Origin of the sequence: Desulfacinum hydrothermale DSM 13146 (assembly GCF_900176285.1) — a bacterium.
In the GTDB taxonomy this organism is placed as follows: Bacteria; Desulfobacterota; Syntrophobacteria; order Syntrophobacterales; family DSM-9756; genus Desulfacinum; species Desulfacinum hydrothermale.
This window is the reverse complement of the sequence record NZ_FWXF01000002.1, coordinates 115,344-172,756: the sequence shown is the minus strand read 5'-3', so window position 1 is coordinate 172,756 and position 57,413 is coordinate 115,344. Positions and strand designations below refer to the sequence as shown.

Sequence of the window (57,413 nt, the reverse complement as noted above, 5' to 3'; positions counted from 1 at the left end):
GGAAGGCGATGTAGCCCACGATGGTGACCTTGAAAAAGGACTTGACGGTCTCCATGAGAAACCGCAATTGGGCGAAACGTTTGATCCCTGACAGGGGATTGAGCTTGGACAACTTGGGCTGCAGGGGTTCCAGGGAGAGGATCGGTCCCTTCAGTTGAAACAGGTTGACGGCCACGGCGAAGATCAGGACGGCGACGGCCACCGGTGCTGTCATTTTGAAAAAGATCAGGGCGACGCTCACAAAGAGCTGCCGGCCGCTTCCCGACAGATCTTTCATCAGAAATCCGCTGGCCCAGGTGAGCCTGCAAAGCTCCTGGAAGCGGCTGGGAAGGGACTGCAGGTAGATCCAGGCCGCCACGCAGCCCACGGCCAGGACCACCAGGGCGTTCAATTCCTGGCTCTTGGGTACGTTTCCCTTTCTGCGCGCTTCGGCCAGCCTTTTTCCGGTTGGCTTTTCGGTCTTTTCCTGGGATCCCGCCACGGATCCTTCTCCCGGCTAGAGGGTAGATTTCTGACACCCCGTGTCAAAGGACCTGTCATGGTGAGGCGGCTGCCGCCCCCTGGGGCGTCTCAGTGGGACACTGCCTGGAAAAAGTGGATCAGGCGTGCCAGGTGGTGGGCCAATAGATCGTTCCAGCCCGCCAGGGAGAAGATGGCAAAGAGGATGCCAACGGCGATGGTGATGGGAAAACTGGCGATCAGGATGTTGATCTGGGGGGAAAACTTGGCCACCACGCCGAACGCCACCTGCAAGAGAAGCTGGACGCTGAGGATGGGGGCGGCGATCTTGATGGCGATCACAAACAGCTGGCCCGCTTGCGCGATCACGCTCCGAAAGACCTCCCCGGAAGGGAAAAATCCGCCCACGGGGATGGTCTGGAAGCTTTCCAGGAAGACCTTGATCACCAACAGGTGTCCATTGACGGAAAAGAAGATGAGGGTGGCCAGGATTTGCAGGAATTGTCCAAGCAGAACGTTTTGAGTGCCGCTCTGAGGGTCGGCGACCTGGGCGAAGCCCAGTCCCATCTGGAACGAGACCAGCTGGCCCGCCATGTGGAAGGCACCGAAAAGGATGTGCATGGTCAGGGCAAAGAGACTGGCAAAGACAAGCTCGCTGACCACGAACCCCGCTGCTTGGAAGGGAGACAGGGGAAAGGGCTCGATGAAGCGCCCGACCAGAGGCAGGCTCAGGGCACTCAAGGCCACGGTGCCCCAAGCCTTTGCCGGCGCCGGAACCTGCCGGGCGCGAAAGACGGGTAGAAGAAAGATGCACAGCCCCAGCCGCAGGAGGATGCTCAAAAAGATCCGAACCTGGTGCAGATCCACGGTGAGGGTGGGCATGGGACCGGCCCCCTATCGGATCCAGTGGGGAATGTTGATGAGAATCTCGCGGGTGAAGGCAATCATCTTCCCGCTCATCCAGGCCCCGAAGATGAGCAAGGCCAGGAAGGTTGCCACGATCTTGGGCACGAAGGTGATGGTCATCTCCTGAATCTGGGTGATCGCCTGGAACAGGCTGATGAGGACCCCCACGATCAGGCTGACGAGCAAAACGGGCAGGCTGACCATGAGCATCGTCTCCAGGGCCTGACGGGCCATGCCGATCACGAATTCCTGAGTCACGGCCGGTCTCCTAAAAGCTCTTCACCAGGGACGCCACCAGAAGATTCCAGCCGTCCACCAGAACGAAAAGCATCAGCTTGAAGGGAAGCGAGATCATGACGGGCGGCAGCATCATCATGCCCATGGACAGAAGAATGCTGGCCACCACCATATCCAGAACCAGAAACGGAATGTAGAGAAGAAAACCAATCTGGAAGGCGGTCTTGAGTTCACTGATCACAAAGGCCGGAACCAAGGCGGCCAGGGGAAGCGCTTCGGCGTTTTTCGGCTTTTCGTCGGAGGTAAAGGATGTGAAGAGTTTCAGGTCCTTGGTTCGGGTCTGTTTGAGCATGAAATGCTTCAGGGGGGTGACGGCGCGCTGAACAAATTCTTCTCCGGAGATTTCCTGGGCCTGGAAGGGCTGCAGGGCCTGTTCGTTGATCTGCTGCCATACGGGCCACATGATGGACAGGGTCAGAAAAAGGGCCAGGCCCACGATCACCTGATTGGGGGGGGACTGCTGGGTGCCCAGAGCGGTTCTGAGAAAGGCAAAAACCACGGCCAACCGCGTAAAGGACGTCATGAGCACGAGGATCGACGGGGCCACGGACAAGACGGTCAGAACAAAGAGGATCTTGAGAACACCAGCCACCTGTTCGGGGGCCTGGGCGTCGTCCATGTGAAACTGCACGGCTGGCAGATTCAAGTCCAACCCCCAGCAGACGGCTGCGCCCAGCTGGCAAAAAAGGACCGTCAGGATCACGACCATGGCGACCTTTTGGACTCTCATGCCATGTCCTCCTGAGCCGACAGCGTTCCTGGATCCTCGGGCTGGGGGGCGAAGCTGGCCAGCACTTCCATTCGGTTGGGGGAGACCCCGATCAGGAAGCGTTGACCGTCCCCGACCCGAACCAGCACCAGCGAGTGCTTGTTGGTCAAAAAGCGCCGTTCCAGGATCTGGAGTCCCGAGGTGCCCCCGTTCTTGGACAAGGGCCATCCGAAGCGTTTGAGCCCGTAGGAAAGGGCCAGCAGGAGGCCCACCACCAGCGCCAGGGCTGCCGCCATCTGGAGGAATTGAACGGCGAAATCCATGGCCTACCCCAGTTGCTTCACGCGCTCCATGGGGCTGACGATATCGGTGATGCGTACCCCGAACTTTTCGTTGACCACCACCGCCTCGCCCCGCGCGATCAGTTTGTTGTTGACCAAAATCTCCAGCGGTTCTCCGGCGAACTTGTTCAGTTCCACCACGGACCCCTGGCCCAGTTGCAGCAGGTCGTTGATGAGAAGCTTGGTTCTTCCAAGCTCCACGGCGATCTCCAGGGGAAGATCCAGGATGAAATCCAGATCCCGCATTTCCCTCTTCAGAGCCGCTTCCGCGTCTTCTTCTGCGCTGGGATGGCCGGTGTCGGCGGAAGGAGCCGAGACGTTGGGAGCTTGCATGGGCTCCAGTTCGGTGGCCATGTTTCCCTTGGCTTCTTTGGTCATGGATGACCTCCCTTTCACAATCGGTGTGTTGGCTTCAATCGCTTTGAGCTGCGATCAGCTCCACGATCTGGATGGCTTGGTTGCCCTTGTGAACCCCGGGTTCAGCCCGAAACTTGGGCACCCCTTCCACGGTCACCAGGAGGGGGTGGTTCACGTCCTGATCCAACAGGATCACATCCCCCTTTTCCATGCGTAGCAGGTCTTGACCCTTGATCTGGCTGCGCCCCAGCTCCGCCGTCAGGGAAACCGATACCTCCCGCAGCCGGCGGATGAAACGCCGGGTCCACGAATAATCCACCTCCAATTGGTCGCTCTGGTAACTGGCGGAAAGCTTGGAGCGGATGGGCTCGATGGTGGAGTAGGGAAGGCACAGGATGATCTTTCCCATGAGGGTGTCCATCTCCAGCTCGTAGTGCACCACGATCACCAATTCCGTGGGCGGTACGATGGTGGCGAACTGGGGATTGACTTCCGATCGGACGAACTTGAAGCTGATGGATGTGACCGGATTCCAGGCCTCTTCCAGGTCCTTGAGGGCCATGCGCACCACCTTGTTGATGACCCGCTGCTCGATGGAGGTGAAATCCCGGCCCTCGATCTTGTAGCTGCTCCGACCCGTGCCGCCGAAAAAGCAATCCACCAGGTTGAAGATGAGGCGGCTTTCCACAACCAACAGCACGTGCCCCCGCAGGGGGTCCATCTTCAGCACATGGAGGCTGGTGGGGACGGGCAGGGTGCGGATGAAGTCCCCGAACTTGATCATCTCCTTTTGCGTGACCGTGATGTCCACCACTTTCCGCAAGGCCCCGGAAAGGGTGACGCGGTGGACGCGGGCAAAACGATCGTTGATGATCTCCAGGGTCGGCATGCGACCGCGGATGATCCGATCCTGGCTCGTGAGATCGTAGGGGCGGATACCCTGTTGCTCTTCCGCCACCTCAGCGGTATCCGTCTCGGTTTCGATCTCTCCGCCGTCCAGGCCCTTGAGCAGGGCATCCACTTCGTCTTGGGAAAGCACGTGTTCCATCGGGGCGGCCTGCCTACTGGACGAGAAATTCGGTGAAATAGATGTCGAGCACCTGCCCTTGCTTGAGGATGCGGTTCAGGGCTCCCGTGAGGGCCCTCTTGAGGGCCAGCTTGCCGGACAAGGAAGAGATGTCGTCGTATTCCTTGCTGGAAAGCAACATGAGAATGGCGTCGCGGATTTCGGCGTTTCGGGCGTCCAATTCGGTCAGGACGGCCTCGTTACTCAACTTGAGCTGAAGGGTGATCTTCAGGTAGCGTTCTCCGCCCGGATCGGAAAGGTTCACCAGGAAGGTCTCCAGGTCCTTCATGACCGGTTTTTCCAGGGCGGGGGCCGGCGCTTCCTTCTTGGCCTCCTCCTTCTTTCCCGCGAAGAACTTGGTGTAGGCGAAGAATCCCCCCCCGCCGACCACTGCGAGCAACACCACCAAGAGGATGATCTTCATCAAGGGGGATTTCTTTTCTTCCTGCTGTTCCGGGGTGTCCGGTGCCGCTTCCTTCTTTTTCGCCATGCTGATGCTCCTTGCCTCTGCGTCTTCCGTCAACCTTAATCAAACTTGCTCTCTCGCTGACTCGGCGGTACGAACGAGTGGAGCTTCTGTTCGATGACGCGCGGGTTTTCCCCGTTGGCCACACTCACGATTCCGCTGATGACCATCTCCTTGACCAGGGTTTCTTCCTGGCTTCGCTTCTTGAGTTTTCCGGCCATGGGCAGGCAGACCAGGTTGGCCGCCACGGCCCCATAGAAGGTGGTGAGCAGGGCCACGGCCATGGAAGGGCCGATGGTGCTGGGATCGTCCATGGTGGCCAGCATCTGCACCAGACCGATCAGGGTGCCGATCATACCCAGAGCGGGAAAGAAGGTGGCCATGGTGGTTAGGATTTCAGCTCCCAGTTTGTGTCGTTCCTCCAGGTATTCGATTTCCGTCTCCAGGATCTCCCGGATGGAGTCGGGTTCCATGCCGTCGATGGTCAATTGCAGACCCTTGACCATGAACTCGTCGTCCAGCGTGGGCACTTCGGCCTCCAGGGCCAGGATCCCTTCGCGCCGGGACTTGTTGGCAAAGTCCACGAATCGATCCACCACCTCCTGGGTGCTCCACACCTTGGTGAAGAAAACGTTTTTCACCACCTTAAAGACCCCCAGCACGTCGGCCAGGGGGTAATTGACCAGGGTGGCGCCCATGGTGCCGCCCACCACGATGAGCAGAGAGGGGATGTTGATAAAAAGCCCCAAACCACCTCCCATCATGATGGAGATGATCACCAGGGCGAAGGCCGATACGATGCCGACAACCGTTGCTATGTCCATAAGTCCACAATCACCTCGGAATCGATGCGTTCATGGAAAAGCCTCAGGGCGCCCGGAATCTTCAGGCTCACCGCTGGGGGTAGCAAACACTGCGCCAGTTTAGAAGGATATCGGTCGGGATTCGTGTTGACTTGAGTCCTGGGGCCGAACGGTTTCGGGCCCTGGCCGCCATGGGGAGCCCAAGCCCCATCCCTCCCACCCGGCAAAGGCCGTGAGCGGCTGAAGACCTTTGGGGTTCTTTCACTTTTCCACGCACGGAGATCCGTTCATCCCTGAAACATGGCCTGGGCCTGGCTCCATGGATCCCCGTGGCAACGTTCGGAAAATGGGAAGCGCCGGGCATGGCGGAAGAGGCGGGGGAAGGATGGCTGATTGCGTCAAGCAATTGACGTGTGGGTCGAGACAACCGCAGCCAGGTCAAAAAAAGGTCCCCGCGGGCGGGGGGCCGCGGGGACTGGAAGGAGGCGGTCCGGGAGACGAAGCCTAACGGACCATGTTCACGGCCACGTCCAGAAGCTGGCTTGCGGTGGTGATGGTCTTGGAATTGGCCGTGTAGCTCGCCTGGTAGGTGATCATGTTCACCATCTCTTTGGCCAGATCCACGTTGGAGGCTTCGATGGTGCGGCTGAAGATGGCTCCACGGACTCCGTCGTTGGCCGTTCCGTGGATGGGGAATTTGGATTCGGGGCCCTGCGTGTAGAGGTTGTTGCCTTGCATGATGAGCCCGTTATTGTTGGCGAAGGTGGACACCCTGAGCTGCCCTCCCACCACCGGCTGGGGATCGTTGCTGGTGGCCATCCAGTCGGTGTCTTCCGTTAAGGATGTTCCGTTGTCGGCGACGCCTGTGATTAGATAGGAACCTTCATTGGCGGTGCCGGATCCGAGAATGCTGTTGGTGCCGGAGAGGTCGAACTCGGACAGATTGATGGAGCCCACAAAGGCGTCGTTGGTGTTGTCGCTGTCTGAGTCATAGTTCAATGTAAGGTCGGTTCCAACCTTGAAGGCGAGATCCACCTGATTGCCGCTGGTATTCTGCAAAGTGACAGTGATAGTCTCCCCGTCGCTGACGGGGTTCTGAATATAGACGCTTCCGTAGGCCTTGGGGCTGGATGTGCCATCGGTGTCGCAGATCATGACCTGGTGCGGATCGAGAGGGGTGCCCCAGATCTGACCGTTGGAGTCCACGCTGTAGTCCGTCAGCTTGGGATCGGCCGGATTGTCCACGTGGATTTCGTTGCCGTCCCTGTTGAGCACGCGGTAGCCCAAATCATTTACGAAGTAGCCGTCTTTGTCCATGTGGAAGCCGCCGTCACGGGTGTAATAGACGGTGGTGGAGCCGGGTACTTTCACACTGAAAAAACCGTCGCCGTTGATGGCCAGATCCGACCAACGCGTGGTGCTCTGAAGGGAGCCCTGGGAAAATTCGGTGACGATTCCCATGACGGCGGTTCCAGACCCTTCCCGGTCCGTGTCAATGGACAAGGTGGAGTAGTACCCGCCCACCAGATCGCCGAACCGAACGCTGTTGCTCTTGTAGGAGGTGGTGTTCACGTTGGCGATGTTGTCGCTGACCACCGTGAGAGCCGTGGCGGAGCTGGTGAGACCACTGACGCCGATGTTCATCGCTTGACTGATACCCATGGATCTTCCTCCTTATTTGTCATTGGCAAAAGGGAATCTTTGTTAGGAATACTCCCACTGTTTCCTTGTTTAGACGGCAGGCTCCGATGTCTCGATGCGCACCACCGAGCTCACCGGAATCCGCAAGCCGTCACTGTCGTCCAGAACCAGGTAGCTGATTCCGTCTTCCATGCGGAAGCCGTACACGTCTCCTTTGATGAGCGACCTGGCCGTCACGGGAGTTCCATTGGCCGAGGCCGTGACTTCGAAGGTGTAAATGCCATCCGGAACCGAATTGCCGGCATCGTCCGTAGCGTCCCAGGCGATCTCGTGACGGCCCGCCTCCAGGTCCCCTAAGGCGAGGGTTCGGACCGCATTTCCCGATTCGTCCAAGATCGTCACGGTAACGTTCGCTGGTTTCTCCAGTTCCACCGAGGCCTCCGAGATCTGGCCATCCGCCACCTGGATCCCGTTACCCGCGGCACTCACCGTCTTGCCCAAGAACTGAAGGCCTTGCGCGTTGTTGATGGATGCCAGGTAGTTTTGCTGGGTTTCCAACTGGCCGTGGATTTGTGTCAGTTTCTCGACGGTGCTGAACTGGGCCAACTGGGCCGACATGTCGGAGGCATCCATGGGATTGGTGGGATCCTGGTGCTGGAGCTGCGTCGTAAAGAGCAGCAAGAACGCGTTCATGTCCGAAAGGGCTTTTCCTGCGACCGTTTCGCTGCCGGACACATCCGTCATGATGGAGGGAGTGGGTGTTACTGACTGAACGGCCATGATGTCACCTCGTCTTGTGCCGATGCTTTGCGTTTAAGCCCTCAAACTGATCGTGGCCTCCGCTGGGGCGGCGTAGTGGCCGATCCGGGTTGGTTTCGCTCGGTTGGGGCCCACAGCGGTTCCAGTTCCATGGGCGGGTGCCGGATCTCCTTCAAAACGGCGATCCGATTGCCGGTTCTGTTCACGAACGTCCACCGAAAACTGGCTCAGCTGGAGGCCTTGTTCCGAAAGGAGATTCTGGAGGAACGCGGTGTTTCGGGCCAGGAGGTCGCGGGCGTCCGGATGATCGGCCTGGATCCAGGCGTTCACGTAGTTGCCGTGGGTCTCAACCCGGAGGGTGATTTTTCCCAGGTGCCTGGGCTCCACCTCCAGGGTCATTCGGTGTCTTCTTTCCCGGCTCATCCGTCCCACAAGATCCGCCAATTCCTGGGGCCATTGCGCCTCGGAGAAGCTGAAACCGGCGCTCTGGGGATCGGCTTTGCTTACCGGAGAGGCGGCCTGCTGGGTAGCGGTGGAGCCCACGGAAAAGGCAATAGAATTCGGTTTCTGTGTGGCTTCCTTTGGGTTCTGGGCTTCTCTTGTCCCGTGTTCTCCCGCCCAGGGATCGTTTTGAGAAAACCCCTGGGAGTGGTGGTCTCCCTGGGAAGCGGGTGGGGAAGGGCGCGACCCTGCTTCCGGGGTCCGCATCCCATGGGCGCGCGCCCGAAGCCTGGAGGCGCGTGGCGACCCACTTTCCTCCCCATCCGGAACGTCCTGGGCCGGGACATCCTCCAGGGGACGGGTGCCCGTCAAGCCCGCTTCCATGCTGGGAGTCCCTGCGCGGGGGATCGCATCTGTTTGCGATGCCATCGTCCGCTGGTCCGAAGGCTGGTGTGCGTGACCCGAAAAAGGGGTGCGGGTCTGCGGATCGGCCGGAGCGTTCCCATGCGAATCGGAGGAATGGGAGTCAGCCGGGGCGCTTTCCGACGCATCGCGGAGCCTGCTGTGCAGGTTGATCGTCGAGGGACTGGAGAGAGGCTCTTGGTTTGTGGTTGTGGCCGATGTGCCGGCGTCCAAGGGGTTGTGCTCCGGGGCCTGGTGTGCGTGATTCGAAAAGGGAGTGCGGATCTGCGGGGCGGCCGGAGCGTTCCCATCGGAATCGGAGGAATGGAAGTCAGGCATGGAGCCATCCGCTGCTTCCCGGGAGCTGGTTTCCAAGGGCATGGCCACGGGGCTGGAAAGGGGTTCTTGGTCTGTGGTCGTGGTCGGTGTGCCGGCATCCAAGGGGTTGTGCTCCGGGGCCGGAGCCCTTTGGGGTTCGGGGTGGACAGGGGTCTGGATGACGTTTTGGGCCTGGACCTCCGGACGGGGAGGGACCGCATCAGGGATAAAAGGGTCTGGCATGTCCACCCGAGTTTGCTCCGGGGCCTGGTGTGCGTGATTCGAAAAGGGGGTGCGGATCTGCGGGTCGGCCGGAGTGTTCTCACGCGAATCGGAGAAACGGAAGTCAGGCATGGAGCCATCCGCTGCTTCCCGGGAGTAGGTTTCCAAGGGCATGGCCGCGGGCCTGGAAAGGGGCTTCTGGTCTGTGGTCGTTTCCGATGTGCCGGCATTCAAGGTGTTTTGCTCCGGGGTCGGAGCCTTTTGGAGTTCGAAATGGCCCAGGTCCACGGTGGCGTTTTGGACGCCGGGCCCGGGGCGTGAAGGGCCGGAATCGGATAGACGGGCGTCAGTAAAGATTTGCGTTCCTAGCGGGTCGGGACGGACGGGTGCAGCTGCCTCCTCAAGGACCTGGAATTCCGGGCGGGGCCCATCCCGCAAGGCCCTGTCGTGTGTTCCCTGCTGGGCGCCGCGCTTATCTTCTTTCCGCGTCGCTTCCTCCGCTTTCCTGGGGGCGGGTGCCAGGGCGTCGGTCAGGGAGTCCGAAAGCTCCTTCTTTTCGTCTGTGAACAGGGGGGATTCACCTTCCCGGTCTTCCACTTCTTGGCGATCCGAGTGGCGCACTGCGGCAAAGCCCGACCAGGCGGGAGTGGCTCCCACCCCGGGTTCCGCCTGGGACCCTGAAACGGTCTTCGTATCGGAAGCTTGGGGGCTGTCGGTGGTTGCATCCTGTGCGGAGGCGGCCAGTTCTTTGGATCGAGTGCTTTGGGCGCTATGGAGAATCTTGCTGATGAGATCAGCCACCTGCTCCAGGTTGGAGTCACCGGCTGCGGCGGCCTGGGCCCAATCCCTGGACAAGGCCCCGTCCCCACCGGACCACTGGACGTTTTCCAAAAGACGCCGAACGCCCACCGCCGGAACCACGGCCGCTGGGGATGGCAGACGCTTGTGGGCATCTTCCTGGGCCTTTTTGAGGATTTCGGCCAGGTCCCGAAGGCTCACGGTGCCTTCGTCACCCGTTCGGGACGCCACTTCCATCCTGGTTTCCGCCGGAACGTGCAACTGGGCCAGAACCTTCTGCAGAAGCAGGGGATCGGCCATTAGCAGGTTTTCATCCACTTCGCGTTTGGCGTCCGCCTGCCATCTGCGCTCATCCAGGGCCTGTCCGTCCAACGTGATGGGCATGTTCCGCGGGACCTGAACCGATTGGGTGAGCTCGGTGCCCTCAGGAATCCACGGAGCCCCTGGGCCGGTGGATTCCCCCCATGGCGTTTCCTCGGCCTTGCCCAGAAAGAGGTTCATCTCTGCGGCCAGATCCTGCTGAAACTCCGAGGACAGGACTTTTCTTCCCAGTCGCTCCCGTTCCCTGGAAAGGAATTCGCCGAGCAGTTGCGAAACATTGATGGAGAGCGGCAGCATGTGAGCTCCTTTTTTTCAGCGGTTCCAAAGGTGCATCGCGTGTCGCCCCTCTATTGGGCAAATCCGGTGCCAGATTGTGCTATTCAAGAAAAGTCATACAAATCAAATAGATAAGGTGTTGGGGTGAGCGGAGGAAGCCTTCCTGGGCATGGGGAGGGGGCAAAATTTTCACCGAGGGGGAGAAAAAGCTGCCGCCGGGTGGCGGGGCACCCGGCGGCCAGGGAGGGTGGGAGGAACGGACGGTGCGGGAAGCCTATCGGGAACTGAGGGCCTTGGAAATGGTGGCGGCCTTTTTCACGTCCATGCTGGCCAGGATCTTCGCCGCCTGGTCGGCTTTCATGAGGGCGATGATCTTCACCACCAGGTCGTTTTCCATGTTTTGCATGAGCTGTCCGGCCTGCTTGGGCTTCATGTTGCCGTATATCCTGGCCAACGAGCGGATTTGAGCGCTCCTGGCCTGTTCCTTCTCTTCGCGGTAAGCCCGGATTTCTTCCTGGGCCTTTTGGATCTTTTCTTGAAGTGCGATGAGCTCCTTCAGGCGCCCTTCGATCTCCTTTTCCATCTGCCGTAGGTAGGCCTCCCGCTCAGCCAGCTCCTGCTCCCTTTTGGCGAGCATCTCCTTTTGTTCCTTGATGTGGGCCACCATTTCCGGAGTCAAGATGGTTTCGTCCAGGGGGGCGGGGCTGGGGGAACTTTCCGGGCCCGGTTCGGGAGCCGGCGGGGTCGGGGGCGGTTCCGATCTGTCCTGGGCATGGACTTCCCGGGGTTCCATGACCTTGGCGGGCTGGGGGAACTTGCCCCAAAAGTCCAGGGCACTGATCCCCACTTTGAGCAGCGCCAGCACCAGGATCCCTGTCAGCACCAGAGAAAGACTCTTTTTCCGCGAGCGGCCGTTCTTTTCAGTCGGTGGCGTCTCCCGGCGTCGGGGCGCTTCGCTGGAAGTTCGCCCGGGCCGACTCGTCCAAGAATTTTTGCTCCTTTTTCTTTGTGTCGTTTCGGAAGCGCTCATGGTCGATTTCTTCCAGCCTCTCCAGTTTCTTGGCTTCGCGTTCCTTTTCCACCAGTGCCTCCCGCCGGACGGCGGCTTGGCGCTCTGCCCCTTTCAGTTGCCCCTTTAAGTTAAGCAATTGCTGTTCCAAACCCCCGAGGTGTTCCTGCATGGACAAGAACTCGGCCACGGAAACACCATGGCGTTGTCTTGCCGCCAGATGGGTCCGGAGGTCTCGAATCCTTTGCTCCACGGCGGTTATCCGGTCCTGGAGATCCTGGACTTGCGCCAGCGCCTGGGCCAGCTCGATCTGTGCCTGGCGCACCAGATGTTTTCGGTGTTCAAGGAGCTTTTGGAAACGAAATTGGAAGGCCATGGGACTTCAGCTCAGAGGAACAGGGCCCGCAGGGCCTGGTGGGATTCTTCTATGGTGGAACGGTCTTCGACGTTCTGCTTCAGGTAATCGTTGAGCTTATCGATCATTTGAATGGCGTAATCGGTGGGCCCATGGCTTCCCCGCACATAGGCGCCGATGTTGATCATATCTTCCGCCGCCTTGTATTGGGCCAGGACCTCGATGAACCGAGAAGCCAAATCTTTGACTTGCGGATCCAGGAGGCGGTCCGTCAAACGACTGACACTCTTGAGCGGATTGATGGCGGGATAGTGGCGCCGATGGGCCAGGTCCCGATCGAGCACGATATGGCCGTCCAGGATGGAACGAACGGTGTCCGCGATGGGATCGTCCAGGTCGTCTCCTTCCACGAGAACGGTGTAGATGCCCGTGATGGAGGCCTGGGGGAAGCTGCCGCTTCGCTCCAGGAGCTGGGGCAGGGCGCCGAAGACGCTGGGGGGATAGCCTTTCGTGGTGGGCGGCTCCCCGGCGGCCAAGCCGATTTCCCGCATGGCCATGGCAAATCGGGTGACGGAATCCATCATGAAGAGAACGTCCTGACCCTGGTCTCGAAAGTATTCCGCCACGGCGCACGCCACGTAGGCGGCCCGAACGCGCAGCGACGCCGGCTGGTCGGAGGTGGCCACCACCACCACGGAACGCTTTCTCCCTTCGGGGCCCAATTCCGATTCCAGAAACTCATTGACTTCACGTCCACGCTCCCCGATGAGGGCGATCACATTGACTGGGGCAGTGGTGTAGCGCGCCATCATGCCCAGCAAAGTGCTCTTGCCCACGCCGGAGCCTGCGAAGATGCCCATCCGTTGGCCTTTTCCCAGGGGAAGAAGCCCGTTGATGGCGCGGATGCCCACATCCAGCTGCTGCGATATGATGGGCCTGTCCATGGGATTGGGCACGGGGGAACGCAACGGGTAGGCCGCTTCGGCCGCTACGGGGCCGAGGCCGTCCACCGGTTCGCCCATGCCGTTGAGGACGCGCCCCAGGAGTTGGGGGCCCACGGGGCAGGAGGCGGAATGGGGGTGGATTTCCACCCGATTTCCGGGCGCCAGCCCCTGGACGGGGGACAGGGGGACCAGCTTGAGGTTCTTGCCTTGAAATCCCACCACTTCGGCAAAGACGGGCGCCGCGTTCCCCTCCGGGTGGATCTTGCAAATGGTGCCCAGGGTCGCTTCCAGTCCCACGGCTTCGATGAGATTGCCCACCAGGAGATGGACCTTCCCGTACCGTTTCCACTTGCCGGCGGTTGCGATGGCGTGCTCGATGCCTTCCAACTGCAGATAATCACGATCCATGGGAAGACTCGGTTTCGGAGGAGTGGGCCAGTCGGGCTTCCAGATCCCGCCAGCGGGTCTCCAGGGTCGCGTCGATTTCCTGGATAGCACTGATCAAGCGGCATCCGCCCCTTTCCATGTCCGGATCCGTTCGGATCTGCAGAACGCCTCCCGCCTCTTGTTGACCCGCCTGCCAACCGGCCAGGACCCCGTGCGTTTCCAGGAGCTTCTTGTCCTTGGGGTGCAGGATCAGGGTGATCTCGTGGGATCGGTCCATGGACTCCAGGCACTCATCCACCAGGTCGGCCAGAAGGGAAGGGTCCATGCGAACTTCCCGGCCCACGATGATCTTGGCCAGGGAGAGACTGGTGCGGATGAGCCATTGTCGGTAGTCCTGCTGAATCTGTGACGGCAGTATCTCCATGTTCTGGAGCAGCGCTTCCATCTGTTCTTGCACCACGCGCAGGCTCTTGGCTCCGAACTCAAAGCCGTCCTTCTGGCCCTGTTCGTAGCCTTTCTGGTAGGCATCCCGCTCGATTTCCTGGGCCCTGCGTTCGGCTTCCAGGAGCTGGCGGCGGACGGTTTCCTCCAGTTCCTCCAGCGGGTCCACTTCCGGGGGAGAGGCCTCATGGCCTTGCGGTTCATGGGTCTCTTCGGCCGCATGTCCTTCCTCACCGATTTCCCGGAAGGTAAACCGGCCCAACGCCTGGGGCTCTCCCCCTTTGATGACCTTAGACCAGGGCATCGCCGCCGTCTCCTCTGGCCAGCATGAGTCGGCCTTCCTTTTCCAACTTGCGGGCCACATTGAGGACATTGCGCTGGGCCGCTTCCACGTCGCTCAGCCGCGCGGGGCCCATGACCTCCATGTCTTCCATGAGCATCTGGGCGGCACGCTGGGATAGATTCTTGAGGATCTTCTCCTTGACTTCTTCCGATGCGGTCTTGAGGGCCAGTGTGAGGTCTTCGTTGGTGATCTCCTTCAAAAGTTCGCGGATGCCCTGGTCGTTGACGTTGACCAGGTCGTCGAAGACGAACATGAGGTTGCGCACATTGTCGGCCAATTCCGCATCGTGATCTTCCAGGGCCTGCAGAATGCTGTCGCTGGTGCGGCGGTCGCATCGGTTGAGCAGTTCCGCCACCGCCTGGACCCCTCCCACGACCTGGTAGCTTTGATCGGATACGGTGAGCAGTTCCTTTTCCAGGACTTCGTCCACCTCGCGAAGAAGGTCTGGAGGCACGGTTTCCAGATTGGCGATCCGGTTGGCCACTTCGAACTGCAGGTTTTCGGGCAGAAGCCCCAGGACCTCACTGGCTTTTTCGTGTTCCAAATGAACCAGGATGATGGCGATGGTCTGGGGGTGTTCGTTCTTGATGAAGTTGGCAAGCATCCTGGGGTCCACATCCTGCAAGTTTTTGAAGGGAACCTTCTGGTTCTCTTCTTCGATGGTGTGGATGACTGACTCGGCTTCGTCCGGACTGAGTACGGCCGGCAGCAGCTTTTTCAGGAACATGTTTCCAGGGATGTGGATCCCCTGATCCTCCTGCATGCGCTCGAGGAATTCGTTCAACACCTCATCGGTGGCGGCCTTTTCCACCTTTTCCATGCGGGCTATCTCCGAGCCCAGTTTCTTGATTTCTGCGGGGCTCAAATCCTTGAGGATTTGAGCGGAGGCCTGTTCACCAAGGGCCAACAGCACCACGGCAGCCTTCTGCAATCCGGACAGCTTGGACATCGCCTACGCATCCTCCTTGATCCAGGCCCGGATCACCTGGGAGGCCTGGCTCGGATTGGTCAGCACCAATTGGACGGCCTGTTCCTTCAAGCGCACTTCCTTGGGGCCTTCCAGCAGCTCTTCTTCCTCTCCCTCCGGGAGGGCGGGGTGGGGGGCTTCGGCCGAAGGCTCGCTCTGTCCGATTTGTTGGAACCGTTTCATGAAAGGCCGTACCACGAACAGGAACACGAGCAGGAGCAGCAGCAGGTTGAAAAGTATCTTTTGGTGGCGTCGCAACATGGCCAGATACTTGTTTTCCGGAGCGGGCGCTTCCTGTCCCATGGATGGATCGGCGGCGAAGGCCACGTTGGTGATGGTGACCTGGTCCCCGCGGCCGTCGTCGAAGCCCACCGCCTTTTTGACCAGGTCTTCCAGGGTCTTGAGTTCCTGCGGACTCCGTCCCACAAAAACCCGTTCCGTCTTGCCGTTGGCGGAGGTTTCCGTGCGGTAAGGCCCGTCCACCACCACGGCCACTGAGATCTTTCGGACACTTCCGGGAGAGCGCACCATCTGGCGGGTGACGCGGCTGAGTTCGTAGTTGACCGTTTCCTTCTGGCGGTTGAAGGTCTTGGACTGCCCGTTCGGCTGCTTTTCCAGAAGACGGCTTTCCAGGTTGATGGGGGCGTCCGGGTTTCCGCGGGCTGTGATCGCCTTGCCCTGGGAGGTCTCCAGGGTCTTTTGCTGGCTTCTGACCGCCGCACTATCTGGGTCATACGTCTCTTCGGCGATTTGAACCCGGCTGAAGTCCAGATCCACGGACACCTGGGTGACCACCTTGTCGGCACCCACCACCCGGGCCAGCATGTTCTGGACCTTGTGGCGAAGGTCTTCCTCCATGCGTTTCTTCACTTCCAACTGGTAGGCGCTCATCTCCAGGGGGGATTCGTTGCGGTCCTTCTTGTAATAGACCTTCCCATCGGTGCTCATGATGGTCACGTTTTCGGTGTCCAAGCCTTCCACGGCGCTGCTCACCAGGTTGGCAATGGCCTGCAGCTGGCGCTGCCCGAGCCGGGCGCCCGGGCGCAACTTGACCAAAACCGCCGCACGGGGTTTTTTCTGGTCCTCGGCGAAAAGGGATTCTTCCGGCAAGACCAGGTGGACCCGGGACTCCTGAATTTCCGTCATCTGGTTGATGGTGCGCGCCAGTTCTCCCTGAAGGGCACGCTGGTAATTGACCCTCTGGACAAATTCCGTGCTTCCCAGTCTCTGCTGGTCGAAGATTTCGAATCCCACCCCGCTTCCCCGGGGCAGTCCCTCGGCCGCCAATTCCAGCCGGGTTTCGTAGAGCCTGTCCCGGGCGACGGCCACGGCGTGCGCTCCGGTGAGTTTGTAGGGGATCTTCTTTTCCTTGAGCACGTTGACCACGGAGGCCAGGTCCGTCTCGGATAGGTCCGAATAGAGGGGGGCGTATTCCACGCGATTGAAGGTAAAAGCCAGATAGGCCAGGCTTCCCACCAGAAGAAGGACCGATCCCACGGCGAGCATCTTCTGGGGTCCGGGAAGATCGGAAAAGGAGGTCTTCAGTTTGGAAAGAAAGATACGCAGCTTGTCCATGCCTTGGGCCGCTCCTTACGCACGCATCCTCTGGGAGGCTGTCTCAAACCCTCGAAGACGTTCTTTGCACCATCTGCCCGCCTACTCCGATGGAGAGGAGATGCAATCCCTGGGTCAAGGTGTTCCCGTTGCAAAGGATGACGGGCTGCATCCTGTTGGACCCACCTTTAGGAGCTGGTCTGAGAATGGCCTTCGGCCTTTGGGGGCTTTTCCGACTCATTGCCATGCCACTGTGCCATGTGATGTTCTTTTGAGCTTTGTGGGGGCGGGTTCGGAACCCGCTCCTACTGCTGAAACGCCAGGCCGGCAGTACGGGCCCGCCCGGTGGCCCCAACCTTCTGTTCGCACAAAAAGGGTCCAACCGGGGGATCCTCAGATAGCCTAGAACTGCATCCGCATGATCTCTTGATAGGCTTCCAGGGCCTTGTCCCGGGTTTTGATGAGCAGCTTGAGACTCAATTCCGCCTCATTGAGCTTGATCATGGTTTCGTGGATGTTTTGGGGACCGCGGATCGCTCCCTCCACCATGGCCGCTTCGGCCTGATTCTGGAGTTGATTGACTTGTTGAAGGGTTTCCTTGAGCTTTGCGCCGAAGCCTCCGTCTTCCCCATCCGCAACCGTCTTCGGTTGGGCGACGGGCTCTGGAGCTGAACGCGGGAACCAGGAATCGGTGATCTTCATGGAAGCATCTCCCAGGGGTTTTTTCGAAAAATGGGTTCCGGGATCCAAGTCGGGCTGCAACCCCCCCCTGCCGGGGCAACCCGCCCAGTGGCCCGCACACACCTTTTCCGGTGAGGCCGACTGAAAGGATTATCCAACAGGCGTCGGGCCGGCTTATCGGCCGATCTCCAGGGCCTTCAAGGCCAACTGCCGGGCGGTGTTGAGGGCCGCCAGGTTGGCTTCGTAGGAACGGGTGGCGCTCATCATGTTGGCCATCTCTTCCACGGGGTTGATGTTGGGCTTCAACACATAGCCTTCCTTATTCGCATCGGGATGGCTGGGATCGTAGACCTTCGTGAAATCACGGCCGTCGGGCACGATTTCACTCACGTCCACCCGTTCCAGCTGTCCCTCCAAGGCCTCGTCGAAGACGGCCTGGAAGTCGCTTTCCACCGGGGTCGCTTCCAGGATGAGGGTGCGCCGCCTATAGGGCGTTCCCTCCGCCGTGCGGGTCGTGTTGATGTTGGCCAGGTTGGCGGACACCACATTGATCCAGACTCGGTTGGCCTTCAGTCCCGAGGCGCTGATGCGCATGGCGCTTTGAAAATCCATTAGCGTCCTCCCTCGATGGCGGCCTTGAGCAAGGCAAATTTCTTGTTGAGCATCGTCACGATGAATTGATATTCGACGCTGTTTTGGGCGAGCCGGGCCATCTCACTGTCCAGGTCCACCGGGCCCGTCTCCACCAGCTTCGGTTCCTCCATGGCCTGTTGCAGGTCCGCGGGATCCATGTGCTCGCCCCGGGTGCGAACCAGATGGAGCACGTCCTCCTCCAGGGTCTCCCGCAGGGTCTCCTGGAAGGAAAGGTGCTTGGCCACGTACCGGGGGGTGTTGATGTTGGCCAGGTTGCTGGAAATCACCTGGTGGTTCAAGGTGTTCAGGTTCAGACGGTCCTGCATCAGCTCAACCGTCCTGTCAATGGCGTTTCCGTGACCCATGCTCCACTCCTCCTGTGGAATCCATTGCACCGATGACCATGTCACCCCGGAAATAAGCAACGTCCATGCCAGCCCTTGCAGACGGCCAGACGGCCCAAGACGTGGAGGCCTGGCCCCAACTGTCACAATAGTGACGATTCCGGGGGCCCCTTTTCTGTCAGAAATGTGACTAGAGGGCTACACGGTGGGAGGGGTGGCGAGCTGTTTGTAGTCGTTGAGCTTGTTTCTCAGCGTTCGCACGCTGATGCCCAGGATCTCGGCGGCCCGGGTCCTGTTGCCTTCGGTGGTCTCCAGGGCTTTGTGGATCAGGTGCCGTTCCATCTCCCCGATGCTCATGAGGGGCAGGTCCTGGGAGGGGGTCAGGTCTTCCACGGGATCGAAATCCAGGTGTTCGGGGCGAAGGGTTTCTTCATCGTGGAGCAGAACCGCCCTTTGGACCACGTTTTCCAGTTCGCGCACGTTCCCGGGCCACGGGTAGGCTTCCATCTTGCTCAGGGCTTCCCTGGAGATCCGTCGGGTCCTGGTGCCATGGATTGCCTCGAAGCGTTTCAGAAAATAGTCCACCAGAAGGGGGAGGTCGTCCTTTCTTTCCCGCAGGGGTGGGATCTTCAGCGGGATCACATTCAGGCGATAGTACAAATCCTTTCGGAAGCGATTGTCTCGCACGGCTTCCACCACGTTGACGTTGGTGGTGGCGATGACCCGCACATCCACGGGGATGGGCAATCGCCCTCCCAGTCGGTCCACCTCTCCTTCCTGGAGAACGCGAAGGAGTTTGGCCTGCAGATGGAGGGGGATTTCAGTGACCTCGTCCAGCAGGAGGGTGCCCTTGTCCGCCAGTTCGAATTTTCCCTTTCGCAGCCGGTTGGCTCCGGTAAAGGCTCCCTTTTCGTAACCGAACAATTCACTTTCCAGGAGGTTTTCGGGAAGGGCCGCGCAGTTGACGGCCAGGAAGGGGGCGGAGGCCCGCCGGCTGCGGGTGTGGAGGTAGTGGGCGAACAGCTCCTTGCCTGTTCCGCTCTCCCCTTGAATGAAGACGGTGGCCTTGCTGGCGGCCACCTTGGCGGCCATGGCCTTGAGTCGGATCATGGCGGGGTTGCGGGTGATGATCACCTTGGCGGGCGCACTCGTTGACTCGACCGGTACGGAATCCTTGTCCCGGCCTTCCAGCCAGCCGATGGCCTTTTCCAGCCGGTCCCGCGAAATGGGCTGGACCCAGAAGTCCTGGGCCCCATGTTTCATCATCTCCACGGCATCTTCCAGCTTGGGCGATCGGGTAAAGACAATGACCGCCAAGGGGTCCTCTTGATCCTGGGCCTTTCTCAGGAAATGGACCACGGGGGCTCGGTCCCCGTCGAGGGCGGCCAGGGCTGCGGCGGGCTGGAAGCGTTGTACCAGGTCCCAGGCCTCATCGTATGAGGAGGCGGTCGCGCACGGATGGCCCAGCTCCTCCAGGATGTGCTGAAGCACCTGGGCTTCTTTCGGGTCCGGGTCGATCAAAAGAATTCTCATGGGAAATGCCACGCCCTCAAACGATTCGCCGGAAAAAAAGAATTCAGAAGAGTTCCGAATTGGCTTTCTTGATCTTCAAATAGTCCAATTGCTGTTTCGCCGCCGTTTTCCACAGCTCCTTGGGCGATGCGAGAAGCTCTGAAAAGGTCTTTTCCGCACGTTCCATCTTCCCCGTTTCCAAATAGAGCATGCCGATTTCATAGGTCAGCTGGTTTTTCAGGTCATCGGAATCCACCTGGGGGACGGCCTTTTGGAGCAGTGCCAAGGCCTTGTCCGTTTGACCCAATTTCAGGTGACATCGACTGGCCAGGATACTCAGGGACACAAAAAGATCCCCTCGATCCTGGTCCAGGGCTTTCAGGGCGGTTTGGGCCCACTTGAGTGCTTTGTCATGCCGGCCTGTCCGATACCAGGCTTCGGCGTAAAGGCTGAGAAGCGCAGGCTCCACGCTGTCGGCCTTTTCCACAATCCGCCCGATATGTTCCAGCACGCCTTGCCAGTCTTGGCGCGCGGCGCATGTTCGACCCAAAATCTCTTCCTTTTGGCGCGCGTAGGACGCATCGGTGATGGCCCGGCATGCCTGCACCGCCTTGTCCAGTTGCCCCGTCTCGAAGGCGCAGCGCGCCAGGCGCAGGCGCCAAAGGTCTTGCGGGTCCTTTTGCAAAACGGATTCGTAGAGCTCCAAGGCGTTGGGAAAGAATTTCAGTTTCTCAAAGCTTTCGGCAACCAGAGCCAGCGTCTGGATGTCAGCCGACTCGTGGAACAGGAGGGGGTCGGTCTCGTAAAGTTCGATCACGCCCCTGTAATTCTTTTGACGGTGCCGTTCTTTCGCCCAGTCCAGAACGACCTTTTGGCGAAGCTGCTGGAACTCGTCAAACGGGGTGGTCGCAGTGGACTTTTGAAGGATGGCATCGATTCGGCTGAGGCTTTCCCGGTATCGGCCTTCCTTCCATTCCCCGTAGGCCAGCTTGAATTGCACAAGATGCTGCAATGGTTCCGGAAGCGGCTGTTCCGCCATTTCCCGGTAAATCCGCTGGGCTTCATGAAACAGATCGGGGCCTTGCCCCTCCAAGTATTCCGCCTTGCGGATGCGTCCCACCAGATCCCCTTCGGAACCGGGGTAGTGGGCTTCGATGTAGGCGAACAACTTGTCCGCCATCTCCCGATTCCCTTCGTGCAAATAGGTTTCAGCGATCCGGGCGAGCACCAGGTCCCTGTTGTCGATGGACGGGGACACGTTCAGGTACTGGTAAAGCCACCGGCGGCTTTGCTGGAAATCCTTCAAGGCAAAGGCGGCCTCTCCCAGGTATCGATAGATTTCCGGAAATCGGACCTCAAAGCCCGGATCCTTTGCCCGGACCTGTTCAAAGGCAGTCCGAGCACCCTGCGGATCTCCGGCTTCCAACAGGCTGATCCCCCGCAAATACTGGAGCCTTGTGGCTTCTTGTTGGCTCAGGCGACCTTCCATGGCGTGGTCGAAAGCCGCCAGTGCCTGCACGTGGTTGCCTTCCTTTTGTGCCAGCTCCCCGAGGCGAATCCAGGCTTGGCGTGCAAGGGGGTGGGATTCGAAGGTGCCCACCAATGCCTGAAGAGCGAGCTGGGCCTTTTTCGTATTTCCCGCCTTCAGGTAACATAGTCCCAGTCGGTAGAGGGCCACAGGCTTTTGCGGGTCGTTTGGTTCCGTTTTGAGGGCACGTTGGTAAAGGGAAACGACCTGTTCCAGTTCCTGCGGGGATTGGAATCCGTTCTGTCGAAGCCTTTCAAAGGCCTCATGGGCCGCTCCGTAAAGGGATTTTGCCAGCACGGGCTTGGAAACCTTTCTGGAATGCTGGGGAGCGGACTCTTCCTTTTTGCGCCCTTGCCCTTTCGGCAAGGTGGGAGATGGGGACGGGAGCGCGGTTTCTGCGGCCAAGGCGCTGCCGGGTTCGGATGGGAGGCGGCGGGGATTTGGGCCTTGGCCCGTCTCAGACGGCGACTTTTCTTGCTTCGCGGCTTTCTCCTGACCCCGGGGTTTTGGAGTCTTCAGGGGGTTGGGCTTTCGAGAACGGGGCGAGACCTGGGGCTGGGAAAGGGGCCTGGACTTTTCAGTAAAGAAATCCAGAACCAGCCGATAGCCCCGGTTGCTTTTGGTCGTTGCGGGCAAGGTGAAGGTTCGCGCTTTCCAGACGGATTCCGCCAGTTGGACGCGGATCTTGGGGGCGTCCAGCTGGATCCTTTCCACAACGCCCTTCTTTGCCCTGGCCCACGTACCCTTAGACGGTCCCACCTGCAGATCCCGAAATGAGATGATCCAGGATCTTTGGCCCTCCTTATAGGTCTTTGCCGGCCTTTCCCCTTCACAGTCCAGCACAAGACGCGTGTAGCCAGGGTGGAGTCCCAGCCGAACGTCATGGACCAGGGTCCTGGCCTGGCTCACGGGAACCGCCAGGAAAAGGGAAAACCATACCAGTATGAGACAAGGACGCATCACCACCATCCGTTCCCCTTCCATAGGGGTCCTCATGGGCACAGGGATTCCAATGCGCCCCAGAGATTTAGCAAGGGATATACCAGGATGGAGACGGCCGGAGGGCTTGCCCCGGGAGAAAATGGGCTCGAGTCCACACAGGCGTCTTCCGAGATCGTCCGAAAAGGATTGGAATCGCCGGGGCCGGCAGAAGAGCCTTCCGGGTTGCGATCCCATGGCCGCACCGCCCCGTGGTGAACCGGGCGTAGAAGGTCACCTGCCGCAAGGCGGAAGCCCCGGGCCATGAGCGCACCGCGGCTTTCCGGCCCTATCCGTCCTGGCATGACGGGATTTCCCTTGGCGGGGATGGAGCCGATCCCCTCCAGTCAATTCATTGACAAGGCCTTGGAAAGGGGGGCGATGGGATGGGCGGGTTCCGTGGAGGGTTCAGGCGGGCACTTCCAGCTTTTTCTTCTTGAGCTTTTCAATGAGGGTGGTTCGGTTGAGGCCCAGCAGCTTGGCGGCCTGATTCTTGACCCCCCCTGTTTTTCTGAGGGCCTCGAGGATCAGCTTGTTTTCCAGATCCTCGAGGATCTGTTTCAAGTCGATTCCTTCCTCCCCGATTTCGATCCGATCGGGTGCGGGACTGGGGATGCGTTTGCGAATCCGCGGGGGCAGATCGGAGACGCCGATGGTATCCGATTCGCTCAAAATGACCATGCGCTCGATCATGTTTTCCAGTTCGCGCACGTTTCCCGGCCACTCGTAGCGTTCCAGGTAGTCCAAGGCCTCTTTGGCGATCTTTTTGGCAGGCAGGCCCTTCTTGAGGCAGTGCTGCCGTAGGAAGTAGTGAACCAAAAGGGGAATGTCTCCTTCTCTTTCCCGGAGGGGCGGCACATGGATCGGGATGACATTCAGGCGGAAGTAGAGGTCTTCTCGGAAGTTTCCCGTTTCCACCTCCTTTTCCAGATCCTTGTTGGTGGCCGCAATGATGCGCACATCCACCTCGATGGTGCGCGATCCTCCCACCCGTTCGAAGGTGCGTTCCTGGAGGAAACGCAGGAGCTTCACCTGGAGCTTGGGACTCATGTCCCCGATCTCGTCCAAAAAGACCGTACCCTGGTGCGCCAGCTCAAACCGGCCTTTCCGATCCTTCAAAGCCCCCGTGAAGGCTCCCTTTTCATGCCCGAACAGCTCGCTTTCCAGCAGTTCCTCCGGTATGGCCCCGCAATTGATGGGAACCAGAGGCCTTTCCCGCCGCTGACTGTTGTAGTGGACGGCGTTGGCGATCAGCTCCTTGCCCGTACCGCTCTCCCCGGTGATCAGCACCGTGGTGTCCGTTCGCGCCACCCTTTCGATGACCCGGTAGATGGCCTGCATGGCCGGGCTTTGGCCGATGATCTTGTCGAAGCGGTAGCGCTCTTGGAGCTGGGACTTGAGCAGAACGTTTTCGGACCTCAGGGAGATGAACTCTTTCGCCCGTTCCAAAACCAGAAGTATTTCGTCCAACTTGGCGGGCTTGGTCAGGTAGTCGAACGCACCCCGCTTCATGGCCTCCACGGCCGTTTCCACAGTGGCGTACCCGGTGAGCATGATCACGATCGTTTCGGGATGAGCCTGAGTGAAATGGGCCAAGACGTCCAGCCCGTCCATGCCCGGCATCACCAGATCGGTCAACACGATGTCGAAGGAATGATCCTTGGCTTTCTGGATGGCTTCCTTGCCGCTGGCGGCCACCTCCACCTGGTAGCCCTCCTCCTGGATCCCTTCAACCAGGACTTGTAAGGTTTCAGGGCTGTCGTCAACGACCAAAACGGTTGTGGGGGGATGGCTTGGGCTCATGGGCTGTTCTCTGGCCACCTCTGCTAATGGGTGTCTCGCATTCTTTCCTACCACCTATAGAAGGAGTTTAAGGAAATCTCAGCAATAGTCAAGACTTTGACGTAATGTGGGGATCTTTTTGCCGTCTGGAGCGTGCTTTGATCGGGCAGGCGGTGTAAGGGCGCGGGATCTTTTCCTTGACAAGGGAAGGGGCCTTTTCTACTAGAAAGCGTTTATGATTCGTGTTCCTCCATGGGATCCGGCCGCGCGGATGCTTGAGATCCTCTGGGTGGAGGATCCGGTTTCGGGTTCGGTCGAAACATGCACTCCGGCCGGGAGGCCATTCTTTGACCGGTCGGTGCGTCCCACGGCGGGTTGGTAAAGGCTGACTGCGGCTTTGCCCGGTGGAGTCCGTCTGGGGCTGATGCGGCGTGCCATGCACGCCGCTCCAATGCGGGGCTAAGGTAAAATACGAGTCCGTTCAGGACGTTTTGGGGCCTTTGGGCTTCCAACGAGGTGGAATCAAGGAAGAGTTCATGGAACGCATCCAAGCCATCAAGGGCATGAACGATATTTTGCCGGCCGAGGTTCACTGGTGGCAGACGGTGGAGACCACGGCGCGGGAGGTGTTGGAGACCTTCGGATACAAGGAAATCCGCACGCCTCTGGTGGAAAAGCTGGAACTGTTCGCCCGAAGCATCGGGGAAAGCACGGATATCGTGGAAAAGGAGATGTATTCCTTTCCCGATCGCAAGGGCCATTGGCTCACCCTCCGTCCGGAGGCCACGGCATCCGTTGTGCGCGCCTACATCCAGCACAACCTGCGGGCGGATCCGCTGCTGCAAAAATTCTATTGCATCGGGCCCATGTTCCGCCATGAAAGGCCGCAAAAGGGCCGTTACCGCCAATTCCATCAAATCGACGCCGAAGTCTTCGGCATCCAGGATCCCATGCTGGATGCGGAAGTGATGTACATGTTGTGCTGCTTTTTGGAAAAGCTCGGCGTCCAAGGCGTGGGACTCCACATCAATTCCCTGGGCTGCCGCGAGTGTCGGCCCGCCTTCCGCCAGGCTCTCACGGCCTTTTTGGGGGACCGCGCGGAGGAACTCTGCCCCGATTGCGACCGAAGACGGCATGTGAATCCCCTTCGGGTCTTCGACTGCAAGGTGGAAAGATGCCGCAAGGCCCTGGACGGTGCTCCGGAGCTCGTGGACTACCTGTGCCCGGACTGCCGGGACCACTTTCAAAAGGTCCAGGCCTGCTTGAGGGATTTGGGCACCCCTTTCCAACTGGATCCCCACATGGTTCGCGGTCTGGACTACTACATGCGCACCACTTTCGAGGTGGTCACGGACCGGCTTGGCGCCCAGAACGCCGTGGGGGGCGGAGGGCGCTATGACGGGCTTATGAAGGACCTGGGCGGGCCGGATCTTCCGGGCATCGGCTTTGCCATCGGCATGGAACGCCTCATCCTCTTGTTGCAACAAGGCCAGAGCCGAGCCGGCCGTGCTCCGGAACTCTTTGTGGCCGTCATCGGCGACCGGGCGGCTCGGGAAGGGTTTGGCCTGGTTCAGCGGTTGCGCAACAGCGGGATCCGGACCGAGTTCACCTACGGCGGGGGTAGCCTGAAAAGCCAGATGCGGCGAGCCGACAAACTGGGCGTCTCCCACGTGCTCATCCTGGGCGACGAGGAACTGGACCGGGGGAAGGCGCCCGTTCGCAACATGGCCACCAAGGAACAGGTGGAGATCCCCCTCGACGATGCGCTGGCAGCCCTTACCCGGTACGTGCGCGGGCATGACCACTAGATGCGACGACTTTCCGTATGAAACATAGGAGTTCCAGGTGAGAGAGGAAGCAAGGCAATTGGACACACCGTCGGTGGTATTGGACACCCTTGGAGACTGGAAAAAGACCCACGACTGCAACACCCTGGGCCTCGACCACGTGGGCCGTGACGTGATTGTCATGGGATGGGTCCAGAGGCGTCGGGATCACGGGGGGTTGATTTTCGTCGATTTGAGAGATCGCGAGGGCATCACACAGGTGGTTTTCGACCCGCAGGCCGATGCGCTTTCCCACGAACGGGCCCATGCGCTGCGGAGCGAGTTTGTGATCGCCGTACGCGGCACGGTGCGCCGCCGACCCGAGGGGATGACCAATCCCAAGCTGAAGACGGGCGAGATCGAGGTTCTGGTCCACGAACTGAGAATCCTGAACGTGGCCAAAACGCCGCCGTTCCACATAGAAGACGACACGGAGGCCAGCGAAAGCATCCGGCTCAAGTACCGGTATCTGGACCTGCGCCGGCCCCTCATGCAACGGAACCTGCTCTTGCGCCACCGGGCGGCTTTTCTCACTCGAAATTACTTTGCGGAACACGCCTTTGTGGAAGTGGAGACCCCGGTGCTGACCAAAAGCACCCCCGAGGGGGCCCGGGACTATCTGGTGCCCAGCCGCGTGAATCCCGGGAAGTTCTATGCCCTTCCCCAATCTCCCCAGATCTTCAAGCAGCTTCTCATGGTGGCCGGTTTCGAACGCTACATGCAGATCGTCAAGTGCTTTCGGGACGAAGATCTGCGGGCGGACCGCCAGCCGGAATTCACCCAGTTGGACCTGGAGATGAGCTTCGTCGGCGAGCAGGACGTGTTCACGCTCATCGAAGGCTGGATCGTCCGACTCTTCAGAGAACTGCTGGGGGTGGATTTGCCCACGCCGTTTCCACGCATGAGCTATGCCGAAGCCATGAGTCGCTACGGCACAGATCGGCCCGACACCCGCTTCGGTCTGGAACTGGTGGACCTGACGGAAATCGTCAAAGACTGCGACTTCCGGGTCTTCCGCCAGGCGTTGGAAAACGGGGGCCTGGTCAAATCCATTTGCCTGCCGGGTGGCAGCCGCCTTTCCAGGAAAGACTTGGATGAGCTCATCGAATACGTGCAGGGCTTCGGGGCCAAGGGAATGGCCTGGATCAAGGTGCAGCCGGAGGGGTGGCAGTCTCCCATCACCAAGTTCTTGTCCGAAGAGGTGCGCCGTGCCATGGCTGAGGCCACGGGGGCGGCCCCGGGGGATATCCTCTTTTTTGTGGCGGATCAGCCACGGGTGGTGCACGAATCCCTGGGCAATCTTCGCAACCGGCTGGCCCGCCAGATGAATCTGGTGGACAGCCACACCTTCCAATTCTGCTGGGTGACCCATTTCCCGTTGCTGGAATGGGATCCGGACGAAAAGCGCTATGTGGCCGTCCACCATCCCTTCACGGCGCCCCTGGAAGAAGACCTGCCGCTTTTGGATGAGGCGCCCGAGAAGGTGCGAAGTCGAGCCTACGATCTGGTGCTCAACGGCACGGAGATCGGCGGGGGCAGCATCCGCATCCACCGCCGGGACATCCAGAACAAGATGTTCAATGCTTTGGGCATCGGTCCCCAGGAGGCGGAAGAAAAATTCGGCTTTCTTTTGGATGCTCTCCAATATGGGGCGCCCCCCCACGGCGGCATTGCCTTCGGCTTTGACCGCCTCATGATGATCATGAGCGGGGCCTCGTCGATCCGGGACGTGATTGCCTTTCCCAAGACTCAGAAGGGCACGTGCCTCATGAGCGGGGCGCCGTCGGAAGCGGACATTCAACAGCTTCTGGAGCTATGCATCCGGGTGGAAACAGAGGGGAGGTGATCCCATGGCCCGTTGGAATCCCAAAAAAGGCGTGTTGGACCACGAACATTCCCACTTCTGGCGTCACCGGCTGGTGGATGTGGAAGAGCCCAATCTCATGCGGGACATCTTCCCCTATGTGGAGGTGCCGCGGATCGACTTCGATCACAAGCTGCTTCCCATCGATCCGGCGGAAGATATCTTCATCACGGACACCACCTTCCGGGACGGCCAGCAGGCGCGGCCTCCCTATACGGTCGAGCAGATCGAGACCATCTTCGACTACCTGCATCGCCTTTCCGGACCCAACGGGGTCATCCGCCAGTCGGAATTCTTCCTCTACACCGACAAGGATCGCAAGGCCCTGGACGCCTGTCTGTCCAAAGGGTACACCTATCCGGAGATCACCGGATGGGTGCGGGCTGTGGCCTCTGATCTGCAATTGGTCGTGGACGCGGGGCTCAAGGAAACGGGCATCCTCACCTCCGTTTCCGACTATCACATCTTCCTCAAACTCAAAATCAGCCGCAAGGAGGCCCTGGAAAAGTATCTCGCCATCGTGAAGGCCGCTCTGGAAAAGGGGATCCGGCCCCGATGCCACTTCGAGGACGTCACCCGGGCGGACATCTACGGGTTTTGTATTCCTTTCGCCCTGGAGCTGATGAAGCTGCGCGAAGAAAGCGGTATCGACGTCAAGATCCGCCTCTGCGACACCATGGGTTTCGGGGTCACCTATCCGGGAGCCGCCCTGCCGAGAAGTGTTCCCAAGCTGGTGCGGGCCTTCATCGACGAAGCGGGCGTGCCGGGCCACCTACTGGAATGGCATGGGCACAACGACTTCCACAAGGTGCTGGTGAATGCCGCCACGGCGTGGCTTTACGGCTGCAGTGGAGCCAACGGAACCCTGCTGGGCTTTGGGGAGCGCACGGGCAACGCGCCCATCGAAGGCCTCATCATGGAATACATCAGCCTGAAGGGAAACAAGGACGGCGTGGACACCACGGCCATCACCGATGCGGCCGAGTACTTCGCCCGGGAACTGGGATACCGCATTCCGCCCAACTATCCCTTCGTGGGCGAGGATTTCAATGCCACACGCGCCGGTATCCATGCCGACGGACTCGTGAAGGACGAGGAGATCTACAATATCTTTGACACCCGGTTGCTGCTGCGCCGTCCGGTGAGCATCATCATCACGGACAAGTCCGGCGTGGCCAGCGTGGCCTACTGGGTCAACAACCGACTACGCCTCAAGGGCGAACAGCGCTTGGACAAACGCCATCCAGGCATCGTCAAGATCCACAAACGGATCATGGAAGAATACGCCAAGGGCCGCAACACCTCCATTTCCAACGAGGAATTGGAACACTGGGCACGGCGTTATCTGCCCGAATACTTCGTGAGCGAATTCGACAAGCTCAAGGACAGGGCCCGGTCTCTGGCGGCGCACCTGGTGGCGGAGGTGGTCGAAAGTGCGGCCATCAAGAGCATGGATCCGGAGATCCAGGAGCCCGTGCTCCAGACCCTGCTGGAACTCAACCCCTTCATCCAGTACGTGTACGTGACCGATGCCGAAGGGCGCAAGATCACGCGCAACATCACACACATCGTGGATCGGGCCAAGTACGACCAGGCCCATGTGGGCGAAGACCTTTCCGATCGGCCGTGGTTCATCGAGCCCATGAAGAACGGAAAGGTCCATGTGACCGACTTCTACACGTCCCGCTACACGGGGGCCTTGTGCATCACGGTGTCGGCGCCCATTCGAAACGATCTGGAAGAGATCGTGGGGATCCTGGGCATCGACATCCGTTTCGAAGACCTGGCCAAGATGGAAGAGATGGAAAAGAACGGAAGTTCCTGGGCGCAATAGCATGAAGTGGCCTGGAATCAAGCCCAAGCGGCCGAACCGTCTCATGGGCTGGGCATGTGTGCTTGTGCTCTGTTGCTTGAGCCTTGCCTGCAGTCATAAGGCCCCGCCGCCTGCTCCGCCAGTCCCCGGGGCGCCGCCTCCCATCGGCACCCAGAAGCCCTACCAAATCAACGGGGTGTGGTACTATCCCATCCCCAACGCCGAGGGGTACCGGGAAAAGGGCCTGGCCAGCTGGTACGGTGCGGACTGGCATGGGCGGCGGACGGCCAACGGGGAGCGCTACGACATGCACGCCATGACGGCGGCTCACAAGACCCTGCCCATGAACACCCATGTGAAGGTGACCCACCTCAAGACCGGCCGGTCTGTGGTGGTGCGCATCAACGATCGCGGTCCCTTCGTACGAGGTCGGATCATCGACCTGTCCTATGAAGCCGCCCGGCGTCTCGGCCTCCAAAAAGAAGGGGTGGCTCCCGTTCTGGTGGAGGCGGTCCGAGTGGCCTCACCCGTCCAGGTGGCCGGTGTCACGTCGTGGCGGTTGGAGCCCCGGCGTTCCTATCGGGAAGGACACTTCGTGATCCAGGTGGGATCCTTTCGCGAGCGGGCCAACGCCTTGAACGTTCGGCGGCGGCTCTTGCCCCTGGGAAGGCATATCTTTATCCGGCAGGTGAACCTGGGCGGAGAGACCTTCTATCGAGTGCAGGTGGGGATCTACAGGAAATTGGATGCGGCCGATGCCATGGCCGGGGACCTGAGGCGTCGTGGATTTGCAGATGCCTTTGTGGTCGCCGTGGAGGAGTGAAGATGCTGCCCGTTGTGATGTACCCTTCGCAGGAAGCCAAGGAGTTCTTTCTCAAAGTCACAGGTCGCCAGGTGGATGCGGATCCCCAGGTGGAACGGCAGGTGCAAGAGATCTTGGCCCGGGTACGGGAAGAGGGGGACAGTGCCCTGGTGGATTTTACCCGGCGCTTCGATGCTCCCCAATTCACGGAAGATCTTCTGGATGTGCCGGCCGAGGAGATCGATAAGGCCTACGAGGCGGTGGACCCGGTGCTGCTGGGGGATATCCGCCGGGCCCGGGATAACATTGCCGCCTTTCACCAGCGCCAGATTCAAAGGTCCTGGTTCGAGCCCTCCGACGGAGGTGTCTTTCTCGGCCAAATGAGCCGGCCAGTGGCGTCGGCCGGGGTGTACGTGCCCGGGGGCAAGGGCGGGGAAACGCCTCTGGTGTCCACCGTGCTCATGACGGCCGTTCCCGCGGCCATCGCCGGCGTTCGGGATATCGCCATGGCCACGCCCCCGGGGCGGGATGGGTCGGTCAATCCCTACCTGCTGGTGGCCGCACGGGAGGCCGGTGTGACCCGAATCCATCGAATGGGCAGCGCGTGGGCCATCGCCGCTCTGGCCTACGGGACGGCCCGGGTCAAGCCGGTGCATGTGATCGTGGGGCCTGGCAATATCTATGTGGCCACGGCCAAGCGAATGGTCTACGGGCGCGTGGGCATCGATTCTCTGGCCGGGCCCAGCGAAGTGGTGGTGGTGGCCGACGAAGGGGCGGATCCGGACTTTGTGGCGGCGGACCTGCTCAGCCAGGCGGAACATGATCCACTTGCCAGCGCTGTGTGCATCACCCACCATGGAGCGTTGGTGGAACATCTCCAGAAGGCCCTGGCACATCAGCTGGAGACCCTGCCGCGCCGCGAGACGGCGCGTCAGGCCCTTTCCCGCTACGGGGCGATCATCAAGACCGTGAGTCTGGAAGAAGCCGTGCATGTGGCCAACCTGTTGGCCCCGGAGCATCTGGAGCTAATGGTGGCCAAACCCTGGGAACTCCTTCCCCGTGTGAAACACGCCGGGGCGGTCTTTCTGGGACCGTACAGCCCGGAAGCCGTGGGCGACTACTACGCGGGGCCCAATCACGTGCTGCCCACGTCCGGTACGGCCCGGTTTGCCTCGGCCTTGGGGGTGGACACCTTCTTGAAGCGCACATCCGTGATCAGCTACAGCAAAGAGGCCTTCGAGCGGGACGCCGATGCCGTGGTGCGCCTGGCAGGCCTGGAAAGGCTGGACGCCCACGCCCGGTCGGTCTCCATTCGCCGGGACAAGCTACGCCGCCCCATGTGATGTGCACTCAAGGACCCACTGGAGGTAGTCCTCCGAGCCGGCGGTGACGGGAAGGGCGATGATTTCCGCCACCTCGTAGCTGTGAAGCTCCTTGATCCGGGCCTCCAGCTGGGCAAAGACGGCTTGCCGGGTCTTGATGACGAGCAATACTTCCGGATCGTCGCACACCTGGCCCTGCCAGCTGTAGATGGAGCGCACCGTGGGGATCATGTTGACGCAGGCGGCCAGCCTTTCTTCCACGAGGGCACGGGCGATGTGCATCCCTTCTTCCTGGCTCCCCACCGTAACAAGCACCACAAAGACCTGGTCCATCCCGTTTCTCCTTTCGGGCAAAGGGGTCTGAGGGTCCATGGCATCAGCGAGCGACAAGGACGGTACCGGTGTCCCCATCCATTTTCCATAAATCCATCTACCCGCGGCTTCCCGACTCTTTCTTTCTTTTTCTCGTTCAGGATATGAAAAGCAGCCGCTGGGTTCAACTCTTTCGACGGTTTCCCCAAGCGCGACAGGCCGTCTTCCGGGGGCTTCCTTCCGGGGACGAAAAAATCGGAGCCCAGATAACCCGCCCGCCCGCCTCGCGGCGGCTCGTGGAGACTTTCAAAGGCGATCTCGCCTTCTTCCAATCGGCGGCGGACGTCTGGGCGGACGACAACCTGGAGATCCTTGCTTTGCTGGACATGCTGGACCGCAACTTCCTTCGGGACAACCTGATGGATCTCAAGGATCTTATCGGGCCGGAAAGATTGGTCCTCTCACTCTATTTTCTGGAAGACGCGCTGGAGGATCTGGCCGAGCTGCTGGGCCGGGAAGACTTCTGGACACGTGGCATGGACGAGCGGCTGGGGGAATTGTTCATCCCGATCCGAAGTGTGCTCCAAAAGGCGGTGGAGGAAGTCCCGGAGTCCGCCGTCCTCTTTTCTTCCCTCGGTTTCGTGGGGCCAGGTCCCGGCTCGGATCGGCCAGTCGGCGACCTGGGCAGCGCAAAGGGCCCGCCCCGCAAAGGGGCCCACGCTCGGGAGGTGGAGAAGCGAAAGCGACTGGAAGCCAGAATCGAGAAGCTCAAGAAGGAAAGAGCCGTTCTGATCTCTGAAAAGGAACGGCTGCTCGGTGAAAATGCCGGCTTGAAACACCGACTCCAGGAATGGGAGAAGTCCTTTCAGGAGGCGCTGGAGCGCGGGATCGCCGAGGAGAAAAAGCGCTGGTACAGTCGCTACCAGGCGCTCGGAGATCCGGATTGGAAGGAACTGGAAAAGACTTCCCGACGCTTGGACCAGCTCTTCGTCTGGGCGGACAGGGCCTTCGCTTGCCAAAGGCAGGCCGATGAGCGCTACGGCCTCATTGGGGAAGTCCGGCAAAAGCTCCTCAAAATCGAACTGCACCTGCAGGAAATCGAACGCATCTTTGCCCAGTCCCTCATGGTGCACCCCGAGGTCCGTCGCCTCAAGAAGGCCTTGCTCCAAGAACGCCAGCGGGTGCTCGGCCTGCCGGGTGTGGAGAAGGCCTTGAAGGGGTTGCCCGCCGACCTGAACCGGGAAGGGCTCCTGAGCCGCCTTCGGCTTCTGGAGCCGAACCCTCGGAGCTTGGGAGCACTGAAGCGGCTGGAACGGGCCTTGCGGGATCTGGAAGAAACCGGCGTCTTGCCCGATCTGGACCTCCTTTTGGAAGAGGTGAACCACAAGCGGCGCCAGATCCTGGAAGCGCTCTACGGGCGGTTCATGAAAGAGGCGGTGCCAAAGGACGGGCGTTCAGACTGGAAAAACCTGGAACAGTTCGTTGCCAGCGGGGAGAGCCGCCGCTATACGGTCTATGTGGACGGCTACAACATTCTTCTTCGCCTGTTGTCTTCGGAAGAAAACCGGGGGACGGATCTGGCCGATCTGCGTAGTGACTTCATTGAGGCGGTGCAAACCAAGCAAAACCATTTTCGAAAGATCGTGCTGGTCTTCGACGGAGAAGGGGACTACAGCGATCAGCTGGGAAAAGTGGAGATCGTCTATACGGATAAAACCCGGGGGACCACGGCGGACCTTTACATCCTGCAGGCGGTTCGTAGGAGCAAGGACCGAAAGATTCTGCTCGTCACTGAGGATAGGGAGATCATCGAAGGAGCCGGTGCAAGGGTTTTCGCTCTCATTCGGCCGCTGGATTTCTATTCGTATGTTCATGACCTTTCCGGGGTTTGAGGTCCCGTAAGCCAGGGGAAAGCCTTGGGGCTCGGCGGATCGGGGGGCTCCGGTTGGGGGGATTGGCAATGTCTTTGGGAAACTCCGGTCGTCAGGGGTGGAAGTAGTTGTGAGCGAATACAACGCGGAACAGAGGAACAGCCTGGAGGCCATCGCAGCGGGCCTTGCGCGCATGTGCAAAGAAGAGGTGGAGGCGCTGCACCGGGACATCCAGCCCTACCTGGATTTCCGGGCCCGGGTGGACGCCTTTCAAGAGGAATACTTTTCGCGGTTGTGTGCGGAGTCCTGTTTTGTCAGCGGACGCAGTGCCTGTTGCAGTTTCGAGAGTATCATCACCTTCTTTGCGGATCTGGTCATCGCCTGGCTTCTGGCCGATGAAAAGGCCAAAGCCGGCATCTTGAAAGCCCTGGAGTCTCCTTTCCGGTCCGATCGATGCGTCTACCTGGGGCCCAAGGGGTGTATTCTCCCGCTGCGCCCCGTTTCCTGCGCTCTTTTTTTCTGCAGCGACGCCAAAGAGGAGATCTTTTTTCGCTGGCCGAAGGCCAAGGCCCTGTTGGAAACGTTGCGGGAGGAAGAGAAGAAGTTCACCTGGCCGGACCGCCCGGTTCTTTTCGACCACATCGAGGCGCAGTTTCTTCGCCTGGGGGTGGATTCCCGGCACATGTATTTTCACAAAAGCCCCGGCCTCCTTCTGGTGAAAAAGGAGGCGGGGCTTTGGAAGCCCAACTGAGTCAGGTCGGCTTAAACCTTCTTTTGCTGAACCAGACGGGCGAAGTGCTCAAAGGACCGATCGTAGGTCCTTTCGGCATCCGCCGGGAAGCAGCAAGCCGGCAATTGCCGACTTTTGAGATGGTACTGGAGGCATTCACAGCACATGCCCTTTCTGGAACACGGCTCGTAGGTACAGTTGCAGGAAGTCAGATTCTTTTCCTTCTTGCACTCCATGCGTGCGCCTCCTGTGCGGCAATCCTGAAGACTGGACAGGCCGGACACCCGGGGCTTCGGATGTTTCCAGCAGGGCACGGGCTCCGCTCATACGGCCGGGATTGGGCCGTCCCCGCCATCGATGGGCCACCATCGCAAAAGGACACGAGCCCCGTGCCTTCCGCGATGGGGGTCGATGCCCTGGCTAGTGGCCGGCTTCCTGTCCCCGCTTATCCCCTTTGGAGATGATGAGGCTCAAGATGAAAAGGAGCACAATCTCCCAGACGATGACCGCCGTCCACTTTTCGAACAAATGCCAGAAAAGGCCGCCGCCGATGATGGCCGGTACGCCTCCCACTACCAACATGCCGATACGCCACGCCCAGTTCGACATTCTTTGTCCCTCCTTTAATGCCCATTTTCACAATGAAAGCTTCTATCACAAGAGCGGCCGGGGCGCAATGGGCTAGGTGAACGCAGCGGGGCGGCAGGGATCAAGTTTCCTCGACGCCGTGCGGTCCCATCAGGCCCATGAGAAGGTGCGTCCAGCGCGGCCTGCTATCCGGCAGTCTCTTTTCGAACACGCTTTCTGATATGGGGTTCTCGGCTTAAAAAGGATCCTCGCAGGCGCCGGGGGAGTGGGATTCCACATGGCCCAGCGGTTTTCCATGAGCTTGGCGGAGGGCATGAGGAAGGCCGGCTTGGCGGCGATCCCAATCGCCTCCAAGCCGGCCCTCACGGAAGATGCGTCGGTTCCGAGCCGCGGGCTAGATTTCCGTGGCTCGAAACAGCCTGTGATTTCCTTGGCCTTTTAGGGCTGTGACATCTTTTAGAGTTGCCCCTCCAGGGAGGTCACCTGTCAACTGAACTGCTGACGCATAACCTTCTTGTCCAGCTTGCCCACGCTGGTCTTGGGCAGGGCATCCAAAAAGGCCACCCGGTCCGGAACGGCCCATTTGGTGATGGCCCCTTCTTCCACGAAACCCATGAAGTGGGCCTTGATGTCCTCTTCGCTCACCTTGCCCTTGTAGTCGTCCTTCAAAACCACCAGCACCATGGGCCGTTCGCCCCACTTTTCGTCAGGCACGGCGATGGCGGCCGCCTCACTGACCGCCTCGTGCTGCATGAGAATGTCTTCCAGCTCCAGGGTGGAAATCCATTCGCCGCCCGTCTTGATCACGTCCTTGATGCGATCCGTGATCTGCAGATAGCCGGTTTCGTCGATATAGCCCACGTCGCCCGTATGGAGCCAGCCGCCCTGCCAGAGCTCTTCGGCCCGTTCGGGATCCTTGAAGTAGCCCTGGGTGAGCCATGGAGACCGCACCACCACTTCGCCGGTGCTCTTGCCGTCGTGGGGCAGGAAGGTGCCGTCCGGGCTCATGATCTGCAGATTCACCAGCGGGATGGGCTGGCCGGTGCGGCATCGGACGGGGATCTGGTCTTCTTTGGACCAATCCAGCATATGGGGCTGGAGTTGCGACAGGGTGAGCACCGGGCAGGTTTCGGACATACCGTAGCCTGTAATCAAGTCTATGCCTCGATCCATGGCCGCCTTGCACAATCCCTTGGTCAGAGCCGATCCGCCGATGATCACCTTCCAGTTGGACAGATCCACTTCTTTGGCGGCGGGACTGGTGAGAATCATGTGCAGGATCGTGGGCACGCAGTGGGAGAAGGTCACCTTTTCCGTCACCAGAAGCTTCATGATCATGGCGGGTTCATAGCGGCCCGGGTAGATCTGCTTCACTCCCAGCTGGGTGGCCACATAGGGCAGTCCCCACGCATGCACGTGGAACATGGGGGTGAGGGGCATGTAGACGTCGTTGGAACGGAAAGTGGCTGTGGTATGCAACGATCCGGCCGCCGCCATGACGGTGATGGTGTGCATTACCAGCTGGCGGTGGCTGAAGAAGACGCCCTTGGGAAGTCCCGTGGTGCCCGTGGTGTAAAAGGTGGTCGCTTTGGTGTTTTCGTCGAAGTCGGGGAAGTCGTAGTCCGCATCGGCCCCGGCAAGCAGTTCCTCGTACTCACCATCCAGAGGAACGGCGGTCTGGGGAGCGGTTTCCGAGTCTTTCAGGAGCACGATCTTTTTGACCGTCTGGAACTGGTCCTTGATGGCTTCCACGATGGGCAAAAAGTCTTCATGGACCAGCAGCACGTCGTCTTCCGCATGGTTGACCGTATAAAGGATCTGTTCGGGGGACAAGCGAATGTTGACGGTGTGGAGGATGGCCCCCATCATGGGCACGGCGTAGAAAAGCTCCAGATAGCGGTGGCTGTCCCAGTCCATGACGCCCACGGTGGATCCCGGCTCCACGCCCAAGGCCTTGAGGGCGTTGGCCGCCTGCCCGATTCTCTTATAGAGATCCCGGTAGGTATAACGGCAAAGATCCCGGTAGACGATCTCCTGCTCCGGCGCATATCGGATGGGCCGATGCAGGAGCTGCTTGATGAGAAGCGGGTAGTCGTAAGCCGATGGGGTCTTGTCGATGAGCTTCACGGCCATAGATCCCTCCTTGTGCGGATACCTTGGATGTGGATGGAATGTGGGAAGAAAGGAACAAAATAATGGGCGCCCGGTCCAACCGGGAACAGATGCACAATAGCGAAAGTCCGGGCCGGGGTCAATCTAAGATGACGCCCGCCTTTGGGCATAGATGGATTGGGCCCGCTTCAGGGCTTCCGGCGTATCCACTCCGAGCACTTCTTCTTCGTCTGCCAGACAAAGGCCCACCGAATAACCGGCCCGATTCATGATTTCCACCAGGTCGGTCAGGAAGTATTCCCGGATCTGAACCCATCGCCCGTCGCGCTCCTTTTCGACCACGTGGGGATTCTTTTCCAATTCCCGAAGGCATTCCAGCAAGGGGCGGCGGCGGGCCCCATACACCCCGGCGTTGCACAGATTGAGCCGGGCCCTGCGTTCTGGATCCTGTTCGCCATGCCAATACTTCCATTCCACAATGCGAAGCACCCGGTCCCCCTCCACTTCCAACTTTCCGTACTGGGCCGGGTCTCGGGGATCGAAGGCCAGGACGGCCAAGTGCCTCTGGCCGAGGGATCTCAAAAGCCGCCGATAGGTCTCCGGCCGTATGAGCGGCACGTCGCCCATGGTGATGATCACCTCTTCCGTTCCAACCGATTCCAGGAAGGGCAGGGCGGCCAGCAGGGCGCCCCCGGTGCCGTTTGTCTCCGGCTGAAAACAATAGGTGCACGAATAGGCGGCCGTGGCCTCTTGCACATCCTCCGCACGGTGGTGAACCACGATGCCTTTGGGCCCGGGAGGAAGGTTTTCCAACACCTCCACGAGCAGGGGGCGGTCTCCCTCGTATGGATTGGCAGCAGATGAAATCAGGGGCAGGAGGGTCTTGTTGCCCGAGTAGCCTCGCATGCGGGAACCCTTTCCGGCCGCGAAGACGATACTGGTCACGGGGTGTGTCTCGTTGGCGTGTGTCATGGCGCTCTACCGACCTCCGTTGAATGTGGCAGAAGACTTCAATGTTTCCCGGGGGGTGGGACGGACTGTTGTTTGTGATTCCTGTATCGGCGGACGGCCCGCTGGTGGTCGCGGTAGCGGGCGGAAAAGGTATGGGTGCCGTCGCCGTTACTGACAAAGTAGAGATAGGAGGTTTCCGCCGGATAGAGGGCCGCCCTGATCGACTCTTCGCCCGGACTGCAAATGGGCCCGGGGGGGAGACCTTTGTGACGGTAGGTGTTGTACGGGCTTTCTCTTTTCAGATGCTCTCGTGTGATGGGCCCGCGGAACGATTTCAGATCGTAGACGGCCGTGGGATCGCTTTGAAGAGGCATGCCTTTTTTGAGGCGGTTGTAGAAAACCGAAGCAATCACGGGCCTTTCCCTATCCACCATGGCCTCCTTTTCAATCAGGGAAGCCAGGGTGACGACGGCATGGATACTCATACCCAGCTGACGGGCCCTTTCCTTTCGGCTTTCGGGAAAGTGCCTCCAAAATTCCTGAACCATGCGACGCAGGATGTTCTGTGGGCTTGTGTTCTTTCTGAAAAGGTAGGTCTCGGGAAAAATGTAACCTTCCAGGCTGGGGGCTTCCTGAAGGTCCAAGGATGCGAGAAATGCGGGGTCATGGCAGAGCCTGAGAATCTCCGCCTGGGAGGCCAGGCCCTTTTCTTCCAGCAGCTCTGCGATCTCCTCGAGGCCGGATCCCTCTGGGATGGTTATTTTGTAGAAGATGACCTTGCCGTGAACCAAGGCGTCCAAAATGATGCGGGGAGTAGGCAAGGGGGGAAAGCGATAGGTGCCTGCCTGCAGTCTTCCGGCGGCCTTCTGAAGGCGGGCGTACCAGTAAAAGAGGCGGGCATCGGAAATAGCACCCTGGCTTTCCAGGAGAGCCGCGATGGCCCTGGGGTTGGTTCCCTGTTGGATCTCCACCTCCAGGGGGGCCAGGTTGGGGGTGGGAGTCAAGGAAAAGGTCCACAACCGAACGACTTCCAGGAAGCCCAGGGATCCAACAGCCAAAAGAAGCCAAAGAGAAGCCAACCAAACGAACCGTCGCATGAACACTCCATCTGATCGTCACCTTTGAAAGGGGCGGGTCCTGGGAGGTGTCCGTGAAGAACTCCCAGCAGTGGCCAGCCTCCAGGCCCCCTTCTGTTGGGGCGGCCGTACGGGCTCCATGCCTATCACGGGCCCTTCTTTTTCTCAAGGCGTTGGTGGCGGTCCAAGGGGCTTTCCCCGCACTGTCCAGCGGAAGGCGGAACGCCGCTTGAGGGCGGCGGGGCCTGTCGCCATGGTTTCGGCCTGGCTCTCCAGATCCCGCCGCCGACTGACGGACCGAAGAGTGCGCCCGGGTTGCGGCGTTGAATCGCCGGAAGGGATGTGGCACACTGTGCCCCACGTGGCTGCCCACAAATGAGGCGATTCCAAGTGCGAGGTGACAGGCGATGAATCAGGTGGTCCTCGGGACGGCGGGACACATTGACCACGGAAAGACCTCCCTTATCCGTGCCCTGACGGGAATCGATACCGACCGATTGAAGGAGGAAAAACAGCGGGGGATAACCATTGAGCTGGGTTTCGCCTACCTGGATCTTCCGGACGGAAGCCGCTTGGGGATCGTGGACGTTCCGGGCCATGAACGTTTTGTCAAGCACATGGTGGCGGGAGCCTCCGGGATCGATCTGGTGGCGCTGGTGGTGGCCGCCGACGAAGGGGTGATGCCCCAAACGCGCGAGCACCTGGAAATCTGCCAGTTGCTACGCGTGAAGGAAGGGCTGGTGGTGCTCACCAAGATCGACATGGTGGACGACCCCGACTGGATCGACATGGTGGAGGAGGACGTCCGGGAGTTTCTCCAGGGCACCTTCCTGGACGGCGCTTCCGTGGTGAAGGTTTCCGCCGTCACCGGCGAGGGGATGGACGAGCTCAAGAAGGTCCTCTTGGAGAAGGTGGCCCAGGTGCCGGGTCGGAGCCAAGCGGGTCCGTTCCGCCTTTCCATCGATCGGGTCTTCACCATGCGCGGGTTCGGCACGGTGGTGACGGGAACCAGCCTGTCCGGAAAGCTGCGGGTGGGGGATCCGGTCACCATCTATCCGTCGGGGATCAAAACGAAGGTGCGCGGCCTCCAAGTCCACAACCAGGACGTGCAGGAGGTCTTTCCCGGCCAACGGACGGCCATCAACTTGCAAGGCGTGGACCGGGAGACCGTTCAGAGGGGCGAGGTGCTGGCGACACCGGATTCCTTGCTTCCCAGCTACATGCTGGATGTTTCATTGGACCTGCTCCCCAGCGCTCCCAAGCCCTTGAAGGACCGCCAAAAGATTCGATTCCACACCGGAACCATGGAGACGGTGGCCACGTTGATCCTTCTGGATCGCCAGGAACTTTCCCCCGGTGAATCCGCCTTCGCTCAAGTGCGCCTGGATCGCCCTCTGGCGGTTCTTCGGGGAGATCGGTTCGTCCTGCGCTCCTATTCGCCCATCCGCACCCTGGGCGGCGGTGAGATTCTGCATCCGGTGCCCAAAAAGCACAAAGGAAAGGACAAGGCTCAGGCCGCCGCGTCCCTTGGCTTGCTGCAGTCTGGATCGGAAAGCGAGATCCTTTTGTGGCATGTGCTGGATGCCGGATGGACCGGCGTGTCGGAAGCGGAACTCAAGATCCGTTCCAACGTGATGGGAAAGGCCTTCCGAGACAACCTGGCCAGGCTGGTGAGCCAAAAGGCCGTCCTTCTCTACGACAAGGAAAGTCGCCGCTACATCCATCCGGACGTGCTCCGGGCGGTGGAAACAGACCTCTTGAAGGTTCTGGACGCCTACCACCGAAAGAACCCCTTGAAGGCGGGTATGCCCAAAGAAGAGGTGTCGGCTCAGATGGAACGGCCCATCGATCCCAAGCTCCTGGGCTATGTGTTTCGGCAATTGTCGGAGCGCGGAGAGTTGGTGCAGGAAAAAGAGGTGGTCCGGCTCACTTCCCACAAAGTGGATCTGACCGATGATGAAAAAAAGATCCGGGACTGCATTGAAGAAATCTACAGGAAGGCCTGGTTGCAGCCTCCGTTTTTCAAGGTTGTGGTGGAAGACCTTCCCGGCAACAGCCGCCAGCATAAAGATGTGCTGGAATGGATGCTGGCCCAAAAGACCTTGGTCAAGGTGAAAGAAGACCTCTTCTTTCACCGCAAGGCCATTGAAGACCTCAAAGAAAGGCTGGTGGGATTCCTCAAGGAACATCAAGAGATTTCGGCCGCCCAGTTCAAGGAAATGACTCAGGCCAGCCGCAAATACACCATCCCGCTGCTGGAATACTTCGACGGACAGCGGGTGACCATCCGGGTCGGAGACGTGCGAAGGCTTCGTGAAACCAAGAATGGATGAGGGAACGGGGAGGAGCGTGATGATCAAGCACGTGGTGCTGCTCAAGTTCAAGCCGGGTGTGACGGAAGAGGACGTGGAATCCTTGGAGAAGGGACTGGACGCCCTTCCCGGGGCCATTCCGGAGATCCTTTCCTACGATTTCGGAAGGGATATTGTTCGCTCTGAGCGTTCGTTCGACTTCGGCCTCGTTTCCAGCTTCAAGGATCTGGAGTCGCTCAAACGCTATCAGGTGCACCCGGAACACGTGAAGGTCCTGGAGATCGTCAAGCGGATCTGCGATCAGATCGTGGCGGTGGATTTCACCTTCTAAAGAGCTTGTTTGAAAACGCCCAGATTGCGCCCGCCCTGTGCCAACGGATAGATGGGGCCCGCAGGGAGCAACCTGGGCCTTCTCGGACAAGCTCCAAGACGGGTGCAAAGGACGTGATGTGATGGGGGAGCCCAAGCGGCGGGGCCAACGCCATCTCTACGATTACTTCATCGACGAACACGGCCGGTGGTTCTGTGAAGGCAATCCGGTGGAAGACCGCGATCTTTTTCGCCTCCTGAGCCGGTCCCTCTTTGAAAGAATCGGCCGCTACTACGTCCGATGCGAAGGGGAAGTGCATCCGGTGCGCGTGGCCGATGCGCCTCTCTGGGTGCGGTATATCTTTGTCGACAAGGAAGCATCCGGTTCGGTGCGACGCATCCGGATCCTTCTGGAAGACGGCCGGGAAGAGCCGCTTCGGCCCGAGAGCCTTCGCATTCAGGGCGAGCGCGCCCTCTATTGTCTTGCCACGAAAAGGAATCTGCCCGCCCGGTTGGGCAAGGTGGCCTACTACGAGCTGGCCTCCTTGCTGCGCTGGGATGAGACCGGCGGCTATCGTCTCACGGTGGCGGGCCGGGACTATCCCATCCAGACCCTCCGCAACGAAGAATCCTTTTAAGTATTCCTGCCATAAGCCGATTAGAGAATCTGAAGGTGAAAGTTTAGGCACGAAGTTTGCCGAACCTTCCCGCGTGGACTCGCGCCGTTCATGGGATGCCGCGAACTGGGACGGAGGGGAACATGATCTCGCTGCAAGACCTGCTGGCCCGGATGCCCGAGCTGGAAGCCTCAGATCTGCACATCACCGCCGGGGCGCGCCCCCAGTACCGAATCTATGGCAGACTGGTCCCAGCGCGCGATGAAATCCTGAGGCCCGCCGATACGGAGCGGCTCTGTCTGGGGATCCTCTCCCAGGAACAGAAGGAGCAGTTCCTTCGCGACGGGGAACTGGATTTTTCCTTTGGACTCGAAGGCGTCAGCCTTTTCCGGGTGAATCTCTTTCGCCAGCGCGGAAGCGTGGGCGGGAGCTTTCGCGCCATTCCCTTTCGGGTACCCAGCCTGGACGAACTGGGTCTGCCGCCCGTCATCGCTGATCTTCTCCAGAAACCCAGGGGCCTGGTGCTCGTGACCGGGCCCACGGGAAGCGGCAAGTCCACGACCCTGGCGGCCATGATCGATTGGATCAACCAGAATCGTTCGGGCCACATTGTGACCATCGAGGACCCCATCGAATATGTCCATTCCCACAAGAAGTGCCTGGTCAATCAGCGGGAAGTGGGCCGGGATACCCAATCGTTTCATTCCGCCCTCCGACGGGTGCTGCGTCAAGATCCTGACGTCATCATGATCGGAGAAATGCGGGATCTGGAAACGATCCAAGCCGCTCTCACCTTGAGTGAAACGGGCCATCTCACCTTGGGTACCCTGCATACCAACACGGCGGTTCAGACGATCCATCGGATCATCGATGTCTTTCCCCAGCATCAGCAAAACCAGGTGCGCCTTCAGCTGTCCATGGTCCTGGAAGGCACGGTGAGCCAACTTCTGCTGCCCCACGTAGATGGCGTGGGAAGGTTGTTGGCGTTGGAGATTTTTTTGCCCACTCCGGCCATGCGCCATCTCATTCGAGACAACAAGATCCATCAGATCTACGCCCAGATGCAGCTCGGGCAAACCGAGACGCAAATGGTCACCATGAATCAAAGTCTCCTGCGATTGGTGCAGCAAGGGAGCCTTTCCATGGAAACCGCGCTCAATTACAGCCCCGATCCCGAGGAGCTGCGCACGATGGTTTCGCGTCAGGCCGCCTTTTAGACCCCCGAGGAACGATGGTGATGTGGCGAGGCCGCAAAAAAGACCAGGTGATTGTGTGGGTATCCCAAGATGCCTTCCACGTTTTCAGTGTGGAGCCGGTCCGCGCAAGGGACGTTCGTGGCTTTAGACATCGAACTTCCTTTCCCTTTTCGCCCCAGGGAGCCCAAGCCCCCGTCGAGGCGTTTTTCCCCGAGGAAGCCTTCCAGGGGGGTGAAGGGGCCGTCGTCGTGGTGCCCGACGCGTGGGTTTCCGACAAATGGGTTCCATTCGAGAGCACCAAAACCCGGCTCATTGAAAGCTACGCCTACCGGCAAGTGCGAAGGGAACTGGGAGGAGATTCTGAAGGAGCCCACTTCTTTTGCTGGAGATCGGATCCGTCCGGAAATGGGCGGAAGGGCTTCCATGTGCGCTTCGCACGGGATCCCATGGTTTGGCGGGTCTTCCAAGCCCTGAAAAGGCGGGGTGTGCACGTGCGGGCCATCACCACCGCAGGCTTTCTGTGGGAGGATCTGCTTCGAAACACGCCGACGGTGCCGAAAGATGAAGTCAAAGCGGTTCTTTTCGAGCGACAGGGTCGATTCCATCTTTACGCCTTTTCCGACGACAGGCTGGCTTTCCACCGGGACCTGAAACCCATGGGAACGGATCCCCCGTCCCTTGTGGAGGTTCTCTCCTACGAGATCCAGCAATCCAACGTCTTTTTTCAACAGCAGCAAAAACGCCCGTTTTCCCGGATCCTTCTGGACGGTGACGGGGAATGGGTCTCTTTGCTTGTGGAGAATTTGAAGCAGTCGCCGGCCTGGACGGTGGAAAGGTGGCAACCATCGGCGGAGGTGAAGGTATGGAGCGACGCGGCCGACTGGGACGCGGCAGGTTGGCAACGCGCTTTGGCTTTGGTGGACTGTGATCGTGTGAACGCTCTATCCGGAAACATCCTTCCGTCCCGCCATAAACGTGAGCTTGCGCTGGATCCCTGGTTTCGATGGGGCATTCTCACGGGCGCGGCCACAACGGCTTTCATCTTGTTGGGGAGTTTGTTCTCGCCTACGGGTGGGATCTGGCGTGAAGTTCCGGCCGCGCAGGGCATGGCGGACAACCTCCAGATGCCCCATCCGGCGCTGAACCAGTGGCGTCAGGAAGCGCAATTCATCTCCAGCCGCTTTGGCAAGGGAAGTCCCGCGCTTTTGCTCCATGCGATCCAGCGGAGCCTACCCGCCCCGGTGACACTGGAGGCCGTCTCCATGGACCTGGGCGCGGTAACCCGACTGGCCCTGGACGCCGTTGTGACGGCCTCTTCGGTGCACGTGTTTGAGGAGCAATTGAGGATGGTCCTGGATGGGTTGGGGGCCTTGGATCCCAATCTGAAGAAAATTCCCCTGTCCCGGATACCCTTCGAGCAGTTGGGTTCGGCAAAAGAGGGCGTTCCACAAAGATACCGTTTCCATCTGGAGCTGGAGATCCCATGGGCAAAAGGGGCGTGATTCTCGTGGTGGTTTGGGCGATGGCCGTCCTGGCGGCTTGGCTCGGCTGGTATCGGCAATACCAGGCCGGGGAGGCAGCACGGCGCGTCCAAATGGCCCGAGAAATCCAGGGAACCTATGAGGCTGTCTATCCTTTGGCGAAAGATCTCGGCCGATGGGTTCGGGAGTGCCATCTGCCGTGCAAGGATCCACGGATCGGCTGGCTTGTCCTGGAAGAAGAACTGAAACAGTTGGGGGACCGCATGGGGCTTGAGAAAATCGAGTGCTCCGTGCAAAAGGGCCCGGAAGTCTCCCAGCTGGGTGATCCCTACCTCCGTATGTCCGTGGAGGTTGCACTGCGCGCTGAGCCCGAAAAATGCCTGGCCTGGATGGCGGAGGCAGAACGCCGCTATCCCTTCTGGGAGATCGAAAAGGTCCAGGTGAAACGCTCCAGGAGCCGACAGGAGGACAGGGGGCTCGGCACCATCCATCCGGGGATTGCTCAATCCCCCGACTCTGGATCCTGGGACGTCCAGCTTACCACAGTCTTTCATGCGAGGATCGTCCCATGAACGCTTGGATCTTGACGCACCCTGGCCGCTTTTGGCTGCTTGTGGCGGCGCTTTTTGTGGGCACCTGCGGCTTTCTATTCTGGGGCCATGGCCCCGGTTCCCATGAAAGCCTTTCGCAACGTGCGCCATGGCAGGGGACAAGAGGCGTGGTGGTTCGGGCGCGGGATACCCATGCCCTGTGGACCAAACGCCAGGCCGCTTTGGAGGAGCTCGCCCGGCGGGTGCCGGCCCTCTCCCTTTCCGGAAACAAAGGCCCCCAGGCCCCGCCTCTTGGGCAAGAGGTGCTTCAACCCCCCGTGGACGAGACCCCGGTGGTGCGGGAGCGTCCTCCCTTGCTGCAAGGGATCGTGTGCCGGCATGAATGGGGCGGTGGGTCCCCTTGCATCGCCGTCATGGGCGGCAAGCGTGTGGTTGAAGGGGATATGATCGGCTCCTATCGGGTTGCGGACATCCAACCCCATCAAGTGGTCTTGCGGGATCGCCAAGGAAATCCCGTGCGGTTGGAACCGAGGCGGATTCCCTGGGTTTTTGTTCCTTCCCAAACGCAGGATCCGACTGAGGCGGGGGATCCGGGTGTGGGAAAGGAACCTTTACCCTCAGATGCTCACTTGCAGGAAATCCAGGACGCCAAACGGGTCCAAGGTGGAGGCTCGGACAATGAAACCTGAACACAGATTATCTTGGTTCGCACTGTTTGTGATGCTGTTTGTCCTGGTGTCTTGCGCCGGGCCCAATATGGCGGGTCGCAACCGGGGAGAAGCGCGGCTGCCTTCCAGCTATCTCCATCCCCCCAAGGGGAATCCGCCGCCGGGGCCCCCTGCTCTGGAGGAAAAGGTCCAGCCTTACGTCCCACCTTCTCCCCAAGAGTCCAAGCTCTACTCACTGCAATTCGATGGGGCCCCTCTGTCGGCCGTTCTTGCCGCCATCGCCCAGGAAGCCGATCTCAACCTGATCGTCCAAAAGGGATTGGACTTGAGCCTTCCGGTTTACGTGCGCCTGTCCAACGCCACCTTGGACGAAGCACTCCAAACGGTGGTGGTGCAGGGCGCGGACTATGCCTACAAGGTTGATGCGGGATCTCTCTTGGTTCAGCGCTTCGAGGAGGAGATCTTCCATGTGGAGTATCTCCGATCCAAACGAAAGACCACCACCAAGGTGGGTGGCGACATCCTGGGCAGTGCCATGGAGACGGCGGGAGGTGGGGGCGGAAGCTCCGCGGTGACCAGCGAGTTTCGGGTGGAAACGGAAGACTCCGATGAGACGGCCGACATCTGGGGCCAGATCAAGTCGGCCCTGGAGGCCCTGAAGAGCCCCGAAGGCACAGTGCTCGTCCAACCCTATGCGGGAACCATCTATGTGGCCGATGTGCCTTCCCGGATGTCCAGCATCCGGCGTTTCATCGAGCGCCTCAAGGAAGTGGTCAAACGCCAGGTGCTCATCGATGCCAAACTCCTGGAAGTCCAATTGAGCGATTCCAATCAAATGGGGATTCAGTGGGATCTGCTCCAGGAAAGGCTTTCCCTTTTCGGCGCAGAGGGGGCTTTGACCCTGGTGCAGAATCTGGGCGCCGGGTTGGCGTCCGGTACCGGGGCCACCATCTCCAGTCCGGGGACGGGAGGCGCCGCGGGGCTGAGCCTTACCAAGGGGGCGACCGCCCTGAACGTGCTCATCGATTTTTTGCGCTCGCAGGGGCAGTTGCGGGTCCTTTCCAACCCCCAGATCGCGGTCATGAACGGGCAATCGGCGGTGATCACCGTGGGCAGTCAGCTCCCCTTCGGGGACGTGTCGGGGCTCACGGTGGACCAAAACGGCAATGTGCTTTTCGAGTCCTCCATCAAGCGGGCCCTGTTGGGCCTGCAACTGGGCATCTCCCCGCAGATCGCCGACGATGGGGAAATCCTCTTGCATGTGGTTCCCTCCATCACCAACCTGCAGGGTGAGGAGGTGGTGGATATCCCCACGGCGGGATCCAGCGTCCAACAGGTGCGCAACCCCATCATCTCTCTCAGGGAGATGGGCACCATGGTGCGGGTCCGTGAAGGGCAGAGTGTGGTGCTGGCGGGTCTGATCCGGCGAAACGACAGCTGGAAGCAGGACAAGGTGCCCCTGGCGGGGGACATCCCCTTGCTGGGAGGGCTCTTCCGCAATCACCGGCAAGAAAGCGAGAGCACCGAACTGGTGGTGATCCTCACCCCGCGGCTTATGTGAGGGCCGTGGTCCCGCGGCCTTGTGCCCTTGCCATGAATCCCGTCGGGACGTGGCGTGGCAACCAAACGGGTGTTAAAACGTCCCTCCCAATCACTGGGTCCATGGGTTGCCGGCTTCCAATCGGCCGTCACCCAACGCATGCAGTCAATACAGGGCTTTACGATCGTTTTGGGCACACGCGATCCATCGGATCGGCCTTAAAGAAGGTGTGGCGGGGGGCGCCCTTCCAGTCGGTGGCTCCTTTTCGGACGGACTTCCGGTTCGGCGAATCACCCAAAGCCAATGTCGCGGGAACCCCGACCTGGAAAAGCCGTATCATGCCCATCCCATTGAGCAGCACAGGGGGTGGGGGATGCCGGGAGGTGCGCATGCTTCAACCTGTTCAACCGGCAAAATGGGAAAAAAGGACGGTTTCTATTAAAGTGCTGGGAAAGGAATTCCGATAGCACGTTAGAAGATAGGTGGTGTGTCCTGCGCACCATGGTATCGCGGTAAAGTTAAGACTTTAATTCCAGTAAGGAGGCAATGACATGAACCGATTGAAGTGGGGAGCCGGGGACCAGAGAGGCTTCACCCTGGTGGAGATCGCCATCGTGTTGGTGATCATCGGACTTCTCATCGGCGGCGTTTTGAAGGGCCAGCAGATGATCGAGTCCGCCAAGGTCAAGAGGGTGGTGAAGCAGATGGATGAGTTGAGGGCGGCCTTCAACACGTACTACGACATGTACGGCTATTTTCCGGGAGACGACCCCAAGGCAAGCAGCCGGGGGGCGGGTGCAGACGGCAACGGCAACGGACTTATCTCCGGAGCTGAAGTTGCCAATGCCTTCGACAACTTACAGTGGGCGAACCTGATCAGTGGAGATTATTCGACGCAGAATTATCCCACCCACGTCCTGGGGGGCAGCATGTATATTGGGTACGCCACCGCCCAGGGAAAAACGACTCACTGGATTTACCTGACATACATGAAACGCGATGTGGCGGGGATGATCGACACCAAATACGACGACGGTGCTTACGATACAGGCTCCATACGAGCCAGTGCTGATTATTCTGGCAATGGCTTAATTACCCTCTACGTCGAATTCTAGGAGTCGTCTTCCGCCCTTTGGAACTCAGGGATCCGCAAGGATGAGCGCCGTGACCATGGTTTCGATGGATGCGCTTTGCAGCGATCGCCGGGGCATGACCTTGGTGGAACTGGCCCTGGTGCTGGTCCTTGTGGGCATCCTCACCGGGGCCGCCATACCGGTGGCACGGGTCTATTTCCAGAGCGGGATCCGCACCAAGATCAACAACCGGCTGGAGGAAGCCAAAAAGGCCCTTGAAGGCTACTGGGAAGTCAACGGCTATCTGCCCTGCCCCGATACAGACGGCGACGGCAAAGAAAACCGTGAGAGCGGAGGGGGGGCACGGCTCGTGGGAACGCTTCCCCATGCGGATCTGGGCCTGCCGCCCGGCGACGGGGCGGGCCGGTCCCTTACCTACGCGGTTCTTCGAGAATTGACGGAGCATAACTCCGTAACAGATTCTGAGCGCAGCAGGCGATGCGATGATTATTTGCTGGCATCGGGCTCGGCAAGCCTGCAGGTGAGGGACAGCGGAGTGCTCGTCTCGGTTCCTTTCGTGCTCGTTTCCGGCGGCCCCGAAAACAAGGACGGCGGCGGGGGATACCTGGACGGGGAAAACGCCGACGGAAACGACGGGTTGTATGAACACAAACCAGCGGATACCGCCTTCGACGATCTGCTGGTCTATTCCAGTCCTTATTCCCTTGCCCGCTCCGGGTGTGGAAAATTGATGGTGCTGAACAAGTCGGGAGGTACCCATACCGAGGACCTGTGGGTGGAGCAGAGTTTCGACGGGGGGACCACCTGGCTCAGCGGGTCACACGTGGTCGTGGATGACGGCTCCAGCGGGACCCTATGGGTGGAAGCCCACTCCAGGATCCGTGTCGTGGAGGAGGCAACCTCTGCGACCTTGGATGAATTCTTCTTTTTGACAAACCCGGTGACCCTGGTCTACGACGGCGCTTAAAAGCCTATCTGAGAACGCCCGGGTTGCTGCCTTCTTGTGCAGACGGGAGGTTGGGGCAACCAGGCGGGCCCGTGCTGCCGGTCTGGCCAGGCCGTCGCAGGGAAGGGTTCCGAACCCGGCCCGCCCAGGGTGTCTGAGAATCCAAAAGCACCAGGGAGCCGGTGACATTTCAACCGGTCGGAAAGCCACAAAAAGGCGAAAGGCCATTTTCGGACAAGCTCCCTTAAACGGCCGGCTTTTCCTTTCAGTATCCGCACGAATACGGCGTTGTGCTGTTTTCGCAAGATGATGGACGTGCCCCTTGGGCGGAGCCACCCTTGGGGGCACGGTGCCGACTCCATGGAGTCTCACGCTGGTTCGTGGCGGGAAAACGCCCTTCTTTAGGCGCTTTTTCCCTCCCCGGGCGGACAGGGCTCTTGAAGGAGCCGGCGTCTCCCGCCCCAGGGTAACCCCCTATCCAAACCGGGCAACAGGGTCCGCCTGCCGCAGTCCCTTCCTTTTTCGGTGGGGCCGTGGCTGGGCAAGAAAGACCAGGGGAGGTCTGCTGCTTTAGAATCCCTGGATCCTTGAAAAGACATCGTAGAGTGGCAGGAGAATGGCCAAAAGGACGGCTCCGAAGGTGCCGCCCAGCAGGATGAGGCTTGCCGGTTCGAAAAGCGCCGTCAAGGCTTTCACGTCCCGCCTCACGTCCTTGTCGTAGTATTGCCCCAGTCTTTCGAGGGCTTCTGAAAGATTTCCGGTGAGCTCGCCCGTTCGAAAGGCCGCCAGGACCAGATCCGGATAGATATTTTTGGCCGAAAGGGCCTCATGCAACGTGCGGCCGGCCACAACCTCCCGGTGGGCGCGCCCCAGGTCTTTTTCGAGGAAACGATTGCCCAGAGCGCCCCCGCACAGGGTTTCGAAGATGGTTTCCACGGACATTCCCGCTTCCAGCATCAACGAAAAATGGGTGCACAACCGGCACATGGCCAGTTTCAAAATCAGGGGTCCCAGGACCGGAATCCGCAAGGATAGGCGGCTTACGATCAGTTTTCCCGTCTCGGTACGCACCCACACCGCCAGGCCGACCGCTGCAGCCGTCAAAAGACCGAGAATCAAAGGCCACCACGACCCGAGAAAGGCGCTGGCGTTCAGAATGAATCGGGTGGCGGCCGGCAGCGGGATGTCCATGTCCTGAAGAAACGCGGAGACCTGGGGAAGAACGTAGCCGATCCAAACGATGGCCACCACGAAAACCACCCCCAAAACAACGAGAGGATAGACGAGGGCGCGGCGCACCTGGGCCTTTTGTTCCGCCTGCCATTCCAAGAAATCCGCCAGTTGGCGAAGGGTCCTGGGCAGGGTTCCCGAAAGTTCGCCCATGCGCACAATGCTCCGCTGAAAGCTGTCGAAGATCGCGCCATGGTGTTCCATGGCCTGGGCCAAGGTGTTGCCTTCCTCCACCTGCAGGCGCAGGCTCCGGAGGACCCGCTGGAGTGTGGGATGGCGGAGGTTCCGGCTGTTTTCTTCCAGGATTGTCGCCAGGGGAAGCCCCACTCCCAGGGAATCGGAGAGACGGTCGTAGAAGTGGGCCAGTTCGGATAGGGAAACCCGGCGGGCCAAAAAAGCGGGCATCTCCCTGTGGCGGGCGGGTACGACACGGACCACCGCCAGGGCCATGCGCTCCAGGCGGGCTTCCGCTTCCCACTCGTCTTCGGCGAAGATCGTTCCTTTTGTGGTGCGGCCATGATCGTCGACTGCCAGATACTTGAAATGCGGCATGGTTAAACGGCTACCCTCATGACTTCGTCCAAACTGGTCCATCCGGCCGCGGCCTTCTGGAGAGCGTCCACCAGTAGAGGGCGCATGCCCTTGGCCACGGCGGCCTCCAGGATCCTGGAACGGGGGGCTTGCGTAACGATCAATTCCTCGATTTCGGGGTCGTTTTCCATGACTTCAAAGATTCCGATCCGTCCCTTGAAGCCTGTATGCCGGCAGGCCTCGCACCCGGCGCCCCGCCAAAAGGTGCCTTGGGCTTCCGTTGGATGGGCGTCCAGCAGGGCTCGCTGCCTCTCCGTGGGCTCCATAGGAACGCGGCAATGTTCGCAAATGCGGCGCACCAGCCGCTGGGCCACGATCAGCCGAAGCCCCGACGCCAGAATGGTCGGGCTGACCCCCAGGTCCAGCAGGCGATGGATGGCGCTGGGTGCGTCATTGGTGTGAAGGGTGGAAAGCACCAGGTGGCCGGTGATGGCCCCCCGCAGAGCCAACGCAGCCGTTTCCTGGTCGCGGATTTCCCCCACCATGATGATGTCCGGATCCTGGCGCAGAGCGCTTCGGAGGGCCGAGGCGAAAGTGAATCCCGCCTTGGGATTGACGGCGCACTGCCGCACGGTGGGGAGCACATATTCGATGGGATCCTCGATGGTGATCACGTTGTTGGTGGGGGTTTTGACCTGGAGGAGCGCCGTGTAGAGGGTGGTGGTCTTGCCGGAACCTGTGGGGCCCGTGACGAGAATGAGGCCGTAGGATCTTCGAATCGCCTCGGAAAAAAGGGCTTGTTCCCTTTCGGGAAAACCCAAACGCTCCATGTCCCCCACCGCCTCTGCGCGCTGCAGGAGCCTGAGCACCACCGCTTCCCCGTGCTGGGTGGGCAGGGTGGATACGCGGATGGGAACATCCTGGATGTCCCCGTGAAAGATGGTCCGCCCGTCGTGGGGAATGTTGGGATTGGCGATGGAGATTTCGCTCAGCACCTTGATGCGGGTCACCACGGCGCTGTGAAGGGCCTTGGGCATGAGGTATTCCTGGAGAAGGCTTCCGTCCACGCGGTAATGTACCCGAAGGACCCGATCGTCGGGATCGATGTGAATGTCACTGGCCCCCGTGACCAATCCCTTGGTGATGATGAGGTGCACCAGCCTCACGCCCAGGGATTCGCTGCCTTGGCCGGGTGTGTGCTGGGTGGCCCGGCGAATCAGCTCCTTCACTTCCTTATCCAGGTTGGCCGCCGTCTCGTAGTAGAAATTGATGGCCTTTTCGATCCAGTCGGGGGCTGCCAGCACGGGTTGCACGGTGCATCCTGTGCTATCTTGCACCAGATCGCGGGCCAGCACGTCGTAAGGGTTGGCCATGGCGGCCAGGACCGTATCGCCTTTCTTCTCCAGGGGAAGCACCTGGTGCTTGCGGACAAGGTCCGCCGGAAGGGCCGCCAGGAGTTCTATGTCCACGGTGGTTCGCTGCGGATCCAAGAGCTTGGCACCTGACTGGGCCGCCAGGGCCATGTTGAGCTGCTGGTGGCTCAGCCATCCCAGCCGAACCAGCACATCGCCCAACATCTCTCCCGTGCTCTGAGCTTCCTGAAGAGCCGCCTCCACTTGATCAGGGGCCACAAACCCCAATTCGACGATGATCTCACCAAGCTTCTTTTTCAAAGACATTCCTCCTTGGCCCAGGCCGGCACGGACTTAAGAACGTTCCAGGGCTGAGATCTGCGCCAGTCGATCTTGAACCCGCCTTTTGTCTCCATCGGCCATGTCAAAGTCGTCGAGCATCCGCTGGTAGATGGCTTTGGCTTCCTGGAATCGTCCCGCCCGATCCAATGCAATGGCCATATTCCACAGGGGCGGCAGTTGGTGGGGGCGCAGTCGATGTGCCGCTTGGTAGGCCTTCAAAGCCTCCTCCAAGCGCCCCAGAGCCCTCAGGGCAACGCCCTGATGAAGACGAACGACATAGGCATCCGCTCCCAAGTCAGAGGCCACCTGCAGATTCTTCAGACCCTGATCCAACTGACCCAGTCGAACCTGGGCGATGGCCAGATTGAGCCGAATGGTAGGATCCTGGGGAAATCGCTTTCCCAATTCTTCCAAAATGGGAAGAGCCCGATTCCATCGGCCTTTCATGGCGTGGGCCAACGCCAAGCCCAGCGCGGCCTGTTTCGAGCGCGGTTCCGTTTGCAAGACCTGCTGGTACAGGGAAGCGGCCTGGTCGGGGTGTCCTTCCCGCAAAAGCCGCTCCGCTGCGCTCAAAAAGGGAGCCCGACGCACCCCGCCTGCGGGGACTGCAGCAGTCGGCCTCCGATCCCTCACCGCATTTCCGCCCACCCCTGGTGCTGTCTTTGTCTTCGGGGGCTGAGAAGCAAGATTTTCGGCCACGAGAGCCTCGGGGGCCACGGGCTTGGTGCTCGGGGTCGGTTCTTGGGGGGGCGGCTGACTTTGATCCCGTGCCATGTCCCGATGAGATGGAAGGATGGATGGAGCGGTGGGCAAGGAAGGTGTTGCAGGGGCATCCTCTTTCTTCGGTCCCGTATCGCGTGGGGCTTTCTCCACCGCCGGCAAGGCCGCTGTTTGATCCGAAGCGTCGGCTTTGGCTGATTGAACGGTCGGGGAAAAGGCAGGTCGGGTAAGGTCCCCGGACGGTCTTTGCCAATGGGTTTGGAAAAGAGCCAAGAGTGCCAGGGCCGCACAGATGGACCCGGCAATGAAGATGATGCGGGCGATTCCGCTTCGTCGGGTCCGCTTTGCCGTGGAGGCAAAAATCTCCGCTGTCGGCGGTTCTTTCCGGGTCTCCCGTTGTCTCTTTTCCAAGGCCTTGTGGAGAAGGCTCATGGACGTCTCCCCATGAAATGAGAAAAGAGGTGGACTTACCAGACGATGGTCACACCAAGGAGTCCCAATACGGCGACGGTCAACACCAGCCAGGCCAAGTCCACTTTTCCTTTTCTTTCTTGAAGCGGGAACTCGGTCATTTTCAATTCGGCTGCGGCACGCCGGACGTGTTCCGCTTCCACCGTGCGGGTTTCGGCCACATAGGCCGCCATGAGGGCATAGTCCGCCAAAAGATTGACTAATCGGGGGATGCCCCCGCTTTGACGGGTCAGCTCCTTCACAGCCGAACGGCTCACGGAGAGCTGTCCGCGGTTGCCTGCCTGCTGAAGGCGCCAGTTGAGGTAGTCTCCCACTTCGTCCCCATTGAGCGGGTGCAGTTCACAACGAATGGCAACCCGCTGGTGGACTTGACGCATCTTCGCCTGGGCGAGCTTTTCCTTCAATTCGGGCTGGCCGAATAGGATCACCTGCACCAGCTTTTCCTTGTCCGTTTCCAGATTGGACAACAGGCGCAGGTCCTCCAGGGTTTCGTCGGGGAGGGCCTGGGCGTCGTCGATCAGAACCGCCGTCCGTCGGTTCCCACTGGACAAAATGAAGTCCCGGAGGGAGTCCAGCAGCACCTTTTTGGAAGGGGAATCCTGGGAGGAGAGGCCCAGATCATCGAGAATGGCCGTCAGAAGTTCGACGGAAGACAGACTCGGATTGACCACATAGGCCGTGTGGGCTTCGTCTTCCAACTCTTTGAGAAGATAGCGGCAAAGCGTGCTCTTGCCCGTTCCCACTTCTCCCAGGACCCACATGAATCCCACACCGTTTCGGATGCCATAGCGCAGCCGTTCCAAGGCGCTCCGATGCGTGGGCGTAAGGTACAAGAAGGCAGGATCGGGCGTCAGGGAGAAGGGGGGCTCCGTCAGGTCGAAATAACCCGCATAGACGGGACTGGGCCTGTGGTCACGTGCGGTCGCTTTCACTGTCTCCAAAGCCCCTCTCATGGTCGCCGTCCCCTCCCGATTGCGGTTAAACCATCGCCACACCCAACTTTTCCTCGGGGGAAAGTTGAGCACAATTCGTGCCAAAGATAGCGATCGTGGAAAGGTGAAGTGGAACCGGTTTTCGCCGAGAGGGAGACTCCCAAGAGATCAACGGGACCCCCCTGGGGGGGCTTGTTGCATCGGGTGCGGTGGTGTTACCGGTTGGACCGTGGCACGACCGGGGCGGATTCCCCCGCAGGCGTGTGGGCCCACAGCCAGGGGCTTACCCGAGAACGTCCAGGTTGATCCCTTCTTTCGCAGACGAGACTTGGGACTTCCGGACGGGCCCGTGCGGTCGGCCGGGACAAGGCTTGATAGGGGCGGGGTCCAAACCCGCCCCTATCAAGGCTTTCTGAGATCTCCAAAAACACCACAGGACCCGCTGGAATTTCAACTGGTCAGAGGGCCCCAAACGGCCCAGAGGCCCTTGTGAGGCAGGTTCCTAGGCGGGGATATTGCCGTGCTTTTTGGGCGGCAATGACTGGCGTTTGGAACGCAGCATGGCGTAGGCCTCAATGAGCCGGGGACGAGTTTCACTGGGCACAATGACCCCGTCGATGTAGCCGCGGGAGGCCGCAATGTACGGATTGTAGAGCAGATTGCGGTATTCTTCGATCTTTTCCTTCCGCTTGGCCCCGGGATCCTCCGCCGACTGGATCTCTTTTCGGAAGATGATGTTGGCGGCTCCTTCGGCTCCCATGACGGCGATTTCCGCCGTGGGCCAGGCCAGGGCAATGTCGGCCCCCAGGTCCTTGGAACACATGGCCAGGTACGATCCGCCGTAGTCCTTGCGAACAATCAGAGTGATCTTGGGCACGGTGGCTTCCGAGTAGCACCAGAGCAACTTGGCGCCGTGGCGGATGATGCCTCCCCATTCCTGCTGCTTTCCCGGAAGATAACCCGGCACATCGGCGAGGGTGAGCAGCGGGATGTTGAAGGCGTCGCAAAAGCGGATGAACCGGGTGGCTTTGTCGGAGGAATCCACATCCAGGCATCCAGCCAGCACCTTGGGCTGGTTGGCGATGATCCCCACGCTGTGACCGCCGAGGCGGGCCAGGCCCACCACGATGTTCTGGGCGTAGTTTTCGTGGATTTCGAAAAAGTCCCCGTTGTCCACGATCGCCCGAATCACGTCCTTCATGTCGTAAGGGCCCATGGGATTGTCGGGCAGGATGGAGTCCAGGGCGGGATCCATGCGGTGGGGGTCGTCGCCCGTTTCCACCACCGGGGGATCTTCCATGTTGTTGTCCGGAAGAAAGCTCAGGAGCCTCTTGATCTCGTCGATGGCGTGCTGGTCGCTTTCGCAGGCAAAGTGGGCCACCCCGCTTTTGGTACTGTGGGCCACGGCGCCACCCAAGTCCTCTTGGGTCACCTCTTCGCCCAAGACCGATTTGATCACGTCGGGGCCTGTGATGAACATGTAACTGGTTTTTTTCACCATGAAGACGAAGTCGGTCATGGCGGGCGAATAGACCGCACCGCCGGCGCACGGGCCCATGATGGCCGAGATCTGTGGGATGACCCCCGAGGCGATGGCGTTGCGGTAGAAGATCTGGCCGTAGCCGGACAGGGCGTCCACACCTTCCTGAATGCGGGCGCCTCCGGAATCGTTGAAGCCCACCAAGGGTTTCCCCGTCTTGAGGGCCAGATCCATCACCTTGCAGATCTTCTTGGAGTGCATTTCTCCCAGGGTTCCGGCGCGGGCGGTGAAATCCTGGGAGAAGGCGAAGACCTGTCTTCCGTTGACCAATCCG

52 protein-coding genes (2 of these 52 cut by a window edge) are annotated in these 57,413 nt (G+C 60.0%); 17 read left to right on the top strand and 35 right to left on the bottom strand.

What is annotated here, in order from left to right:
- The 24 genes from flhB to B9A12_RS03105 form a co-directional block, all read right to left on the bottom strand.
- Nucleotides 1–481, bottom strand: partial view of a flagellar biosynthesis protein FlhB gene (gene flhB / locus B9A12_RS03220; RefSeq protein ID WP_084056227.1) — the 5' end (the start) only. It extends 578 nt beyond the left edge of the window; the window shows 481 of its 1,059 coding nt (coding positions 1–481); it begins with the start codon at nt 479–481; its stop codon lies beyond the left edge, outside the window.
- Between the two features lie 89 nt (nt 482–570).
- The gene (fliR, locus tag B9A12_RS03215) at nt 571–1,341 is read right to left on the bottom strand and encodes a flagellar biosynthetic protein FliR (protein WP_084056226.1); all 771 of its coding nucleotides are present in this window, start codon (nt 1,339–1,341) and stop codon (nt 571–573) included.
- A gap of 12 nt (nt 1,342–1,353) precedes the next feature.
- Complete coding sequence (gene fliQ / locus B9A12_RS03210) at nt 1,354–1,623, bottom strand: flagellar biosynthesis protein FliQ (RefSeq protein ID WP_084056224.1); 270 nt, start codon at nt 1,621–1,623, stop codon at nt 1,354–1,356.
- Nucleotides 1,624–1,633: 10 nt separating this feature from the next.
- Nucleotides 1,634–2,392 carry a flagellar type III secretion system pore protein FliP gene (gene fliP, locus B9A12_RS03205; RefSeq protein WP_084056222.1) on the bottom strand — a complete coding sequence of 253 codons (759 nt, stop codon included), beginning with the start codon at nt 2,390–2,392 and terminating at the stop codon, nt 1,634–1,636.
- A complete protein-coding gene (locus tag B9A12_RS03200) occupies nt 2,389–2,694 on the bottom strand; it encodes a flagellar biosynthetic protein FliO (protein ID WP_084056220.1) in 306 nt (101 codons plus the stop codon). The genes fliP and B9A12_RS03200 overlap by 4 nt, the downstream gene beginning before the upstream one ends.
- Nucleotides 2,695–2,697: 3 nt before the next feature.
- Complete coding sequence (fliN, locus tag B9A12_RS03195; protein WP_084056218.1) at nt 2,698–3,090, bottom strand: flagellar motor switch protein FliN; 393 nt, start codon at nt 3,088–3,090, stop codon at nt 2,698–2,700.
- 34 nt (nt 3,091–3,124) lie between these two features.
- Complete coding sequence (gene fliM / locus B9A12_RS03190) at nt 3,125–4,117, bottom strand: flagellar motor switch protein FliM (RefSeq protein ID WP_084056217.1); 993 nt, start codon at nt 4,115–4,117, stop codon at nt 3,125–3,127.
- 13 nt (nt 4,118–4,130) lie between these two features.
- Nucleotides 4,131–4,625, bottom strand: a complete 495-nt coding sequence (locus tag B9A12_RS03185; RefSeq protein ID WP_084056214.1) for a flagellar basal body-associated FliL family protein — start codon at nt 4,623–4,625, stop codon at nt 4,131–4,133.
- 35 nt (nt 4,626–4,660) lie between these two features.
- Entirely contained in the window at nt 4,661–5,425 is a 765-nt protein-coding gene (locus tag B9A12_RS03180) for a motility protein A (RefSeq protein WP_084056213.1), read from the bottom strand.
- Between the two features lie 483 nt (nt 5,426–5,908).
- Nucleotides 5,909–7,066 (bottom strand): flagellar hook-basal body complex protein, encoded by a 1,158-nt coding sequence (locus tag B9A12_RS03175; RefSeq protein WP_084056211.1) that lies wholly within the window; start codon nt 7,064–7,066, stop codon nt 5,909–5,911.
- Between the two features lie 69 nt (nt 7,067–7,135).
- On the bottom strand, nt 7,136–7,825 hold the full coding sequence (locus tag B9A12_RS03170; RefSeq protein WP_084056209.1) for a flagellar hook assembly protein FlgD: 690 nt from the start codon (nt 7,823–7,825) through the stop codon (nt 7,136–7,138).
- A gap of 33 nt (nt 7,826–7,858) precedes the next feature.
- A complete protein-coding gene (locus B9A12_RS03165; protein WP_084056207.1) occupies nt 7,859–10,603 on the bottom strand; it encodes a flagellar hook-length control protein FliK in 2,745 nt (914 codons plus the stop codon).
- A gap of 253 nt (nt 10,604–10,856) precedes the next feature.
- Nucleotides 10,857–11,465, bottom strand: coding sequence for a MotE family protein (locus B9A12_RS03160; RefSeq protein WP_084056206.1), 609 nt, complete (start codon nt 11,463–11,465; stop codon nt 10,857–10,859).
- Nucleotides 11,466–11,502: 37 nt separating this feature from the next.
- The gene (gene fliJ / locus B9A12_RS03155) at nt 11,503–11,967 is read right to left on the bottom strand and encodes a flagellar export protein FliJ (RefSeq protein ID WP_084056204.1); all 465 of its coding nucleotides are present in this window, start codon (nt 11,965–11,967) and stop codon (nt 11,503–11,505) included.
- A gap of 11 nt (nt 11,968–11,978) precedes the next feature.
- Nucleotides 11,979–13,283, bottom strand: coding sequence for a FliI/YscN family ATPase (locus B9A12_RS03150; protein WP_139796475.1), 1,305 nt, complete (start codon nt 13,281–13,283; stop codon nt 11,979–11,981).
- A gap of 4 nt (nt 13,284–13,287) precedes the next feature.
- On the bottom strand, nt 13,288–14,022 hold the full coding sequence (locus tag B9A12_RS03145) for a FliH/SctL family protein (protein WP_170920305.1): 735 nt from the start codon (nt 14,020–14,022) through the stop codon (nt 13,288–13,290).
- Nucleotides 14,009–15,010 (bottom strand): flagellar motor switch protein FliG, encoded by a 1,002-nt coding sequence (gene fliG, locus B9A12_RS03140; protein ID WP_084056198.1) that lies wholly within the window; start codon nt 15,008–15,010, stop codon nt 14,009–14,011. The genes B9A12_RS03145 and fliG overlap by 14 nt, the downstream gene beginning before the upstream one ends.
- Before the next feature lie 3 nt (nt 15,011–15,013).
- Complete coding sequence (gene fliF / locus B9A12_RS03135; RefSeq protein ID WP_084056196.1) at nt 15,014–16,603, bottom strand: flagellar basal-body MS-ring/collar protein FliF; 1,590 nt, start codon at nt 16,601–16,603, stop codon at nt 15,014–15,016.
- Nucleotides 16,604–16,984: 381 nt separating this feature from the next.
- Nucleotides 16,985–17,284: a flagellar hook-basal body complex protein FliE gene (fliE, locus tag B9A12_RS03130; RefSeq protein ID WP_139796464.1), complete on the bottom strand. Its 300-nt coding sequence runs from the start codon at nt 17,282–17,284 to the stop codon at nt 16,985–16,987.
- A 153-nt stretch (nt 17,285–17,437) separates the two neighbouring features.
- Nucleotides 17,438–17,875: a flagellar basal body rod protein FlgC gene (flgC, locus tag B9A12_RS03125; RefSeq protein ID WP_084056192.1), complete on the bottom strand. Its 438-nt coding sequence runs from the start codon at nt 17,873–17,875 to the stop codon at nt 17,438–17,440.
- A complete protein-coding gene (flgB, locus tag B9A12_RS03120; protein ID WP_084056190.1) occupies nt 17,875–18,261 on the bottom strand; it encodes a flagellar basal body rod protein FlgB in 387 nt (128 codons plus the stop codon). Before flgB ends, flgC begins: the two co-directional genes overlap by 1 nt.
- Before the next feature lie 177 nt (nt 18,262–18,438).
- Nucleotides 18,439–19,773: a sigma-54-dependent transcriptional regulator gene (locus tag B9A12_RS03115; protein WP_084056189.1), complete on the bottom strand. Its 1,335-nt coding sequence runs from the start codon at nt 19,771–19,773 to the stop codon at nt 18,439–18,441.
- Between the two features lie 43 nt (nt 19,774–19,816).
- A complete protein-coding gene (locus B9A12_RS03110; RefSeq protein ID WP_139796463.1) occupies nt 19,817–22,264 on the bottom strand; it encodes a tetratricopeptide repeat protein in 2,448 nt (815 codons plus the stop codon).
- Between the two features lie 402 nt (nt 22,265–22,666).
- A complete protein-coding gene (locus B9A12_RS03105; protein ID WP_084056185.1) occupies nt 22,667–24,061 on the bottom strand; it encodes a sigma-54-dependent transcriptional regulator in 1,395 nt (464 codons plus the stop codon).
- 515 nt (nt 24,062–24,576) lie between these two features.
- On the opposite strand from B9A12_RS03105, the gene hisS reads away from it, so the two are divergent.
- Genes hisS through hisD form a run of 5 tightly spaced genes read left to right on the top strand, consistent with a single transcriptional unit; the run spans nt 24,577 to nt 31,688 of the window.
- Entirely contained in the window at nt 24,577–25,848 is a 1,272-nt protein-coding gene (gene hisS / locus B9A12_RS03100; RefSeq protein ID WP_084056183.1) for a histidine--tRNA ligase, read from the top strand.
- A gap of 37 nt (nt 25,849–25,885) precedes the next feature.
- Nucleotides 25,886–27,712 carry an aspartate--tRNA ligase gene (aspS, locus tag B9A12_RS03095; protein ID WP_245802332.1) on the top strand — a complete coding sequence of 609 codons (1,827 nt, stop codon included), beginning with the start codon at nt 25,886–25,888 and terminating at the stop codon, nt 27,710–27,712.
- 4 nt (nt 27,713–27,716) lie between these two features.
- Entirely contained in the window at nt 27,717–29,564 is a 1,848-nt protein-coding gene (locus tag B9A12_RS03090; RefSeq protein ID WP_084056181.1) for a triose-phosphate isomerase, read from the top strand.
- Between the two features lies 1 nt (nt 29,565).
- Nucleotides 29,566–30,366 carry a septal ring lytic transglycosylase RlpA family protein gene (locus B9A12_RS03085; RefSeq protein ID WP_084056179.1) on the top strand — a complete coding sequence of 267 codons (801 nt, stop codon included), beginning with the start codon at nt 29,566–29,568 and terminating at the stop codon, nt 30,364–30,366.
- A gap of 2 nt (nt 30,367–30,368) precedes the next feature.
- Entirely contained in the window at nt 30,369–31,688 is a 1,320-nt protein-coding gene (gene hisD / locus B9A12_RS03080; RefSeq protein WP_084056177.1) for a histidinol dehydrogenase, read from the top strand.
- Here the strand turns inward: hisD and cutA are convergent.
- A complete protein-coding gene (gene cutA / locus B9A12_RS03075) occupies nt 31,671–32,000 on the bottom strand; it encodes a divalent-cation tolerance protein CutA (protein ID WP_084056175.1) in 330 nt (109 codons plus the stop codon). The two genes, hisD and cutA, sit on opposite strands and share 18 nt — an antisense overlap.
- A 68-nt stretch (nt 32,001–32,068) precedes the next feature.
- On the opposite strand from cutA, the gene B9A12_RS03070 reads away from it, so the two are divergent.
- Nucleotides 32,069–33,871: an NYN domain-containing protein gene (locus tag B9A12_RS03070; protein WP_084056173.1), complete on the top strand. Its 1,803-nt coding sequence runs from the start codon at nt 32,069–32,071 to the stop codon at nt 33,869–33,871.
- Between the two features lie 109 nt (nt 33,872–33,980).
- A complete protein-coding gene (locus B9A12_RS03065) occupies nt 33,981–34,601 on the top strand; it encodes a hypothetical protein (RefSeq protein ID WP_084056171.1) in 621 nt (206 codons plus the stop codon).
- 11 nt (nt 34,602–34,612) lie between these two features.
- Here the strand turns inward: B9A12_RS03065 and B9A12_RS03060 are convergent, their stop codons facing one another.
- From B9A12_RS03060 to mltG, 5 genes are all read right to left on the bottom strand, one after another.
- The gene (locus B9A12_RS03060; protein ID WP_084056169.1) at nt 34,613–34,816 is read right to left on the bottom strand and encodes a DUF6485 family protein; all 204 of its coding nucleotides are present in this window, start codon (nt 34,814–34,816) and stop codon (nt 34,613–34,615) included.
- 184 nt (nt 34,817–35,000) lie between these two features.
- The gene (locus B9A12_RS03055; RefSeq protein ID WP_084056167.1) at nt 35,001–35,189 is read right to left on the bottom strand and encodes a hypothetical protein; all 189 of its coding nucleotides are present in this window, start codon (nt 35,187–35,189) and stop codon (nt 35,001–35,003) included.
- 465 nt (nt 35,190–35,654) lie between these two features.
- The gene (locus B9A12_RS03050; protein ID WP_084056164.1) at nt 35,655–37,301 is read right to left on the bottom strand and encodes a fatty acid--CoA ligase; all 1,647 of its coding nucleotides are present in this window, start codon (nt 37,299–37,301) and stop codon (nt 35,655–35,657) included.
- A gap of 123 nt (nt 37,302–37,424) precedes the next feature.
- On the bottom strand, nt 37,425–38,252 hold the full coding sequence (locus tag B9A12_RS03045) for an NTP transferase domain-containing protein (RefSeq protein WP_084056162.1): 828 nt from the start codon (nt 38,250–38,252) through the stop codon (nt 37,425–37,427).
- A 38-nt stretch (nt 38,253–38,290) separates the two neighbouring features.
- Entirely contained in the window at nt 38,291–39,328 is a 1,038-nt protein-coding gene (gene mltG, locus B9A12_RS03040) for an endolytic transglycosylase MltG (protein ID WP_084056160.1), read from the bottom strand.
- Between the two features lie 386 nt (nt 39,329–39,714).
- Here mltG and selB point away from each other — a divergent pair, with 386 nt between their 5' ends.
- The 10 genes from selB (at nt 39,715) to B9A12_RS02990 (ending at nt 50,042) form a co-directional block, all read left to right on the top strand.
- Complete coding sequence (gene selB, locus B9A12_RS03035; protein WP_084056158.1) at nt 39,715–41,640, top strand: selenocysteine-specific translation elongation factor; 1,926 nt, start codon at nt 39,715–39,717, stop codon at nt 41,638–41,640.
- Between the two features lie 19 nt (nt 41,641–41,659).
- Nucleotides 41,660–41,950 carry a Dabb family protein gene (locus tag B9A12_RS03030; protein WP_084056156.1) on the top strand — a complete coding sequence of 97 codons (291 nt, stop codon included), beginning with the start codon at nt 41,660–41,662 and terminating at the stop codon, nt 41,948–41,950.
- 121 nt (nt 41,951–42,071) lie between these two features.
- Nucleotides 42,072–42,566 carry a DUF1285 domain-containing protein gene (locus B9A12_RS03025; RefSeq protein WP_084056154.1) on the top strand — a complete coding sequence of 165 codons (495 nt, stop codon included), beginning with the start codon at nt 42,072–42,074 and terminating at the stop codon, nt 42,564–42,566.
- A gap of 122 nt (nt 42,567–42,688) precedes the next feature.
- Nucleotides 42,689–43,762: a type IV pilus twitching motility protein PilT gene (locus B9A12_RS03020; RefSeq protein ID WP_084056152.1), complete on the top strand. Its 1,074-nt coding sequence runs from the start codon at nt 42,689–42,691 to the stop codon at nt 43,760–43,762.
- 20 nt (nt 43,763–43,782) lie between these two features.
- Entirely contained in the window at nt 43,783–45,243 is a 1,461-nt protein-coding gene (locus B9A12_RS03015) for a hypothetical protein (protein ID WP_084056151.1), read from the top strand.
- A complete protein-coding gene (locus B9A12_RS03010) occupies nt 45,225–45,794 on the top strand; it encodes a hypothetical protein (RefSeq protein ID WP_084056150.1) in 570 nt (189 codons plus the stop codon). The genes B9A12_RS03015 and B9A12_RS03010 overlap by 19 nt, the downstream gene beginning before the upstream one ends.
- Nucleotides 45,791–46,462, top strand: coding sequence for a hypothetical protein (locus tag B9A12_RS03005; protein WP_084056149.1), 672 nt, complete (start codon nt 45,791–45,793; stop codon nt 46,460–46,462). Before B9A12_RS03010 ends, B9A12_RS03005 begins: the two co-directional genes overlap by 4 nt.
- Entirely contained in the window at nt 46,452–48,002 is a 1,551-nt protein-coding gene (locus tag B9A12_RS03000) for a type II secretion system protein GspD (RefSeq protein WP_170920304.1), read from the top strand. Before B9A12_RS03005 ends, B9A12_RS03000 begins: the two co-directional genes overlap by 11 nt.
- Before the next feature lie 530 nt (nt 48,003–48,532).
- Nucleotides 48,533–49,096: a type II secretion system protein gene (locus B9A12_RS02995; protein ID WP_084056146.1), complete on the top strand. Its 564-nt coding sequence runs from the start codon at nt 48,533–48,535 to the stop codon at nt 49,094–49,096.
- Between the two features lie 55 nt (nt 49,097–49,151).
- Nucleotides 49,152–50,042 carry a prepilin-type N-terminal cleavage/methylation domain-containing protein gene (locus tag B9A12_RS02990; protein ID WP_245802337.1) on the top strand — a complete coding sequence of 297 codons (891 nt, stop codon included), beginning with the start codon at nt 49,152–49,154 and terminating at the stop codon, nt 50,040–50,042.
- A gap of 549 nt (nt 50,043–50,591) precedes the next feature.
- Here B9A12_RS02990 and B9A12_RS02985 read toward each other — a convergent pair.
- The 5 genes from B9A12_RS02985 to B9A12_RS02965 form a co-directional block, all read right to left on the bottom strand.
- Nucleotides 50,592–51,803 carry a type II secretion system F family protein gene (locus tag B9A12_RS02985; protein WP_170920302.1) on the bottom strand — a complete coding sequence of 404 codons (1,212 nt, stop codon included), beginning with the start codon at nt 51,801–51,803 and terminating at the stop codon, nt 50,592–50,594.
- Between the two features lie 2 nt (nt 51,804–51,805).
- Nucleotides 51,806–53,455 (bottom strand): GspE/PulE family protein, encoded by a 1,650-nt coding sequence (locus B9A12_RS02980; protein ID WP_170920301.1) that lies wholly within the window; start codon nt 53,453–53,455, stop codon nt 51,806–51,808.
- 33 nt (nt 53,456–53,488) lie between these two features.
- Nucleotides 53,489–54,109, bottom strand: a complete 621-nt coding sequence (locus tag B9A12_RS16880; protein ID WP_170920300.1) for a tetratricopeptide repeat protein — start codon at nt 54,107–54,109, stop codon at nt 53,489–53,491.
- Between the two features lie 554 nt (nt 54,110–54,663).
- Complete coding sequence (locus B9A12_RS02970) at nt 54,664–55,599, bottom strand: ExeA family protein (RefSeq protein ID WP_170920299.1); 936 nt, start codon at nt 55,597–55,599, stop codon at nt 54,664–54,666.
- A 502-nt stretch (nt 55,600–56,101) separates the two neighbouring features.
- Nucleotides 56,102–57,413 carry the 3' portion of an acyl-CoA carboxylase subunit beta gene (locus B9A12_RS02965; protein ID WP_084056134.1) on the bottom strand. The gene runs 242 nt beyond the window's last position, so 1,312 of the gene's 1,554 nt are visible here — the last part of the coding sequence; the start codon falls outside the window, past its right edge; its stop codon occupies nt 56,102–56,104.

What these genes read in the sequence shown, in the direction of transcription:
- fliR (WP_084056226.1), bottom strand. Translation starts at nt 1,341, where the DNA reads ATGCCCACCCTCACCGTGGATCTGCACCAGGTTCGGATCTTTTTGAGC.
- fliP (WP_084056222.1), bottom strand. Translation starts at nt 2,392, where the DNA reads ATGAGAGTCCAAAAGGTCGCCATGGTCGTGATCCTGACGGTCCTTTTT.
- B9A12_RS03200 (WP_084056220.1), bottom strand. Translation starts at nt 2,694, where the DNA reads ATGGATTTCGCCGTTCAATTCCTCCAGATGGCGGCAGCCCTGGCGCTG.
- fliN (WP_084056218.1), bottom strand. Translation starts at nt 3,090, where the DNA reads ATGACCAAAGAAGCCAAGGGAAACATGGCCACCGAACTGGAGCCCATG.
- fliM (WP_084056217.1), bottom strand. Translation starts at nt 4,117, where the DNA reads ATGGAACACGTGCTTTCCCAAGACGAAGTGGATGCCCTGCTCAAGGGC.
- B9A12_RS03185 (WP_084056214.1), bottom strand. Translation starts at nt 4,625, where the DNA reads ATGGCGAAAAAGAAGGAAGCGGCACCGGACACCCCGGAACAGCAGGAA.
- B9A12_RS03180 (WP_084056213.1), bottom strand. Translation starts at nt 5,425, where the DNA reads ATGGACATAGCAACGGTTGTCGGCATCGTATCGGCCTTCGCCCTGGTG.
- B9A12_RS03175 (WP_084056211.1), bottom strand. Translation starts at nt 7,066, where the DNA reads ATGGGTATCAGTCAAGCGATGAACATCGGCGTCAGTGGTCTCACCAGC.
- B9A12_RS03170 (WP_084056209.1), bottom strand. Translation starts at nt 7,825, where the DNA reads ATGGCCGTTCAGTCAGTAACACCCACTCCCTCCATCATGACGGATGTG.
- B9A12_RS03165 (WP_084056207.1), bottom strand. Translation starts at nt 10,603, where the DNA reads ATGCTGCCGCTCTCCATCAATGTTTCGCAACTGCTCGGCGAATTCCTT.
- fliJ (WP_084056204.1), bottom strand. Translation starts at nt 11,967, where the DNA reads ATGGCCTTCCAATTTCGTTTCCAAAAGCTCCTTGAACACCGAAAACAT.
- B9A12_RS03145 (WP_170920305.1), bottom strand. Translation starts at nt 14,022, where the DNA reads ATGCCCTGGTCTAAGGTCATCAAAGGGGGAGAGCCCCAGGCGTTGGGC.
- fliG (WP_084056198.1), bottom strand. Translation starts at nt 15,010, where the DNA reads ATGTCCAAGCTGTCCGGATTGCAGAAGGCTGCCGTGGTGCTGTTGGCC.
- fliF (WP_084056196.1), bottom strand. Translation starts at nt 16,603, where the DNA reads ATGGACAAGCTGCGTATCTTTCTTTCCAAACTGAAGACCTCCTTTTCC.
- fliE (WP_139796464.1), bottom strand. Translation starts at nt 17,284, where the DNA reads ATGAAGATCACCGATTCCTGGTTCCCGCGTTCAGCTCCAGAGCCCGTC.
- flgC (WP_084056192.1), bottom strand. Translation starts at nt 17,875, where the DNA reads ATGGATTTTCAAAGCGCCATGCGCATCAGCGCCTCGGGACTGAAGGCC.
- flgB (WP_084056190.1), bottom strand. Translation starts at nt 18,261, where the DNA reads ATGGGTCACGGAAACGCCATTGACAGGACGGTTGAGCTGATGCAGGAC.
- B9A12_RS03115 (WP_084056189.1), bottom strand. Translation starts at nt 19,773, where the DNA reads ATGAGAATTCTTTTGATCGACCCGGACCCGAAAGAAGCCCAGGTGCTT.
- B9A12_RS03110 (WP_139796463.1), bottom strand. Translation starts at nt 22,264, where the DNA reads ATGGAAGGGGAACGGATGGTGGTGATGCGTCCTTGTCTCATACTGGTA.
- B9A12_RS03105 (WP_084056185.1), bottom strand. Translation starts at nt 24,061, where the DNA reads ATGAGCCCAAGCCATCCCCCCACAACCGTTTTGGTCGTTGACGACAGC.
- hisS (WP_084056183.1), top strand. Translation starts at nt 24,577, where the DNA reads ATGGAACGCATCCAAGCCATCAAGGGCATGAACGATATTTTGCCGGCC.
- B9A12_RS03090 (WP_084056181.1), top strand. Translation starts at nt 27,717, where the DNA reads ATGGCCCGTTGGAATCCCAAAAAAGGCGTGTTGGACCACGAACATTCC.
- B9A12_RS03085 (WP_084056179.1), top strand. Translation starts at nt 29,566, where the DNA reads ATGAAGTGGCCTGGAATCAAGCCCAAGCGGCCGAACCGTCTCATGGGC.
- hisD (WP_084056177.1), top strand. Translation starts at nt 30,369, where the DNA reads ATGCTGCCCGTTGTGATGTACCCTTCGCAGGAAGCCAAGGAGTTCTTT.
- cutA (WP_084056175.1), bottom strand. Translation starts at nt 32,000, where the DNA reads ATGGACCAGGTCTTTGTGGTGCTTGTTACGGTGGGGAGCCAGGAAGAA.
- B9A12_RS03060 (WP_084056169.1), bottom strand. Translation starts at nt 34,816, where the DNA reads ATGGAGTGCAAGAAGGAAAAGAATCTGACTTCCTGCAACTGTACCTAC.
- B9A12_RS03055 (WP_084056167.1), bottom strand. Translation starts at nt 35,189, where the DNA reads ATGTCGAACTGGGCGTGGCGTATCGGCATGTTGGTAGTGGGAGGCGTA.
- B9A12_RS03050 (WP_084056164.1), bottom strand. Translation starts at nt 37,301, where the DNA reads ATGGCCGTGAAGCTCATCGACAAGACCCCATCGGCTTACGACTACCCG.
- B9A12_RS03045 (WP_084056162.1), bottom strand. Translation starts at nt 38,252, where the DNA reads ATGACACACGCCAACGAGACACACCCCGTGACCAGTATCGTCTTCGCG.
- mltG (WP_084056160.1), bottom strand. Translation starts at nt 39,328, where the DNA reads ATGCGACGGTTCGTTTGGTTGGCTTCTCTTTGGCTTCTTTTGGCTGTT.
- selB (WP_084056158.1), top strand. Translation starts at nt 39,715, where the DNA reads ATGAATCAGGTGGTCCTCGGGACGGCGGGACACATTGACCACGGAAAG.
- B9A12_RS03030 (WP_084056156.1), top strand. Translation starts at nt 41,660, where the DNA reads ATGATCAAGCACGTGGTGCTGCTCAAGTTCAAGCCGGGTGTGACGGAA.
- B9A12_RS03025 (WP_084056154.1), top strand. Translation starts at nt 42,072, where the DNA reads ATGGGGGAGCCCAAGCGGCGGGGCCAACGCCATCTCTACGATTACTTC.
- B9A12_RS03020 (WP_084056152.1), top strand. Translation starts at nt 42,689, where the DNA reads ATGATCTCGCTGCAAGACCTGCTGGCCCGGATGCCCGAGCTGGAAGCC.
- B9A12_RS03015 (WP_084056151.1), top strand. Translation starts at nt 43,783, where the DNA reads ATGTGGCGAGGCCGCAAAAAAGACCAGGTGATTGTGTGGGTATCCCAA.
- B9A12_RS03010 (WP_084056150.1), top strand. Translation starts at nt 45,225, where the DNA reads ATGGGCAAAAGGGGCGTGATTCTCGTGGTGGTTTGGGCGATGGCCGTC.
- B9A12_RS03005 (WP_084056149.1), top strand. Translation starts at nt 45,791, where the DNA reads ATGAACGCTTGGATCTTGACGCACCCTGGCCGCTTTTGGCTGCTTGTG.
- B9A12_RS03000 (WP_170920304.1), top strand. Translation starts at nt 46,452, where the DNA reads ATGAAACCTGAACACAGATTATCTTGGTTCGCACTGTTTGTGATGCTG.
- B9A12_RS02995 (WP_084056146.1), top strand. Translation starts at nt 48,533, where the DNA reads ATGAACCGATTGAAGTGGGGAGCCGGGGACCAGAGAGGCTTCACCCTG.
- B9A12_RS02990 (WP_245802337.1), top strand. Translation starts at nt 49,152, where the DNA reads ATGGTTTCGATGGATGCGCTTTGCAGCGATCGCCGGGGCATGACCTTG.
- B9A12_RS02985 (WP_170920302.1), bottom strand. Translation starts at nt 51,803, where the DNA reads ATGCCGCATTTCAAGTATCTGGCAGTCGACGATCATGGCCGCACCACA.